Raw genomic sequence first — 57,671 nt, 5'->3', positions numbered from 1 at the left:
ATCATTTGCAGATTGATCCGGACGCCAAAGTGGAGAATATCACAGTTGGAATGCAGCAGAGAACGGAAATTTTAAAAATGCTGTACCGGGATAATGAAATTCTGATTTTTGATGAACCGACGGCAGTGCTGACCGTGCAGGAGATCGAGGAACTGATGCAGATCATGAAGGGACTTGCAAAGGAAGGAAAGAGTATCCTTTTCATTTCCCACAAGCTCAACGAGATCATGGAAGTTTCTGACCGCTGTACGGTTTTAAGAAAAGGAAAATACGTCGGAACTGTCGAAACAAAAGACACGACGCCGGAGAAGCTTTCCGCCATGATGGTAGGAAGAAATGTCTCCTTTAAAGTAGAGAAAAAACCGGCCGAGCCTGGCGACGTGGTGCTGGATGTGAAGGACATGACCGTTGCCGGACAGAATAAAAAGGATGCGGTACAGGACGTCAGCTTCCAGGTACGTAAAGGCGAGATCGTCTGCATTACCGGAATCGACGGAAACGGCCAGACAGAACTTGTTTACGGACTTTCCGGTCTGGAGCCGTTAAAGAGCGGAAGCATCCATATGAACGGAAAAGATATTACAAAAGTATCTGTCAGGGAACGCTCCACTTCCGGAATGAGTCACATTCCGGAAGACCGGCATAAGCACGGACTGGTTCTGGATTATTCTCTGGAGGACAATCTGGTGCTGCAGCGCTACTTTGAACCGCAGTTTACAAGCAAGGCCGGACTGATGAAGCGAAAAGAAATCCGGGAATATTCGGACAGCCTGATCGAAGAGTACGATATCCGTTCCGGACAGGGATCCTCTACTATCGTACGTTCCATGTCGGGTGGAAATCAGCAGAAGGCGATCATTGCAAGAGAGATCGACAAGAATCCGGATCTTTTGATTGCGGTGCAGCCGACACGGGGAGTCGACATCGGAGCAATTGAATCGATTCACAGGCAGCTGATCGAGCAGCGGGATGCCGGAAAGGCAGTCCTTCTGGTCAGCCTGGAACTGGATGAAGTCATGGATGTGCCGGACCGGATTCTCGTCATGTATGAAGGAAGACTTGTCGGGGAATTCAAACCGGATGAAGTGACGGTGGAAGAACTTGGTCTTTATATGACCGGCGCCAAGAAACAGGAGGTGTAGCATATGAATACAAAAAATGAAAAGAAACGGTTCCTGGAGATCGGCGGCGTACAGACGGTCATAGCGTCTCTGATCTGTATTATCCTTGGTCTTCTGGTAGGTTATATTGTGTTGCTGTGCATCAATCCGGCCGGAGCCTGGGATGCGATGACATCCATTTTAAAGAACTTCTTGTATTTCCCGAGACCGGAAGTTGCACTGGAATATTTCGGAAGCACCCTTGCCAAAACGGCGCCGCTTCTGATGTGTACCCTGTCCATCCTTTTTGCCTACAAGGTAGGGCTCTTTAACATCGGAGCTTCCGGACAGTACGCGGTAGGAGCAGGACTTGCCCTGTACCTGGCGCTTGCGTATCAGATGCCTTGGTATGTCTGCATGATCGCAGCCATGATCGGCGGAGGACTTCTCGGAGGAATCGCCGGAATCTTAAAGGCATACTTAAATGTAAACGAAGTTATCGCGGGAATTATGCTCAACTGGATCAGTCTTTACAGCGTCAACATGCTTCTGACGAATGTCAAAGAATCCAGTACAACCTATACGATGGCGCTCAAGACAAACAGCCCGGACGCCCTGATCCCAAGCCTCGGCCTGGACAATCTGTTTTCGGACAACCGGTATGTGACCATTGCCATTCCGCTTGCAGTCATCATCGCCATTCTCGTATGGGTAGTGATGAGCAAGACAAAACTTGGATACGAATTAAAAGCAACCGGACTGAATAAAAATGCCGCAAAATATGCAGGTATGAAAGAAAAGAGAAACATGATCCTTACCATGGTGATCGCAGGATGCCTCGCAGGTCTTGGAGCTGCATTCCTTTACTTAAGCGGAATCGAGCAGTGGTCCTGTGCACAGACGGCAGTCCCGGCCATGGGATTCAACGGAATCGCGGCAGCCTTCCTCGGAGGCCTGAACCCGATCGGAAGTATTTTCTCAGCATTTTTCATCCAGCACATTACAAGCGGCGGATCCTATGTGGACAAGATGGTATACTGTGCACAGATCTCCGATCTGATCTCGGCAATCATCATTTACTTCTGCGGTTTTGTATTATTCTTTAAATACTGCATGAACAGAAAAGCAAAGAAATAGGGAAGGAGGAAGAACATATGGCACTCTTATTACAATATACATTGATCTATGCATCAGTACTGATGCTTGTGGCCCTTGGCGGATGCTTTTCTGAACGAAGCGGTGTGATCAACCTGGGGCTGGAAGGTACCATGGTCATCGGTGCCCTTGGCGGTGCCCTGGTGATGAAGTACATGGGAGATCTTCCGGCAGCGCTGATGATTCTGACGGTTGTCCTTGGAAGTGTGATCTTTGGTATGATCTACTCCCTTCTGCTTGCAGTATCGGCCATCAACTTTAAGGCGGACCAGACACTGGTCGGAACAGCCATGAACCTTCTTGGAACAGCGGCGGCCACTGTCATTGTGAAGGCAATCAACATGGGAGAAAATGTAAACAATGTTTCCTCTTCCATTCAGTATATCGATCAGAGGAAAGCATTCTCGGCATTTAAAATCGGAAACTTTGAAGTAAGCTGGTTTATGATCCTGGCTGTCATCCTTCTGATCGTTGCGCACGTGGTTCTCTATAAAACCCGGTTTGGACTGAGACTGCGGGCGTGCGGCGAGCATCCGCAGGCAGCGGATTCCGTTGGAATCAACGTATACAAAATGCGTTATGCGGGCGTCCTGATTTCCGGATTCTTCGGAGGTCTGGGAGGAATCGTCTACATCACAGCAGGTGTCAGCGAATGGAAATTTGAAAACGGTGTGGCAGGATTCGGATTCCTTGCCCTTGCGGTTATGATCTTCGGACAGTGGGAGCCGAAGTTGATCGGACTGGCAGCGCTTCTGTTCGGTCTGTTCCGTGCACTGTCCAACGTGTACTCCGGATTCGACATTCTGGAAACACTCAATATCCCAAGTGCCGTTTACAACATGCTTCCATATATTATCTCTCTCGTGGTGCTGGCTCTGTTCTCAAGGAACTCCAGAGCACCAAAAGCGGAAGGAATCCCTTACGATAAGGGACAACGATAACAGACGGAAATTCAGAGCAAGGAGAGCACAACATGGAACGATTTGCGATCAGAGGACAGATCTGCTATAGTGAAAATCAAAAGACAATCCGCACCATCGAGCATGGTTACGTTGTGTGCGAAGACGGAAAAAGCATCGGAGTATTTGAAACGCTTCCGGAAAAATGGAGCGGGATTCCCTGCCACGATTACGGCGATCGGCTGATCATTCCGGGACTGATTGACCTGCATGTCCATGCACCCCAGTACCCTTTCCGGGGACTGGGGATGGACCAGGAACTGATCGACTGGCTGAATACCCATACCTTCCCGGAAGAGGAAAAGTATCAGGATCTGGAATACGCAAAAAAGGCGTATACCATCTTTCTGGATGATCTGCTTCACAGTGCGACAACGAGAGCCTGCGTTTTTGGCACCTGCCATCCGGACGCTACACTCTGGCTCATGGAACAGATGGAGGTGGCAGGACTTGCGGGCTATGTAGGAAAGGTCAATATGGACCGGAACAGCCCGGAAGGTCTGTGTGAGGAAAGCGCCAAAGCATCCGCGGAAGCGACAGAGAACTGGATTCTGGCCGCAAAGAATCTTTCCAATGTCAGACCAATCCTGACGCCAAGATTTATTCCAACCTGTTCCGATGAATTGATGGAACTGCTCTCCGGGCTTCAGAAACAATACGATCTGCCGATGCAGTCCCATCTCTCGGAAAATTTAAGCGAAATCGACTGGGTCAAAGAACTGCAGCCAAAGGCGTCCTGCTACGGGGATGCCTACCGGATCCACGGTCTGTTTGGCGGAGACTGCCCGACCATCATGGCACACTGCGTGTACAGTGGGGAAGAGGAAATCCGGATGATGAAAGAGCAGGGCGTCTTCATCGCCCACTGTCCGGAATCCAATGCAAACCTCTCCTCCGGAATCGCACCGGCGAGGAAATACATGGAACTGGGGATGCAGATGGGACTTGGCACCGATGTGGCGGCCGGCTCCTCGATCTCTTTGTTCCGGGCGATGGCCATGGCCATCCAGTGCTCTAAGTTACGCTGGAGGCTCGTCGATCAGAACCAGGCACCTCTGACTGTGGAAGAAGTATTTTACCTGGCAACCAAAGGCGGAGGAGCTTTCTTTGGAAAGGCTGGAAGCCTGGAAGAAGGGTACGAGTTTGACGCGGTTGTGATCGACGATCAGAAGATCCGAAACGCCCGTCCGCTTTCCGTTCGGGAACGGCTGGAGAGACTGATCTATCTGGACGGGGATGCCAGGGTGGAAGCAAAATATATCAAAGGGAAACAGGTAATCTGACAAAGCGGGCTTTTCGTGTGCCGCTGTACCAAAAGAGAACGGTAGGTGAGAAGGAATGGAAAACAAGTATCTGGCGAAGATTCTGCCGTTTTTAGATGAGATTGAAAAAGACAGAAGAAAACAGTTTGAAGAGTATTTCCGGACAGCACCCATGTGGCTGATGGACACTTTTGTGGTGGAAGAGCTGGAAAAAGGGACGGTTTTCGTGCAGGAGGGAGAGCCTGCAGACATGATTTTCTTTATCGGGAAAGGTCTGATCAAAGCCACTGATTATCGGATTTACGGAATCAACTACGATTTTACTATGTTTGACAAGGTCTATGCATTCGGCGGAATGGAAGTCATCATCAATCTGGACAAGTACCAGACAACCCTCCAGACGGTGACAGAGTGTACCGTACTGAAAATACCGAAAGAAGGGTTCAAGAAATGGCTGGATTCGGATATAGTCGCTCTGCAGCAGGAGAGCCGGCTGATGGGCGAATATCTTCTGGAACAGGCCAGAGACAGCCGGATGCTTCTGTTTTTACAGGGAGCGGACCGGGTGGCATTCCTCCTGATGAAACGGTACCGAAAATATGCCCAGGGCGGCGTCCTGAGGATGAAGGGCGACCGGCAGGAACTGTCGGATTTCACGGGGCTCTGCGTGAAGACGATCAGCCGTTCCATCAAAAAATTCAAGGAAAACGGGATGATTACGACACAGGGAAGCAACATCATGATTAACTATGAACAATACCGCAGAATGGAGGAGATGATCTCCGGAATTCTGGCGGAGGACTTATAAAGGAGTGGATCAAAGATGGAAAAGAAATTACAGACCTGTCTTGCAAGTATTCGCGAAAAGACAGATTTCAAACCGGAAGTGGCATTGATTCTCGGAAGCGGACTGGGAGATTATGCAGACGGAATTCAGATTGAAACGACCGTGGATTACACCGAAATCGAGGGATTCCCGGTATCCACAGTAACAGGACATAAAGGACGCTTCGTCTTTGGATATGTAGGAGATGTGCCGGTTGTCATCATGCAGGGCCGGGTTCACTATTACGAAGGTTACCCGATGTCCGACGTGGTTCTTCCTACCCGCCTGATGGGCCTTCTGGGGGCGAAAAAGCTGCTCCTTACCAATGCGGCCGGCGGAATCAACGAAAACTTCCGCCCGGGCGATTTCATGATGCTGACCGACCACATTGCCACAGGCGTGCCAAGTCCGTTGATCGGACCGAACCTGGACGACCTGGGACCTCGGTTCCCGGATATGAGCGAAGTGTACAGCCACAGAATCCAGGATGTGATCCGAAACGCCGCATCCGAGTGCGAGATTGATTTAAAAGAAGGCGTGTACGTTCAGCTTACCGGACCAAACTATGAGACACCGGCCGAAGTACGGATGTGCAAAATCTGGGGCGGAGACGCTGTCGGCATGAGCACGGCCTGCGAGGCAATGGCCGCACGCCATATGGGCATGGAGATCGGAGGAATCTCCTGCATCACCAACCTGGCAGCCGGTATCAGTAAGGAAAAACTGGATCACAAAGAAGTGCAGGAGACTGCAGACCGCGTTTCCAAAGACTTCAAACGACTGGTAACAAAGATTATCGAAACGATATAAAACGAATTTCGAGAAACGGAAGAAAGGTGTAACGATATGGATATCAAAACAATTCCAAAACTGGATCTGCACTGTCATCTGGACGGCTCTCTGACAAAAGCCATGATGGAACGGCATCTTGGGAAAACGATCCCGGAAGATGCCCTGACGGTCTCAGAAGACTGCACAAGCCTGACAGAATATCTGGAAAAATTTGATCTTCCGGTACAGTGCCTGCAGGACGAGGCAGGACTGGAAGACGGTGCGTATACCTTTGTAGAAGAGATCGCAAAGGAACATGTAGAATATATTGAAGTCCGGTTTGCTCCGATGCTTTCGGTTCACGAAAACTTAAGCTGCGCAAAGGTAATTGAGTCCGTGCGGAAAGGAATGGAGCGGGCGAAGGCCGATTTTCAGGTACAGTACGGGATCATCGTCTGTGCCATGAGAAATCACAGCCAGGAGCAGAACCTGTCCATGCTGAAATGTGCAAGAGAATATCTGGAACACGGTGTCTGTGCCCTGGATCTGGCAGGGGATGAATCCGCATTCCCGACCTCAGAGTTCCGTGACATCTTTGTGGAAGCCAAACGTCTGGGCATGCCGTTTACCATCCATTCCGGGGAAACCGGAAATCTGGAAAATGTCCGGGAAGCATATGAACTGGGGGCAAGACGAATTGGCCACGGCATTGCACTTCAAAAAGATCAGGAGCTGATGAAAGCGTACGCAAATGCCGGAATCGGAGTGGAGATGTGTCCGACCAGCAACTTTCAGACGAAGGCAGCAGCAGGATGGGAAGACTATCCGCTTCGCCAGTTTGTAGATGCAGGAATCAAGGTCAGCATCAACACAGACAACCGGACGGTCAGCGGAACAACCATGACAAAAGAGCTGACAAGAGTTTATGAGCAGTACGGTCAGGATGACGAACTGATTCTCACCCTGCTTCGCAATGCCACAGAGACGGCATTTGACCCGGAAATCAAAGAGACACTGGAAACGAAATGGAAAGGGATTTAAGATGGAAAAGAAAGAAATTTTGAAATATGTAGACCATACCCTGCTGACTCAGGGAGCAACCTGGGAGGAGATCCGCCAGATTCTGGATGACGCCATGAAATATGAGACGGCGTCCGCCTGCATCCCGGCGTCCTATGTAAAACAGGCAGCGGATTATGTGGAAGGGAAACTTCCGATCTGCACCGTGATCGGATTCCCGAACGGGTACAGCACAACGGCAGTCAAAGTATTTGAAACAAAAGATGCTATCGCAAACGGAGCTTCCGAGATCGACATGGTCATCAACATCGGCTGGCTAAAAGACAAAAAATACGAGGCGCTGGAAGACGAGATCCGCCAGATCCACGAGGCATGCGGTGGACGTATTCTGAAGGTAATCATCGAAACCTGTCTTCTGACCGAAGAAGAAAAGATCAAGATGTGCGAGATTGTCACAAAAGCAGGCGCAGAATACATCAAGACATCTACCGGATTTTCCACCGCAGGCGCAACATTTGCGGATGTGGAACTGATGCGGAAGCATGTTGGAGCAGACGTTAAAGTCAAAGCGGCAGGAGGCATTTCCTCTTTCGATGACGCGGACGAATTTATCCGCCTCGGAGCGGAGCGTCTTGGAACAAGCAGACTGGTGAAAATCATGAAAAACAGCCCGGACGCAGGAGCCGGATACTAGAAGGAGGAGACCGCGTGGATACCCATATGATTGTGGAGCTCATCGGGTATTTCGGCTCCGCCCTTGTACTGCTGTCCTTTCTGATGACCTCGGTGGTCAAGCTTAGGATCATCAACATGGCCGGCGGAGTGATCTGTACGATCTACTCTCTCGTGATCCATGCATACCCGACGGCAATCATGAATACCTGTCTCGTTTTGATCAATTTTTACTACCTGATGCGGATCTCGAAAACGGAGAGAGCCTACGATGTAATCGAAGGGAATCCGGAAGAATCCATGCTGCGTTATTTTGTGAAACGATATGCGGCGGACATTCAGAAATACTTTCCGGATTTTAACGCATCGTCCAAGACAATGGGAGGCTGCAACGCCGCCTACATCGTCTGCCATGACGACGCACCGGCAGGAATTCTGATCGGAAACCGGAGGCCGGACGGAGAGCTGGACGTAATTCTGGACTATTCCACCCCGGCATACCGGGACTGTTCGGTGGGGAAATATCTGTATTCCCGCCTGAAGGAGCAGGGAATCCGGAAACTGAATTTTGCAGGAACTCCGGGGCCTCACGAATACTACTTGCAGACGATGGGATTTGTAAAAGAAGACGGAACATATGTCAAGGAACTGGATCAGAATGAGAATTAAAAGCAGAGTATAGAAAAGGGAGTTAGAATAAAACAATTTATTTAGCAGGAAAGCAAAAGAACAGGTGCGGAAAGAGCGGCGAGGGAGCTGGACTTTTCGTGCCTGTTTTGGTTCCTGGGAAAGCGGATTTACTTCCGGACAAGGATTGGCTATAATGAAGAGAGGAAAAGAAAAGGAAAAGTAGGTGAGTACCAATGTCTTTTGAACTGGTAAAGCAATATTTTGAAGAGGATGGAATGGGAGAACGGGTCATGGATCTTGCAGAGTCCAGCGCTACCGTGGAAGAGGCGGCGCTGGCGATAGGCTGTGAGCCGTGTCAGATCGCGAAAACCATGTCCTTTTTTGTGGACGACGCCCCGATTCTCATTGTCCTGGCAGGCGACACCAAGATCGATAATAAGAAGTACAAAGCACAGTTCCACCAGAAAGCCAAAATGATTCCATGGGATCAGGTGGAAGAGGCTGTAGGCCATCAGCCGGGCGGTGTCTGCCCGTTTGTAACCAAACCAGGCATCCCGGTTTATCTGGACGAATCTCTGAAACGCTTCGAGCGGGTATATCCGGCGGCAGGAAGCGGACATAGCGCCGTGGATCTGACGGTGGAGGAACTGGAAAAGTATTCGGGGTGTGAAAAATGGATTGATGTGGGGAAAAGGAGCGGGGAGTCAACCTCACAGAATTCAGATACCAATAAAACAATAGGGAAAACGTTAGGACATGCAGTAAAAAGTGTAGGAACGACAGCTGCACAGGTTGCAGATAAAGCGAAAACTTCGGTTGATAAGTCAAAACAGTCGGTGATTAATGTAGTTGATGCCAATGGAAATGGAGAAATCGATATCGAAGACTTTATTATTATCGGGCTGAAGACACCGGGAGTAAACGTAGACAGGGCTGATTTCCTGAGGAGGGAATTTCAAAAGAATTATCCTCAAGATGTAATTGAAAAGGCTATTCGTTGTAATCCTGCACAGGCTGGAATTTCAGCGGCTGATATTGATAAGGTTGCGGATGAAGTCATTCAGTATGAGCGTAATTGTGTATCTGGGATTTCAGCAGCGCTTGGTATGACTGGAGGTGTTGCGATGGTTGCTACCATCCCAGCCGATCTGGCACAGTATTATGGTTATATGCTTCGGGCAGCTCAAAAGCTGATGTATTTGTACGGATTTCCGGAGATTGATACGAAAGAAGTTGGAGTGAAATTTGATTCTGAAACCATGAACCTTTTAATAATATGTCTGGGAGTAATGTATGGTGTACAAGGGGCTAATACAGCTATAAAAGCGATGGCTACAGCTTTAGGTAAAGGGGTTGAAAAGAAGCTGATGGCAGCTGCATTGACGAAAGGAACCGTGTATCCTATCGTAAGAAGTGTCTCAAAATGGTTTGGAGTTAATATGACAAAACAGGTATTTGCAGGATTTTTCAAGAAAGCAATTCCTGTAGTCGGTGGCGTTATTGGCGGAGGAATCACATATTTGTCTTTTAAACCTTGTTGTGACAAATTAAAAGAATCTTTGCAGGACACCCTGTTAAGTAATCCGAACCATCATGGCTCCAAGGAAGAGTATGTTATGAGTGATGATATTGCAATGCAGAATGTGTAAGCTTGCGTATGTCGTGTAATACGACCGCGGCCGCTTTATCGCTTTAGGTATTTACAGCTGATTCTTAAGTGTAAAAGATTTTGAAAAAGAATGAGTGATTTTTCTTGAATAACACTGTGAGGTACGACAAAAAATTTATTACTTGTGAAATGTGCCAGATGATTTGATGTATGAATTATAAAGAAAATGTGTTTCGCCCATTTTCGGAAAATTCACTTGTAAATCAGAGGGTGCTATTCTATAATAGAAGAACCACAAAGGAAAAGAAGGAGGGTAACCCGTGAAAAACGAATTAGTAATTGTGCTTGACTTCGGCGGACAGTACAACCAGCTGGTGGCAAGACGTGTTCGTGAATGTAATGTATATTGCGAGATCTATTCCTACCGTATTGATATTGAAAAGATCAAGGCAATGAATCCAAAGGGAATCATCCTGACCGGCGGCCCGAACAGCTGCTATGAGGCAGATTCTCCGACATATACAAAAGAGTTATTTGAACTCGGTATTCCGGTTCTTGGACTCTGCTACGGAGCACAGCTGATGATGCATGTGCTTGGCGGAAAGGTAACAAAAGCAGAAGTCAGAGAGTACGGAAAGACCGAGGTTTTGATTGATAAGAAAGATTCCAAGGTGTTTGAAGGTGTAGAAGCTTCTACAACATGCTGGATGAGCCATTTTGATTATATTGCACAGGTTGCGCCGGGATTTGAGATTACGGCCCACACAGCAGACTGCCCGGTTGCAGCAGCTGAAAATGCAGAGAAAAAGCTGTATGCAATTCAGTTCCATCCGGAAGTACTTCATACAGTCCGCGGAAAAGAGATGCTGTACAATTTCGTACGCGGTGTCTGCGAATGTTCAGGCGACTGGAAGATGGACGCATTTGTTGAAAATGCAGTTGCAGATATCAGAGAAAAAGTGGGAGACGGCAAAGTTCTGCTGGCACTGTCCGGCGGTGTTGACTCTTCCGTAGCAGCAGGACTGCTTTCCAGAGCGATCGGAAAACAGCTGACATGCGTGTTTGTAGACCATGGACTTCTTCGTAAAAACGAAGGAGATGAAGTAGAAGCAGTATTCGGACCGGAAGGAAACTTTGACTTGAACTTCATCCGTGTTAACGCACAGGAAAGATATTACAACAAACTTGCGGGCGTGACAGAACCGGAACAGAAGCGGAAAATTATCGGCGAAGAATTCATCCGTGTATTTGAGGAAGAAGCAAAGAAAATCGGAGCCGTAGATTTCCTCGCACAGGGAACGATTTATCCGGACGTTGTAGAGAGTGGGCTTGGCGGAGAATCCGCAGTGATCAAATCCCACCACAACGTAGGAGGACTTCCGGACTTTGTTGATTTCAAAGAAATCATCGAGCCGCTCCGCGATCTTTTCAAAGACGAAGTCCGTAAAGTAGGACTGGAGCTCGGCATTCCGGAAGATCTGGTATTCCGTCAGCCATTCCCGGGACCGGGACTTGGAATCCGTATCATCGGAGAAGTTACAGCTGAGAAAGTACGGATCGTGCAGGATGCAGACGCAATCTACAGAGAAGAGATTGCAAACGCAGGACTGGCAAGAGAAGTCAATCAGTACTTTGCAGCGCTCACAAATATGCGTTCTGTTGGAGTTATGGGAGATGAAAGAACCTATGACTATGCAGTGGCACTTAGAGCAGTAAAAACGATCGACTTCATGACAGCTGAAGCAGCTGATATCCCGTTTGAGGTGCTTCAGAAAGTCATGAGCAGGATCATCAACGAGGTGAAAGGAGTCAATCGCGTATTCTACGATTTGACAAGCAAACCACCAGGAACGATTGAGTTTGAGTAGCTTGAAAAATCGCGGAAAAGCCCATAAATAAAGGCTTTGCGGGGTGTCGAAAAGACCAAATGGAGTGCAAATGGAGTTTAAAAATTATTTTTTTCTCTTGTTTATATTCCAGATTCACCTGCAAATTTCGTGAAATCGGTTATTCTCATAAAATAAAATTAGAGTAAATATGAAGAACAGTTTGTTTTGATTGAAGTGATTTTCGTCAAGGCAGACTGTTTTTTTGTTGCCTGCATTTAGAAAACAGATACCACAGAAAGGTTCTTTACTTTCGATGAGCTTAAACTCCATGACACAGTAATCACACTGATGGAGAATTAAAAAACAAGAAAATTTGATAAATTTCGGAAAATGATGTCCGATTTTGCATCTGCCAGTACAGAGTATATGAAGAGATAAATATTCAAAACACAGGAGGTACTGATTATGCAGAATAAATTATTTTTAAAGGCAGCCGATATATGTGAACTTCTGGAAGTAAAACAGACATCGGCTTATGAAATCATCGGAAATCTGAACAAGGAACTGGAAGAACAGGGCTACCTGACGCTTAGAGGAAAAGTTCCGACAAAGTATTTTGTGAAGCGTTTCTACGGAGTAGAAGATACTTGTGAGATTCCACAGGAAGAGGGAAAGGAATGGTTTCATGCGTAAGAGAAAAATGTATTTATCAGTGGAAGACATTGCAGAACTCTTTGGATTATCAGTTTCGTTTGCTTACCGGGTAGTGGAAAGAATGAATGCCGATCTGGCAAGCAAGAACTATTATGTGATTCTCGGTCGGGTGCCAACCCGCTATGTAGAGGACAAGATCTATGGTCTGGAACATGTTGAGCAGTATTTGAAGGAGGATAAAGCGGTATGAGTATGATGCAGGAAAAAATGTATATGGATGTGGATGATGTGTGTGCAATTCTTGGAGTTTCAAAAACTTATGCATATAGTCTGATGCGAGAATACAACAAAGAATTGAAGGCAAAAGGCTATATTGTAGTAGCTGGAAAAATCTCTACGAAATTCCTGGCAGAAAAGATTTATGGCATGAAAGTCGAGGATTAGCAATGGGGGTTTACAAAGAAGGAAAAAACTGGAAAGTACAGGTCTATTACAAAGACTGGCAGGGAAATCGGAAAAGAAAACAGAAAAGAGGATTCAGGACCAAGGGTGAAGCTAAGGAATGGGAAAGAGATTTCCTGCAACAGCAGAGCCAGGGTGTGGATATTGAATTTGGAAATTTTCTGGAGATTTATTACAAAGATATGGATGTCCGTCTCAGAGAAAACACTATGTACACGAAGCGATATATTATTGACCTGAAAATCAAGCCTTATTTTGAAAAGAAGATTCTCAGTGAAATTACGGTGGCAGACGTCCGTGCATGGCAGAATGAGTTGCTGACGTATAAGGATAAGAATGGAAAAGGATATTCTCCTACTTATCTGAAAACAGTGAACTGCCAGCTGACTGCAATCTTCAATTATGCAATGCGGTATTATAACCTGCAGGATAATCCCTGCAGGAAGGCAGGAGCGATTGGCAAGAGTAAAGGAGAACCGAAGGACTTCTGGATGCAGGAAGAGTTCAATGCTTTTCTGGAGACAGTAAGTGATAAGCCGGAGACAAGAATGGCGTTTCTTTTGTTGTACTGGACCGGAATGCGTATCGGTGAATTGCTTGCACTTACTTATAATGACATCAATCTTGAAGAGAAAACCATATCAATCAATAAATCTTATCAGAGACTGAAAGGAAAGGATATGATCACGCAGCCGAAAACTCCAAAGAGTATCCGTGTGATTACGATGCCGGATTTTCTTGCAGAGGAATTTCGGGAGTATTGCAGTCATTTGTATGGAATTATGAAAAAGGAAAGACTTTTTCGGTTTACCAAATCGCATATGGAACATTGTATGGCTACCGGAATCGAGCGGTCTGGTGTAAAGCGGATACGACTTCATGATCTCCGCCATTCCCATGCCAGTATGCTGGTTGATATGGGGGTGGCTCCATTGGAGATTGCAGAACGCCTTGGACATGAAAAGGTGGAAACCACGTTGAACACTTATTCACATCTGTATCCGTCTACACAGAGTAAATTAGCAGGTTTGCTAGATAAGAAACATGAGGAAGAGGAGGAATAAGCGATGGCTGGTGACAGACATGGAAAACACAACACAACGACCATTTCTTTTCGGGTGAATTCTTATGAAAAAGCAACAATCGAAGAACGAGTGAAAGTGAGCGGAATGAAAAAACAGGATTATATCGTCCGATCATGCATTTACAATCAGGTATGTGTTGTTGGAAAGAAAGAAACAATTGAGATTATCCGGTCAGAAATGAAGGAAATGAGTTTGGTTTTGGAGGATGTGGCAAAAGATTTGAAGTCTGAAAAACCAGTTATTTCAGAACCGGTTCTTGATAGTATGACAGAACGGTATCTTGCATTTTTGGAAGCAGCATTATGGATGCTGAAAGGTTCAAGTTATTTATGGGAGGATAAAAAGGATGGAAGAGAAAGTAATGAAGGATTGTAAAGTGCTGGCATTGTGTTCACAAAAAGGCGGGGTTGGCAAGACAACAAGTTGCGTGAATCTGGCAGTCGGACTTGCAAAAGCAGGGAAGAAAGTGCTTGTGATTGACAATGATCCGCAGGGAAGTATGACAGCAAGTCTTGGGTATCATAACCCAGATGAATTACCAATCACACTGGCTACTATTCTGACAAAGATTGTAGAAGATGAACTATTTGAAAATACACTGGGAATTTTACATCACCAGGAAGGAATTGATTTGATTCCGGCAAACATCGAACTCTCTGGAATGGAAGTTTCACTTGTAAATATTATGAGCAGGGAACTTGTCTTAAAACAATATATAGAAAGAATGAGAGAAGAATACGACTATATATTGATTGACTGTATGCCATCACTTGGAATGCTGACGATCAATGCACTTGCCAGTGTCGATGCAGTTATTATACCTGTCCAGGCGGCTTATCTTCCTGTAAAGGGTCTAGAACAGCTGATACGGACGATAGGAAAGGTGCGAAGACAGCTGAACAAACAACTGAAAATTGGAGGTATATTGATCACAATGGTGGATAACCGAACGAACTATGCAAGAGATATATCTGATCTGATTTTTGATACATATGGAAACCAGATTAAGATTTTTCCACAGAGTATTCCATTTTCAGTACGAGCAGCTGAAATCAGTGCGGAAGGAATCAGCATATTTGAGCATGATCCAAAAGGAAAAGTAGCGGCTGCATATTGGCAGATGACACAGGAGGTGCTTTTGGATGAAAGGTAGAAGTGCATCGAAGATAAAACTGACATCTTATGATGAATTACTTGGAGGAGGAGAAGAAACGAACGATATCCAGCAGGTTTCACTTGAGCATTTACATTCTTTCGAGAACCATCCATTTCAAGTAAATGATGATGAGGCAATGGCGGAACTGGTGGAAAGTGTGAAAGAAGAGGGAATTCTTACAGCATTACTGGTACGACCGCTGGGTGATGGTGAATATGAAATCATCGCCGGTCACAGAAGGAGACATGCGGCACAACTTGCTGGTCTTAAAGAGGTTCCGGTTATTATCAGAAATATGGATCAAGATACAGCTGTCCGTGCGATGGTAGACAGCAATCTGCAGAGACCTAATATACTCCCAAGTGAAAAGGCATTTGCTTACCGTATGAAGATGGAAGCAATGAATCATCAGGGAACATCAGGCGGTATCAGTGCGAAAGACATTGGAAAGAACGCAAATGACAGTGCAAGGCAGGTGTATCGCTATATCCGGCTTACTTATCTGATGAATGACCTATTAAACGCAGTAGATCGTGATGTAATCGGATTGCAGGTAGGTGTAGAGCTTTCCTACCTTACGGTTCCAGAACAGGAGATGGTGGAGGAAGTGCATGAGAGTACCGGAAAATATCCAAGTCTGGAACAGGCAAAAAAAATAAGGCAACATCGAGAAGAAAAAACGCTGACAAAAGAGATTGTGCGGCTCCTGGTTATAGGAGAGCGTAAAAAGAAAACAACGGTAACATTAAAACAGGATGAAATTAAGAAGTATTTTCCTCCAGAGTATGATGAACAGAAGATACGGACTGTTATATGTCAGCTTTTGGAGGAATGGAGCAATCAGAATCATTGATAAGTACGAAGGGAGGGATGTGTCATGAGTATAAGAGCAACATTCCATTATTTTCAAGGAATGGAATGCGATATGTACAGTTTTTATCGTATTCCCAAACTGCTGTTTACAAGTGAATATTTTAAAAATCTCTCCTGCGAAGCAAAGGTGCTGTACGGACTGATGTTAGACCGGATGTCACTGTCCATCAAGAACCGGTGGTTTGATGAAGAGGACAGGGCATATATTTTCTTTTCGGTGGAAGAGATTATGGAAATGCTTAACTGTGGCAGGAATAAGGCTGTGAATTGTCTAAAAGAGCTGGATCAGGAAAAAGGGATTGGATTGATTGAGAAGAGGCGAATCGGACTTGGAAAAACAAATGTTATTTACGTGAAAAATTTCAGCCTGACAGAATATCCAGATGAGCCAGCAATCTTTGATTCGGAAGAAACACCGGAAAATGTAGCAGAGAGAAAAGAAAATACAGAGACAGAAATAGAAGAATATGCAAAAAAAGAGCCGGAAAAGCCCGTAAATACACAGAAGTTTGAAAAACAAACTTCAGGAAGTTTGAAAAATAAACTTCAAGAAGTTTCAAAAACAAACTTCAAGGAGTTTGAAAAACAAACTTCAAGAAGTTTAGAAAACAAACTTCAAGAAGTTTCAAAAACAAACTGTAATAATACTGAATATAATTATACTGAATTTAGTGAGAATGAATCTTATCAATATCTATCTGAACAAGAGAAAGGGAGAGATAGGATACAGGAGAGAAATGAGTATCGACAGTTAATTCATGATAATATCGAATATGAGATCCTTTGTCAGAGCTATGGAACTGGACGAGTAGAAGAGCTGGTAGAGCTGATGCTGGATGCAATATGTTCGACAAAGACATATCAACAGATCAATGGGGAAGCTGTGCCTACACAAGTGGTCAAGAGCCGTTTGCTCAAAGTCGGGTATGAACACATCCAGTATGTGTTTTTCAGTCTTGACAGGAGTACAAGCAAAGTGAAGAATATCCGGCAGTATATGCTGACGGTATTGTATAACGCTCCTGCAACAATCAATCAGTTTTATGATGCTGAAGTTCGACATGACATGTACTGGGGGAAGGATATTCCAGACAGGTAAGAACTTTGTGCCCACTGGGCACGAAGTTTAAAAAGAGATAGTCATATCTGGCAGATATGCTAAAATAACCTTGTGTCCACTGGGCACAAAGTAGGAGGAAGAATTATGTTGAGATTTATGATAAAACTGCCATTTCGAATTATTGCAGCTCCTGTTTGGCTGGTACTTGCAGCGGTGAATATTGTGCTGGTGTTCCTGGTTGGGTTATCTGCTGGATTCTGCTATCTGATAGCCGGAATCTCTGTTGTGACAGAAGTTTTGAGTATTGGGTTTGGAATCAGTACGGACTGGACAATGAAATCAGCGATTATTACGACAGTAGTGTTTGTTCTACTCCCACATATCGGTATGGGGATAGTTGCAGTAATTGAAGTTGTGAAATGTGGATTACAGGAATTTATTTTTGGATGATTGTGGAAAATATAGTGGCGCTATATGGAAAGGCAGAAATAAACAATGGAAGAATTATATAAAGTGATGGATGATTTGCTTGAGGTGGAATTTCAGATGAAAGCAGGGATGGATATTCTGAAAGAACTGGAAGAGTTTTATATGCTGGAAAAAGAAACCGAAAAATCGGATGCTAGAAAAGTAGCTGTGCTGATGAAAGGATATCTGCAGTCGATGAAGTCAAATATTCGAGAAATCATTCGTTATATTGATGACACGACACTTGAAAAATCAAATGATAAAAAGAAAGATAAACAGGAATCTGCGAGCACCATATCCGAGGAAGTGCAGGAATTTGTGAATCTGACAATTACAGAGCATATGGGGAAAGCATATTCAGAATGGAAGTTAAAGCAGGATAAAGAGCCAGTAAGTGAGATTGATAAGAAATACCAGAAATTACTGGAAACGTTATCCCAAGAACAGGAAGAAGTGATTACGGAATACTGTAATGCAATTTTTAGCAGTGGAGCAGAAACAGAAGAATTTTTCTATCGAATGGGATTAAAAGATGGACTGAATCTGAAAAATACGGTAAAATCTGTATTAGAAATGATATCATGAAATCGGAAGTTGGAGGATACACGCATGAAAATTGTAATCATTAATGGAAGTGCCAGAAAAGGAAACACGCTGACAGCAATCAATGCATTTATAAAAGGAGCATCAGAAAAGAATGAAATTGAAATCATTGAACCTGACAAACTCAACATTGCACCATGCAAGGGATGTGGTGTCTGTCAATGCTCTAAGGGATGCGTCGATAAGGATGATACAAATCCTACAATTGATAAAATTGCTGCCGCAGATATGATTCTTTTTGCTACACCAGTTTATTGGTGGGGAATGTCAGCACAATTGAAACTTATCATTGATAAGTGCTACTGCCGTGGATTGCAGTTAAAAAATAAAAAAGTTGGCACGATTGTTGTAGGCGGTTCTCCCGTAGACAGTATCCAGTATGAGCTGATTGATAAGCAGTTTGACTGTATGGCAAAATATCTTTCATGGGATATGCTTTTCAAAAAATCATATTATGCAACAGCCAGAGATGAACTTGAAAAAAACAAGGATTCCATGAACGAACTTGAGGGGATCGGAAAAAATTTATAAAGCACGTTCCAAATTCCTGTTTGCATATTTCATCAAACGGTACATATTAAAATTAACACAAAGGGAGATGTTAGAATGAAAGCTCATGAATATTGGTCTGTCGGAGCATTGATAACGATGCTAGGAACTTTTTATAGCGGATATAAAGGTTCAAAATCAAGCCATAAATATTTTGCGGCAAGTTCTTTGCTTTGTATGATTATGGCTATTTACACAGGTCATAAGATGATATCTAAAAACAAGAAAACAAAGAAAGAACCAATATCATTAGGAAATGAAGAATAATACAATCAACCTTGTGCCCAGTGGGCACGAAGTTGGCATAGTCACTATGGTGTCAGGAGAAATCCTGGCATCTTTTTTTTATATCTTTTTACACTTCAAAAAATAATTTCAAAAAATTTCTAAAATCATGTCCGATTTTGTCGCTCCCAATACAGAGTATATGGAAGGCAAATTGAAAATCCTCTGATTTCCAAAAATCACAAACGTAAAAGAGGTTCAGACAGTTCTTCCGATTGCACCTTGACAATTGAAGGAGCTGATACATCTTGAGGAACATGCTTACCGGAGATAATCCGGCTCGTGCAGGCGAAGACTCCTACGGGAAGAGCGAAGCAATAATGATACCACCGAAGGGTACAGGACCTCTGCTGAAACAGAGACTGTGACTGTATTTTTACAGCCGGGTTATCTGGAATGATAACGATCAGATGTATATGTACAGACAAAGCCCAAATGTGAATACTTAGATTTTCTTATTTATATTACAGGAGAAATCCTGTAGCAAGTGGGGAATGGTTCGAATCCATTCCTCATTTTTTCGTGCAGAAAATGCACAGATTATTATCCTGTTTGAAATACCAGGGAAGGGTGTTGCAGGAAGAAAGGGAGGACAAAAAGAATGAATACGATTGTTTTAATGGGTAGACTTGCCAGAGATCCAGAAACTAAGCTGACATCTACGCAAAAGGGACAAACCAAAGTATCTAGGTTTCCACTGGTAGTAAAAAGAAATCGCACAAGCAAAGCATTTGTAGTGATGATCACAGCTTATGGAAATAATGCAGAATTTGTGGAGAAATATCTTGAAAAAGGAATTAAGATTGCTCTTTCCGGAGAGTTGGTAATCTCTCAGATCAAAGATGAACAGACTGGAACTGCATCCTATTATACCGAAGTCATTATGGATAATGTAGAGTTTGCAGAAGCCAAAACAAAAAAAGAAGAATCTGACGGATTTCAACCAGCAGAGAAGAGGAAGATTCCATTCGATATACCAGAAGAACTTGAACAAGAAATGCCATTTCGATAGGAGGACAAGATTTATGAGAAAATACTTTTTAGAATTATTTGCAATAGGATTGGTTGATTCAGAAGGAAGAATCAATACAGAACATATGACAAGCGATGCACTTATGACTTCCATGAAAACAATGGAAGAGCTGACAAAAATGAAAATGGATCGTTTAGTTTTGGAAACAACAATGGAGATGATCTTATGTATGTTTGAGTCATGTGACACAGAGGAATTTACAGAAATATTAGGCAAGCTGCTTGGCGGAAAGCAGACTTCTAAAGTGACAGCTCATTTGGAAGCACTGGAGGAATTGTTGACAGAAGAGGAATATAGTAGTTTCCTTGCAGAATATCTTGGTTATTTAACCGTGAATGTAGCAGAGTTTATTAGGAGCACAATCATTGAAAATGGTTTGATGTTACTTGCCGGTTCAGGAGGAGAAGAGGATGGAGAAGAGGATGGAGAAGACGGATTATAAAATCACAGAGTTTCACAATTCGGAGTTTGGTTCCATCCGTATGATTGAAGATGGAGGCAGACTTTTATTTTCTGGAATGGATGTAGCATTTGCTTTGGGATATGCAAAACCAAGAAATGCGATAAATGTTCATTGCAAGGGGGCCCTGAAACGGGGCGTCCTTACATCAGGTGGGGTACAGCCAATGATTTTTATTCCAGAGGGAGATGTATATCGGCTGATTACAAAAAGTCGTTTAAAGTCAGCACAGAATTTTGAGAAGTGGGTATTTGATGAGGTACTTCCGGCTATTAGGAAAACAGGCGGATATTTAGAGACCGATCTTTTAGACAGGGTAAAAGATAACCCGGAACTTCTTTTGGAATTTGCCGAGAGACTTTTGGCAGAAAACAATCGAAATCGAGAATTGCAAAATCGTGTAAAGGATATGCAGCCAAAAGCAGATTATTATGATCATTTCATGATTACAGGAGAATGCACCAATATTCGAACGACGGCAAAAGAGATTGAATTTCCAGAAAGAAAATTTGTGAAACTTCTTTTAAATAGAGGATTTCTATATAGGAGTCCATCCGGCACGCTGTTACCCTATGCGGTGGAGAAGAACAATGATCTGTTTATTGTAAAAGACTATTTTAACAATGGACATCTTGGTTCACAGACATTGGTTACACCAAAAGGAAAAGAATTTTTTAAAGCGTTGTGTGCGGAGGAAGAGTAAAGAATGAAGGAGGTGGTTGCCATGATTACAGATCTGGACAGCAGTTAAATCGCTGAAAGGAGGGAAAATCATGCAGGAAGAGGTAACTCAGAAAACGGTCACGTTCTGCATTCGGACTACCAAAGTAACAGCAGATTTATTGAAAAAGGTTCTTGCTGCTTATCTGCGTCATCAGAAGCAGAAATCGGTAGAGAAGAAAGCGAAGAAGAATCAGCCGAAACAGGGAAAGGTCACGGTAAAAGAGCTGGCAAAACAAAATGCCGGGATGGTCAATATCGAGATCACAAATAAGAATATCAAGTCCTTTGAACGTTATGCCAGAAAATACGGGATCAATTATGCTTTGAAAAAAGATAAGAGTAAAGATCCACCGATGTATCTGGTGTTTTTTAAAGGACGTGATCAGGATGCCCTCAATGCTGCTTTCCGTGAGTTTTCCCAGAAACAGATTCAAAAAGCGAATAAGCCTTCTATTCACAAGCGTCTTGCAACTTACAGAGCAATGATGCCAAAGAAATCGAAGGACAAAGTAAAGAACCGGCATCAGGAGCAGAGCCGATGAAAAAGCAAATCGGTAAAAATCTGATGCAAAAATGGAAGAATAAGATCAGGGTCAGGCTGTCCGCCCTGGATAAAAAGAAACTGGTTCTTACCAATATCCCATATATCTTAACTGCTTTTTATACAAATCGGGCATCATTTCTTTACAGAAACAGTCTGGGAGAAGATATTGGGAACAAGCTATTATATGCGATGGAACATGCAGACAGGATTCTTACTGGATTGCAGCCAAGTTTTAACTGGCGTGATATGCTGACAGGAATTGTAGCAGCTGTCATTCTGAAATTACTGGTATGGCAGAAACAGTCAGATGCAAAGAAACTCCGGAAAGGAATCGAGTATGGTTCAGCCAGATGGGGAAACGCTGAGGATATTAAACCTTATATGTCGGAAGATCCCTGGATGAATATTCCATTAACAGCAACAGAAGCATTGACTATGGAAAGTAGACCTAAACAGCCAAAGTATGCAAGAAATAAAAATATAGTGGTCATTGGCGGCAGTGGTTCCGGAAAAACTCGATTTTTCGTTAAGCCGTCAGTCATGCAGATGAACTGTTCCATGGTCATTACAGATCCGAAAGGCACTCTGATCGAGGAGTGCGGGAAGATGTTAGCAAAGGGACCACCTAAGAAAGATAAGAATGGAAATATTATGAAAGATAAATCAGGAAAAGTGGTACACGAACCATATGTGATTAAGGTTCTGAATACTATCAACTTTTCCAAATCGCTTCATTACAATCCATTTGCTTATATACGGTCTGAAAAAGATATCCTGAAGCTGGTTACAACAATTATTGTTAATACCAAAGGCGAAGGGGAAAAAGCTTCCGAAGATTTTTGGGTGAAAGCAGAGAAGCTGTTGTACACGGCATTGATTGCTTTTATCTGGTATGAAGGAGATGAAGAGGAAAAGAATCTGAATACCCTTCTGGATCTTTTGAATGAAAGCGAAACCCGTGAAGAGGATGAAACTTACCAGAATCCAGTGGATATGATGTTCCAGGAACTGGAAGAAAGAGATCCGCAGCACTTTGCGGTCAGACAGTATAAAAAATACAAAATGGCGGCTGGCAAAACAGCCAAAAGTATTCTTATTTCCTGTGGTGCGAGGCTGGCACCATTTGATATAGCAGAACTTCGTGAGATCATGTCTTATGATGAAATGGAACTGGATAAGATCGGGGACAGGAAGACAGCCTTGTTTTTGATTATGTCCGATACAGATACAACATTTAACTTTGTGATTGCCATGTTACAGTCACAGCTTTTCAATCTGCTTTGTGACAAAGCAGATGATGAATATGGTGGAAGACTGCCAGTTCATGTGCGTGTCATTGCTGATGAGTTTGCCAATATTGGACAAATTCCTCAGTTTGACAAGCTGATTGCAACCATCCGAAGCAGGGAAATCTCTGCTTCTATTATTTTGCAGTCACAGAGTCAGCTAAAGGCAATGTATAAGGATAGTGCAGATACTATTCTGGGTAACTGTGATACCACACTATTTCTTGGAGGAAAAGAGAAAACTACCTTAAAGGAAATGAGCGAGCTTCTGGGTAAGGAAACCATTGACCTGTATAACACTTCGGAAACGAGGAGCAATCAGAAGTCCTTTGGATTGAATTACCAGAAAACAGGCAAACAGCTGATGACAGAAGATGAGATTGCAGTCATGGATGGTGGAAAATGTATCCTGCAGATCCGTGGGGCCAGACCATTTTTCTCGGACAAATATGATATCACGAAACACAAAAACTATCGGCTTCTTGCAGATGAAAACGAGAAGAACCGGTACAAAGTAGAGAAAGAGTTAAATCCGCAGTACACACCGAAATCTGAAGAAGAGGTGGAAGTAATTCATGTAGAACTGTCGGAGTAACCTTGGGAATGAACAGAAAATAATGAGGAAAGGAATAACTGACATTAGGTGCACCGGCTTTTTAGTCGGTGTATTTTCGTTCCCGTAAACACCTGAAAGAAGTCAGTTTTGGTGAATGTATATGGCATTTTTTAGCAGTGCAATTACAACTTTAAAAACTCTTGTAGTCGCAATCGGCGCAGGTCTTGGCGTGTGGGGTGTCGTAAACCTTCTGGAAGGATATGGAAACGACAATCCCGGTGCTAAGAGCCAGGGCATCAAACAGCTGATGGCTGGTGCCGGAATCATGCTGCTGGGAACTACCCTGATTCCACAGCTGGCAACATTGTTCTCTTAAGAGGAGTGGTAGATGAACACCATCATTGAGAGAATTACGGAAGCGATAAAGGATATCCTGATCGGGCTTATCAAGTCCTGTTTGGATAACATGTTCACGTCTGTCAATGAGCAGGTGGGAACCATAGCCGGGCAGGTGGGACAGACACCGCAGGGATGGAATGCCGGAATCTTCAATCTGATCCAGAACATTTCCCAAACGGTGATTGTCCCCATTGCGGGACTGATCATCACATTTGTCCTGTGCTATGAACTGATTACGATGGTAACGCAGAAAAACAATTTCCATGAATTTGAGACTTACAACATTTTCCTCTGGATCTTTAAGGCGTATGTAGCCATTTATCTGGTGACGAATACGTTCAATATCACGATGGCGGTCTTTGACGTTGGCCAGCATGTGGTCAACAATGCCGCCGGAGTAATTTCCGGAAACACAGCAGTGGACGCATCGGAAGCAATCACAAGGATTGTGGATGCACTGGAAGATATGGAACTGGGGGATTTGTTCTTGTTATCCATGGAAACGCTGCTGATCAGTATTACCATGCGGATTCTGTCGATCATTATAACCGTTATTTTATACGGAAGAATGATAGAGATTTACCTTTATACTTCCATAGCACCAATTCCGTTTGCCACCATGACCAATAAGGAATGGGGCAATATCGGAAACAACTATTTAAAAGGCTTGTTCGCACTGGCATTTCAGGGATTCTTCATGATGGTCTGTGTGGGAATTTATGCAGTTTTAGTAAATGCAATGACCATATCCAGTGACCTTCATGCAGCAATGTTTTCAGTAGCGGCTTATACCGTGATTCTTGCATTTTCATTATTCAAGACCGGAAGCCTTAGCAAATCAATATTCAATGCCCACTAACGGGCAGGAAAGGAGCACATACATGGCGTATGTACCAGTACCCAAAGACCTTACAAAGGTCAAAACAAAAGTAGCGTTAAATCTGACAAAGCGGCAGCTGATTTTCTTTTCACTTGCCGCAGTTGCGGGAATTCCGTTTTATCTGTTCATGAGAAAACCAATCGGTTCCAGTATCGCAGCCATCCTGATGGTAACGATCATGCTTCCGTTTTTCTTCATGGCAATGTATGAAAAAGACGGTCTTCCCTTTGAAAAAGTGGTGGCAAATATCATTCGACAGAAGTTTATCTGTCCGGCAGTAAGACCATATAAGACAGAAAATTTTTATCAGGAGATTTCCACCCTTGTAAAAAAGGAGGGTGTGCCGGATGGCAAAAAAGACAAAGCAGGAGGCTCAGCAGGAGCGTCTGTCCCTGGCGGAAAAAAGAAACCGTCAGGAAAGAAGAAACAAAAAAAGCAGAAAAGAAAGAGAACAGGAAAAGCGTAGGAAGAAGCAGGAACGGGACCGCAGGAAACAGAAAAACATTCCTACAACAGCACAGCAGAGTATTCCGTATATTCGGATGCTGCAGGATGGTATTTGCCAGGTGACAAAGACCTTTTTCTCCAAGACGATTCAGTTTTATGACATCAACTATCAGCTTGCTTTAAATGAGGATAAGACTACGATATTTGAGAATTATTGTGATTTCTTAAATTACTTTGATTCTTCCATCAGTGTGCAGCTGTCTTTTATCAATCAGCAGGTGGATGTGGCAGAATTTGAGAAAAGCATTGACATTCCGGATCAGAACGATGACTTCAATGCCATTCGTGAAGAATACCGTACCATGTTGAAGAATCAGCTTTCCAAGGGAAATAATGGTCTGGTGAAGACAAAGTATATCACTTTTGGAATCGAAGCAGAAAGCCTGAAGGTGGCAAGGCCAAGGCTTGAAAGAGTCGAAACAGATATCTTAAATAACTTTAAGGTCCTGGGAGCACAGGCACATTCCCTGAATGGTCTGGAAAGGCTGGAGATTATGTATCATGTGTTCAACCAGGATCGGATTGAACCATTTAAGTTCCAGTATAAGATGCTTCCGGAAACCGGATTAAAGACCAAAGATTTTATTGCACCGACTTCCTTTAACTTTTCCAAGAATCAGACATTTTTGATGGGAAGAACGCTGGGAAGTGTGAGTTACCTGCAGATTCTTGCACCGGAGCTTACAGACCGGATGCTTGCAGATTTCCTGGATGTGGATGACAGCATCAATGTCAACATTCATATCCAGTCCATTGACCAGAGTTCTGCAATCAAGATGATCAAGAGTAAGATTTCAGATCTGGATAAGATGAAGATTGAAGAGCAGAAACGGGCGGTACGTTCCGGTTATGATATGGACGTGCTTCCATCGGACCTTATAACCTATGGAGAAGAGGCGAAAAACCTGCTGGAAGATCTGCAGTCCAGAAATGAGAGAATGTTCCTTGTGACGGTTCTGGTAATGAATACCGCAAAGAAGCGTCAGAAGCTGGATAACAATATTTTCCAGGTGCAGGGAATCGCACAGAAATATAACTGTTCCTTAAAACAGCTGGATTATCAGCAGGAAGCAGCACTCATGTCCTGTATTCCGCTGGGAGTCAATCGGATTGAAATTCAGAGAGGGCTTACCACATCTTCAACAGCGATCTTCGTGCCGTTTACGACACAGGAACTGTTTCAGGAAGGGGAGGCTCTTTATTATGGACTGAATGCATTATCCAACAACATGATTATGGTTGATCGAAAACGTTTGAAGAACCCGAATGGACTGATTCTTGGTACACCAGGTTCCGGTAAGTCCTTCTCAGCAAAGAGAGAAATTACAAACTGCTTCCTGATCACAGAAGATGATATCATCGTCTGCGATCCAGAAGCCGAATATTCGGCACTTGTGCAGGCACTGCACGGGCAGGTGGTACGGGTTTCTCCGGTATCTGACCAGTATATCAATCCAATGGATCTGAACCTGAACTATTCCGAGGAAGATAATCCACTGTCATTGAAAGCAGATTTTATTCTGTCGTTGTGTGAGCTGATTGTTGGAGGAAAGAATGGACTGGAGCCGGTAGAAAAAACTATCATTGACCGTTGTGTGCGGTTGGTTTATCAGGAATATCTTGCCAATCCCGTACCGGAGAAGATGCCAATCCTAGAGGATTTATATAACCTTCTGAGAAAACAGGAAGAGCCAGAAGCACAGCGACTGGCCACTTCGTTGGAAATCTATGTTACAGGTTCTTTGAATGTGTTTAACCATCAGACAAACGTGGATATCAATAACCGCATTGTCTGCTTTGATATCAAGGAACTTGGTAAGCAGTTGAAAAAGATTGGGATGCTCGTCATCCAGGATCAGGTTTGGAACAGGGTAACGATGAACCGTTCTGCCCATAAATCCACCAGATACTATGTGGACGAGTTCCATCTTCTCTTAAAAGAAGAACAAACTGCAGCCTACAGCGTGGAGATTTGGAAGCGATTCCGTAAATGGGGTGGTATTCCAACGGGCATCACCCAGAATATTAAGGATTTGCTGTCTTCCAGGGAAATCGAGAATATATTTGAAAATTCAGATTTTATTTATATGCTGAACCAGGCTTCCGGAGACAGGCAGATTCTGGCAAAACAGCTGAATATCTCACCAACTCAGCTGTCCTATGTAACCAACAGCAATGAGGGTGAAGGACTTCTGTTCTATGGAAATGTCATTATCCCATTTGTAGACAGATTCCCGAAGAATTCCCTCTATAAAATCATGACAACCCGCTTAGAGGAGACTTCTGAAGCAGGTTAAATCAAAGGAGAAAGCAATGGTACGAGCAATTTCATATGTATTAACTTTTAGTGGCGGTGCTGTATTTGGCATCGCTTTTCTCTGTTTATTACAGGCAGGGAAAGGGTATCCGAAGAAGGAGGAGTAATCAGTGGCAGAACAGAGAATGAAAGTCAGAGACAAGAAAGTCCAGAAGATGACCAAGGATGGTCTGGTGGAAGAAAACCTGACAGATAAATCTTCTGTTCGTGTCAGTAACCGTGTCGGTGATGTGCAGATGGGAAGAAAACAGGGGGAAAAAGAAGAAAACCTTGTGGATAAGTCTCCCCGCCAGTCTGAACGGAGTGGGAAAAATATTCGACCCTCTGTGCAAAAATCCAGAGATGCACCGGAACTGATACGGACAGAGAAGCAAAGTGAGGATTTTGGACAGTGTAGTAAACAGCAAAATAGAAAAAGAATCCGTGCTGAAGTCGGAAAAGAATCCAGACTTGCAGAAAAATCCGAAGCCGGACAGTCAGGGAGACTGAAAGAAAAACGTGCTGATCTATCAGAAAACAGAGGAGACAGCCGGAGAAATCAGACAGGTGGCAGCAAAAAGCCAAAACAAAAACAACGTTTGAAGTTTGCTTATGAGGAAACTGGTGCTTCTGTGAAAAATGACAAAGATATGGAGAAATTGAACCAGATGGATACGGATGGAGTCAATTTCCGCCATCAGAAACAGAAAGAAAAAGCCAAAAAGTTTTCTTATGAAGAAGCAAGAAAGAAAAAGGAAGCAAAGCAGCATTCCAAGAAAGCACAGGTCTATCAGGCAAATGAAGGGGAAGCTCCTGGAAAGAAGAAATCCCGCTTGAAGTTTGGAGAAGGGGAATCTGTGAAAACTGAAAAAACTTCTGTTGTCAAGAAAGCAGGAAGTGCAACTTCCGCAGCATTGCACCGTGAGATCAGCAAAAATGAAGATGATAATGCGGCGGTAGAAGGTGCCCATAAGTTAGAAGAAAGCGGCGAAGGTGTTTACCGGCTGGAACAGAGAAGTGCCAGACGCAGGAAACAGAGGGCATCCAGAAAAAGAAGCAGACTTGAAAGACAGGCAGAGAAACAGACACAGGCTGCAGCCCGTCAGGAGCAGAAGAAACTGAAAAAACAGATTCAGAAGCAACAGATCAAACGGGATTATGCCAAAGCGAAGAGAAGTGAACAGACAGTAGGAACAGCTACAAAAGGTACGATTGATTATATCAAGAAGATTGGCGGCAAAGTCACCAACTTCTTTAAAGAAAACCGGAAGGTGTATATCAGTGTAGCAGTTCTGATCGGATTGATGTTTCTGATCATAACGAATGTCACGTCTTGCTCTGCAGTGTTTTTACAAAATGTGATCACTTATACCGGAACCAGTTATCTGTCATCGGATCAGGCAATCCGGGAAGCGGAACTGTATTACACACAGCTGGAAGCTAATCTGCAGGAGCGGATCAACAACATGGAATCGGAAGAACCGGGGCATGATGAGTACCGCTATGATATTGGTCCGATAGAGCATGATCCGTTTATCCTGATCAGTTACCTGTCTGCAAAATATGAGGAGTTTACGTTTGAGCAGGTGAAGCCAGAACTGGATGCGTTGTTTGCAGAGCAATACCATCTGACTACTGAAGCAGTGAATGAGACTGTGACAGAGACTGCGACAGTAAGGGTTGGAGAATCTTTGGGACAGGTTGTTACCAGTGGCTATTGCAACTGCCCAATCTGTTGTGGTATTTGGAGCGGAGGACCGACTGCCAGTGGAGCATATCCAACTGCCAATCATACCTTAGCGGTAGATGCTTCCAATCCGTTTGTACCAATGGGAACAAAGGTAGTTATGAATGGTGTCGAATATACCGTAGAAGATACCGGAGCTTTCGCAAGATACGGTGTACAGTTTGATGTCTATTATGACAGTCATGCGGCAGCATCTGCACATGGACATCAAACATGGGAATGTTATCTGGCAGATGATAATGGAAGCAATGAAGTGGAAGTGACCAGGACAAGAGATGTAGATGTGCTGAATGTCACCTTAAATAGTGGAAACCTGATGTCAATCTGTCAGGACAGGTTGGGATTTTTCCAGAAAGAACTGTTCAGTGCCTACAACGATACAAAAGGCAACTTGCAGATGTTTGCAACACCGGTTGATTTTAACTGGTATTCCAGTGTGACCAGCTATTATGGATACAGGATTCATCCAATATCAGGAGCAAATCAGCTTCATAATGGTATGGATATCGGAGCACCGGAAGGGACAAAAGTAATGGCAGGGCTGACCGGAACGGTTACAACTTCTGCTTATAACGACAGCTATGGCAATTATGTTGTGATCAAGGACAGTAAAGGCTATGAACTGCGGTATGCACATTTAAGCAGCCGGAGTGTATCTGCAGGAGCATCCGTCACGAAAGGTGATGAGATAGGGCTTGTAGGAAATACTGGAAATTCTACAGGAAGCCATCTTCACATTGAACTTCTGAAAAATGGAGAGCGGTTAAACCCGATCTTTTATCTGGAAACAGGAGAAGGGGCAGGATTTGGCGGCAATGAATATACCAGTGAAGCAGCACAGCGTTTGTTAAATGAAGCAGCGAGATATCTTGGGACACCGTATGTGTGGGGTGGATATTCGCCAAGTGGATTTGACTGTTCTGGATTCGTAAGTTACTGCCTGACACATTCAGGTGTAAGGAATACAGGAAGATTAACGGCACAGGGATTGTATGACATTTGTACGCCGGTATCTCAGTCAGAAGCACAGCCAGGAGATCTGATCTTCTTTACAGGTACTTACGATGCAGGAGTTCCGGTAACGCATATCGGAATCTATGTGGGCAATGGTCAGATGATCCATTGTGGGCATCCGGTGCAGTATACGTCCATCAACTCTCCATACTGGCAGAGTCATTTCTATGGATTCGGACGATGGTAAGGAAAAGGGCGGTGTAACAGCCGTCCGGAAAGGAGAAGCGATGAAAAGTCTTGAAAAAGCAACGGCAGATTATGAGAAAGCCAAGGAAAAAATGGAAGCATCCAAAGCCAGATATGAAGCAGATTTAAAGCGTTTCAAGGCTGCGGAGATAGCAAAAACAGAAGCGGAAAATCTGGAAATTGTAAAAATTATCCGTGCAATGGATATGAGCATTCCAGAGCTGGAAGCTTTCAAAAAGAGAATGAAAAATGAACTGCCCGGCAGGGTAGAAATACAGAAGGAGGAAACAAGGTCTGATGATGAATTTAGAGAAGATGAAACAGAAGAAATCTAAAAATAGCGTGAAAAAAGGATTGCTTGCGGCAACAACGATTCTTTGCTTGACATCGCCTATGTTGCAGACACAGAGTGTGTTAGCGGCAGAGAATACAGCACCCGCAATTACGATTGAAAAGCCAGATGGCTGGAGACAGGGGGAAACGGCAGTCGCAATTACTGTGGATGCCAGTCATATGCCAGAAGGATTTTCTATCACAAAAATTGAAGCGAAAGCTGGGAAAGACGGAAGCTGGCAGGATGTGACAGGGAATGGAAGTATTTCCATTACTGGTAATCAGACGGTCTATGTGCGTGTGACAGATGGTGAGGGGAAGGTCTATGAGCAGAATCGCTCTATTAAGTGTTATGACACAGAAAAGCCTACGCTTTCTGCATCTCTGACAGATGGTGTACTGACGATTCAGGGAAATGATACCGTTTCCGGCATTACTTCTGTGACAGTTAATGGCACCACTTATACAGATCTGAAGGATGGAATGCTGAGAGTGCAACTGACACAGAAAGATTTTACAACAAAACAGATTGAAATCACGGTAACGGATGGTGCCGGAAATACTTCTGAAAAGTATGTGTTGCAGAATCCTTATTATGAATGGGCAAAGAAGCAGGCAGAGAAACAGAAAACTTCAGGTGACAGCAATGGTGCGATGGCAACCACGACCAGTGCAGATGCAACTGGGACTGAGAAAACAACGACTTCACCACTTCCGCAGGATGCACAGGCTTCTGAGCCAACAGATGCAAAAGGAACTGTGGATGATCGGACAGTGACAGGTATTGAGGAACAGCTTAATAAAGAAGGCGAGACAGCAGATTCTGTTACCAAAACAGCTACGGAAGGCACAAAAGAGTTTTATACCATTTCAACTAAGAGTGGTAAGATTTTTTATCTGATCATCGACAATTCAAAATCTCAGGATAATGTGTATTTCCTTACCGAAGTCAGTGAGAAAGACCTGATGAACTTCACACTTTCTGATTCTGTGACACTTCCGGAAGTAGATATTGTTTATGCAGAACCAGAGAAACAGGCTGAAGAAGAAAAGCCGGAAACGACAGAGACAGATGAGAAAGATAAGGTAGAGGATGAAATTCAGATGCCAGAAGACAAAAGTTTGGCAGGGACTTATCTACTGATCGGATTGGTTGCTGTTGGAGCTGCGGCAGGTGGTTATTACTTGAAAGTCTACAAACCGAAACATGAATATGATGATGAAGATGAGATGGAAGAGGATGAAAATGAATCCGAAGATTCAGAGTCAGAAAAACGGGAGGTAGACGATGCAGATGAGCAGGAAGAACAGGAAAATGCAGGGACAGAAGTTTTGAAAGATGAAGATTTCAATGATGAGGTACTAGAAGATGAAGAAGAGGAGCAGGAGTAAATGAAATTAGTGATTGCAGAAAAGCCATCGGTTGCGATGGCACTGGCTTCCGTGCTTGGAGCCAGAACAAGAAAAGATGGCTACGTGGAGGGAAACGGTTATATCGTTTCCTGGTGCGTAGGACATCTGGTTGGATTATGTGATGCATCGGAATACGATGAAAAATATAAAAAATGGAGATATGATGATCTGCCGATTGTGCCAGAATGTTGGAAACATAAGGTATTGGAAGGTACGAAAAAGCAGTTTGGAATCTTAAAGAAACTTATGAGAGATTCCAAAGTAGATGAAGTGATCTGTGCCACTGATGCAGGACGTGAAGGTGAGCTGATCTTCCGTCTGGTGTATGAGCAGGCAGGATGTAAAAAGCCGATGAAGCGACTCTGGATCTCTTCCATGGAAGAACAGGCAATTAAAGATGGATTTGCGTCATTAAAAGACGGTTCGTGTTATGACAGTCTCTATCAGTCAGCTCTTTGCAGGGCAAAGGCTGACTGGCTGGTGGGAATCAATGCGAGCCGTCTTTTTTCTGTTCTGTATAACCAGAATCTGAAAGTTGGAAGAGTACAGACACCAACACTTGCCATGATCGTGGATCGAAATCAGAAGATCAAGGAATTTACCAAAGAGAAATATTATATGGCTCATATCAAATTTGACGATATGGATGCGGTCACAGAGAATTTTCAGAAAAAAGAAGATGCAGATAAAGTGGCTGCAGAGTGTCAGGAGCGCATGTGCGAAGTGGAGAAGGATGATGTGAAAGAGAAAACGGTCCGCCCTCCGAAGCTTTATGATCTGACCACCCTGCAGAGGGAAGCTAACAGAATGTTTGGCTATACCGCACAGCAGACATTGGATGCTGTGCAGGAGATGTATGAGCAGAAGCTTGTCACTTATCCGAGAACAGACAGCCAGTATCTGACAGATGAGATGGGAGAAAGTACAGAAACTCTGATTCAGATGTTATTTGGGAAAATGCCTTATGCTGAAGGTCTGGAATATCAACCGGACGTGAGTAAGGTATTAAATTCAAAGAAAGTATCCGATCACCATGCGATTATCCCAACCATGGAAGTAGCCAAAGCAGATATTGGTGAACTGAAAGAACGAAGCCGCAAGATTTTGTATTTGATCAGTGCCAGGGTTCTGACAGCAACTGCAGATCCTTATATTTATGAGAGTCATAAATGTCAGATTACCTGCAATTATCATACGTTTTATCTCAATGCAAAGAAAACAAAACAGGAAGGGTTCAAGACAATTGAGAAAAAACTGAAACAGTTCTTTGGAATCATTGCAGAAAAAGAAGAGCCGGAGTTGGATATCTGGGCAGGCAAGCATTATGGTCCCTGTGATTCTTTTGTATCGGAGCATTTTACACAGCCACCGAAACAGTACACAGAAGATACCCTGCTTTCTGCGATGGAACGTGCAGGGAATGAAGAGCTGACCGAAGATACAGAAAAGAAAGGACTTGGTACTCCTGCAACAAGGGCAGCAATCATTGAAAAACTGATTCAGTCTGGCTTTGTGAAAAGGGAAAAGAAAAATCTGGTGCCGACAGATGATGGAAATGTGCTGATTACGGTTCTACCGGATGAGATTAAATCTCCGAAGATGACCGCAGAGTGGGAAATGGCATTGAATCATATTGCCCAGAATACAGAGACAGCAGATGAATTCCTAAATGGGATTACAGAGCTGATGCAGGAACTGGTTGCCAGGTATCAGGGGATTTCAGAAGAGAAGAAAAATCAGTTTCAGGGAAAGGCAAAAGGAGAAGTCATTGGCAAATGTCCCCGCTGTGGAGCAGATGTCAGGGAAGGAAAAGTAAATTTTTACTGTTCTGACCGGAAATGTGCTTTTACCTTATGGAAAAATGATAAATTTCTTGCAAGCCAGGGAAAAAAGATGGATAAGGTGGCAGCAAAGAAGTTCCTGTCTAAAGGAAAAATCCATTATAAGGATCTGGTATCAAGAAAAACAGGGAGACAGTATGAAGCAACTGTGGAGATGGTCGATCCCGGAGAGGGAAATGTACAGTTCAATCTTATTTTTCCACAACGATAAGTAGTGTATTGCAGGCAGTCTAAGGACTGTCTGTTTTAATACAAATATATGAAAGAGAGGACCTTAGCATGAAGAAAAAAGGTAATTTTAGAAAAGTAGTATCTGGCTTGCTGGCAGGCATGACAATGCTTAGTACAGTGCTGTCTCCGATGACGGCATATGCAGCGGAGATCCAGCCAGAGGAAAAACCTCCACTTTATGAGGAAGTGAAAGACCTTCTGGATGAAGATGAGGTGGTGACTGCCAAAGATTATGAAATTGAAACAGGCAGTGTATTTGATGTGAAATCAGATTACACGGGACTGGAAATCAAGGATGATAACAAGGTCAAAGTCACATTTGAGGAAGCAAAGAATGACAAGGATGAGGATTTTACGACAGATCATGCGGACACTTACAAAGCGGTCTATTATGTGGAACCGGTAAATCAAGAGCATCCGAAGTACCAGATCAGCCGAAAACTGATTGTGCGTGAGAAAGCAACAGAAGCTCAGACTGAAACTGCAGGGAGTGAAGCAGTGACCGAATCAGAAACCGCTGGCAGTGAACAGCAGACAGAGGAAGCGGAGGATTCAGAAGCAGACTCGGAGATTACCGATATTGACGCTGATGAATTTGATGATTTAGTAGAGCAGGCACAGAATCAGGATACCTATGATGAAGAATCAGGGTTAGAGCTTCATGATGTTTTGGAACAGGCAGGAGACGAAGGTGTGGATCTTGATGCTATGGAAGAGGGAGAGATTGCAACATTTGAAGCAGTTTCAGCTTATTCAGCAAGAAGTACACAGCAGGTAACAATTGAAAAAGGACCACTGTATAGATATGCAGATTATAATCTTGGAACCTATCTGACAGAGCCGTACTATATCAGCTACGGAAACGTCAGAGCAATTGCGTATTGTGTACAGCCAGCTAAGCCAGGACCTGGATCTGGAAATTATACAATTACAAAGATTGGAGACAATCAGGCGTTAGCAAAAGTGTGTTATTACGGCACAGATGCCGCAGGGAGCGAAAGCTTTTTTGCGAATAAACACACGGATTTTTCAGAAGGAAAAAGATTCATCATCATTCACATGGCTGCATCATATGCCAACGGAAGCAGTGATGCATTTTACGGAACCAATGCTACAGGAGAGGCTTTGGCAAAAGAACTCTATAATTATTGTGTGAATAAGCCGGAAATACCAGATGTAGCGATGTCATTTTCAAAGCCGGATGTAAAAGCTTATGTAGATAGAAATGTTCAGAGAACGGAGAACATTAAGTTCAACGCATCTTCCCAGCAGAAAATCACAATGGACTTACCAAAAGGAGTAAAGCTCCATAATGTATCTACTGGAACCGTAAGTGCGGCAGGTGCAAGCGTAACAATTGGAGGAGGAACCACGTTTTATCTCTCAGCTCCTCTGACACAGACAAGAGATGTAAGTGATACTTTTTCTGCAAAAATGAAGGGAAGTATTACAAAAGATTATTCAGCATATAAATTGACTACGAATGCAAGTGTTCAGGATCTGGCATTTGTATTTGGAGAAGGTGTTGCTGATGAAAAATATGTAAGCTTAAAGGTCTCATGGATTGAACAGGCTACGATCGAAATCGTAAAGAAAGACGATACAGCGAATGTCAATCTTGCAGGTGCAGTATTTGGCGTTTACAGCGATGAGGCTTGTACAAAGCTGATCACTCAGATGCCTGCAACAGATAAGAATGGAAAATCCTCTGTTACGATTATCAAGACACAGGATACCGTTTATCTGAAAGAAATCACAGCACCACAGGGATATGTAGTAAATGCAACGGCAACAAATGTAAAACTGGTAGCAAGTAAGACCTCAGCTGTAACCGTGGAAAATAAGGAGCAGCTTGCAGAGCTTACTGTTTATAAAGAAGGTCAGGTGCTTACCGGAGCAGAAGTCAGTGAGAGTGGAACCGTATTCCATTATGAGAACCGCAGACAAAAAAATGCTGTTTACAACGTGTATGCCGGAGCAGATATTGTGACTGCGTATGGTACAAAAGTGTACAGCAAAGGTGATCTGGTGAAAGAAAATCTGACAACAGGTGAGAATGGCTCTGTTACCCTGAAGAATCTCCATCTAGGAACTTATGTGGTAAAAGAAGCAAAAGCACCGGACAACTTCTATAATGGCGGCGAAGAAAAGACAGTGACGCTGACTTATGCCGGACAGAATAAAGAAGTTGTATTTGCGGATGTCACCTTCAACAATGAGCGTCAGAAAGCAGAAGTCACTGTAGTAAAACAGGATAAAGATACAAAGAAACCGCTGGAAGGTGGTATTTTCGCCCTGTATGCGGCAGACGATATCAAAAATGCAGATGGTGTAGTTGTTGTAAAGAAAGGCACCCTGATTGAGAAAGCCACTACCGGTGAGGATGGAAAGGCAAAATTCACAGCAGATCTGCCTATCAATCATTCCTATTCCGTAAAAGAAGACCAGGCACCAGAAGGCTATGTAAGAAATACAGAAGACGTGTATACGTTCAAGTTCTCTTACACCAATGATAAAGAAGCAACCGTATCTTTCGCCCATACCTTCAGCAATGACCGTGTGACAGCAAAAATCAATTTATTCAAAGTTGATAAAGAAACAGGAAAAGCCGTTCCGCAGGGCGATGCAACACTGAAAGGTGCAGTCTACGGATTATATGCCCGTGAAGATATCGTGCATCCGGATGGAGCAACCGGTGTGATTTATAAAGCAGGGGAACAGGTGGCTTCTCTTACAACGGATGAAAAAGGACAGGCTTCTGTAGATGGCTTATATCTTGGCAAATATTACGTCAAGGAGATCACACCACCGACCGGATACCTGGCAGATACAGAAGAACATGATCTTGAATGTAGTTATGAAGGTGATATGACTGCAGAAGTAAAAAGAGAATGCATTTCCAGTGAACAGGTGATCAAGCAGCCGTTCCAGATTATCAAAGCAGCCAACAATGGAAAGACCGATGCAGATCTGTTATCCGGAGCCGGATTTACAGTTTATCTGAAATCTTCCCTTACAAAGAAAGCAGATGGAAGCTATGATTTTGATTCTGCTAAACCAGTAGTGAGTGGAGAAAACGGAGCTACTGAGATTTTTACAGATGAAAAAGGTTATGCCTGCAGTATTCCATTACCATTTGGAAGCTATATTGTCCGTGAAACAACAACACCACACAATTACAAGCCAGTCGATGATTTTGAAGTGAATATCACAGAGAACCATCCGAATGAGCCACAGATCTGGCGTGTGCTTCTGGACAAAGAGTTCAAGGCAAAATTGAAAATTGTGAAAAAAGACGATGAAACAAAGAAATCAGTCCTGATTGCAGGAACAGAATTTAAGGTATATGACCTGGATAACAAAAAATATGTGGAGCAGGTAACTACTTATCCTGTGACAACCACACACAAGTCCTATTTTACAGACAGTCAGGGTTATCTGATCATGCCAAAGAACCTGAAAATCGGACATTACCGGATTGAGGAAGTCAACGCACCGGAAGGGTACACAATCAACAAGAATTATATGGAGATTGCTGTTGATGCAAACACTGCTTATCAGATGGATTCAGAAAGCGGCGATGCCATTATCACAGTTGATTACGAGAATCATCCGGTAAAAGGAAAGCTGACGATCTATAAAAAAGGTGAGATGCTGAGTGGATTCAAAAAGGATTTTGTTTATGAAGAAAAATATCTGAAAGGTGCAGAGTTTAACGTCTATGCAGCGGAAAATATCTACACACCGGATTATCAGAAAGATGAAAATGGAAACAGACAGCTGATTTATGCAAAAGATGCTCTGGTAACAACGGTAACGACCGGGGAAGACGGAAAAGCAGTTGCAGATAACCTGCCGCTTGGTTCTTACTATGTGGTAGAAAAAACAGCACCGGAAGGATTTGTTCTGAACCATGACAGATCGGATGTAGCATTTGTCTATGCAGATCAGGATACACCTGTGATCGAACAGGAAGTGACTGTTGGTGATGACAGACAGAAAGTTGCAATCCAGGTAGAAAAACAGGATGCAGAAAACGGAGCAACGGTAGAAGGTGCAGTCTTTGGCATTTATAACAAAGATGATATCAAAGCAGAAGGCAAAGTCATTGTCAACGCTGATACCCTGTTACAGGAAATGACTTCTGATAAAGATGGAATTGCTTCCTGTACGCTGGATCTGCCACTCGGACAGTATTATGTAAAAGAGTTAAAGGCACCGGCAGGATTCGTTTCTTCCGATGAAGTTCTGAATCTGGATGCTTCTTATCAGGGACAGGACGTGAAGACAGTAAAACTGAAAACAGTGAAGAAGAATCAGCCGACAACGGTTGAAATTACAAAATCAGATGTGACAACAGGTGTGGAACTGGATGGAGCAAAACTCACCGTTCTTGATAGAGAGGGGAATGTCGTAGATCAGTGGACTTCTGTAAAAGACCAGCCACATGTGATTAAACGACTGACCGTTGGGGAGGAATATACCCTTCGTGAAGAAATCGCACCGTATGGATATCTGAAAGCAACGGATGTGAAGTTCACACTGGAAGATACCGCAGAGATTCAGAAGGTAGAGATGAAAGATGAAGTGCCGACAGGACTTTTAATCATCAACAAAAATGGAGAATTTTTGGATAAAGTGACACTTCTGGACAATGTAAAAGGCACTGTGGAGCATCTCTTCGAATATGTAACCGGAAGCCTTACAGATGTGACTTTCGATGTATTTGCTGCGGAAGATATCAAAGCGGCAGATGGTGTCAGCAAAGATTATTACAAAGCAGATGAAAAAGTAGGAACTATTACTACAGATTCCAATGGTATTGCACAGATGGATAATCTCCCGGCAGGCAAATACTATGTGAAAGAAGTTAAAACTGCCCATGGCTATGTATTGGATGGAGAACCGAGATATGTTGATCTTTCCTACCGTGATCAGGACACACCGGTAATCACTTATGATGAAAAATGGCAGAATACCCGTCAGAAAGTAAAGGTTACTGTTCTGAAGAAAGAAAAAGATACAGACCGTGTTCTTGCAGGCGGCGTCTTCGGCCTTTATACCAGTGAAGATATCAAAAATGTAAACGGAGATGTGTTGCTTGAGAAAGATTCCCTCATCGAGCAGAAAGCAACCGATGAGAAAGGACAGATCACTTTTGCGGCAGATCTTCCAGTAGATGGAAAATATTATGTAAAAGAGAACAGTGCACCGGACGGATTTGTGACAACGGAAGAAGTGCAGGAGTTTACCTTTGAATATGCCGGAGAAGATCAGGCAGAAGTAAGCTATGATTTTACGTTTGAAAATCAGCCGACCACAGTGGAACTGACAAAAACAGACCTGACCACAGGCAAAGAACTTCCAGGTGCACACCTGAAAGTGACGGATGCAGATGGAAATGTTGTGGATGAATGGACTTCTACAGAAGAATCTCATGTGATCAAAGAACTTGTTGTAGGTAATGAGTATACCATGACGGAAACAAAACCGGCAGACGGATATGTTACTGCAGAGAGCATTACCTTTACGGTTGAGAATACAGCTGAGATTCAGAAGCATGAGATGAAAGATGATGTGACCAAGGTTCAGATCAGCAAGACAGATATCACAGGAGATACAGAGATTCCTGGTGCAAAACTAACGATTCTTGATAAGGACGATCAGGTAGTAGAGAGCTGGACTTCCACAGAGGAGGCACACTATATTGAAAAACTGCCAATTGGTAGATACACCTTACGAGAGGAACAGGCACCAAAAGGATATCTTTTGACATCGGATGTGACATTTGAGGTGAAGGATACTGGAGAAATCCAGAAAGTGGTTATGAAAGATGATACTGCCAAGGGAAAAGTCATTCTCAATAAGACAGATAAATCATCTGGGGAACCGCTGAAAGGAGTAGAATTTGAATTCCGTGACAGCAAAGGAAAGGTCCTGGAAACCTTAAAAACAGATGCTGCCGGTCATGCCGAGAGTAAGCTGTATGAGATTGCCGCATTCAAGAACGGCAAATATGATACAGCAATCAAGTATTATCTGGTGGAGACAAAAACACTGGATGGATACACACTGGATCAGACCAAGCATGAAGTGACATTTGCCTACGCAGACGACAGTACGCCGGTTGTAGAAGTTACTTTCAATCTGACAAATGAGAAACCGGAAGTTCCGGAAACACCAAGCACACCAGATGTGCCGCAGTCCCATGAAGAGACGAAGGTATCAGATGCACCGAAGACAGGAGATAACACAAATATCTGGCTGCCGATTCTGCTTCTGCTTATCTCTACCGGAGGCATGGCAGGACTTTATATCAGCAGAAAGAAAATCAGAAAACAGTAATCCTCAGTAAAGGGGGCCCTGAATCAGGGCTCCCTTTAAAATACAAAAATTCACAGAAAGGGACAGAAAAATATGATGAAAACAATGGAAAAGAGACAGGAAGCAAGAAAGAACCAGGAGAGAACTTTAAAAAGAATGATGGCTTATCAGAAAAAAGCCGAGCAGATGGTCAGCAGGAAAAGAATGAACCATCACATGATCAGAAAGGGGTAAAAGCGTATGATGAACAGAAAAGAATTTTATGAATATGTCAAAGATAATGTAAAAGACTATTTGCCGGATTCATATCAGAATGGAGAAATCCGTATTGAAGAAGTTGCAAAAAATAATGGATTAAGGTTGACTGGCATTTCAATTCCACAGGGTGATCAAAGAGCTGTGCCGATGGTATATCTGGATTCTCTTTATATGGAATATGTCAATGGAAAAAATCTGGATTCCTGTGTGGGTGATGTGGCAGATATGCGTATTGAAGTGCAGGACAAAGCGGCATTTATCAATATGGGTCTTCCGGATATTTTGGATTATGAAAAAATGAAGGACAAATTACAGGTGAGAATCTGTGACCGGGAATGGAATGAAGAACGCCTGGCTGATAAAGTTGTTACCGAACATGGAGATTTTGCAGCATATTACGCAGTGAATGTGGAAGAAAACGAGGGAGGAATTGGTAGTATTCCGGTTACTGTCAATCTTATGAATGAATGGGGTGTGACAGCAGAACAAATCCAGGCAGATGCAGTGGCGGCAGACAGAAATCGTGGTGTTGTTTTGATGGACATGAATGAAATGATAAAATCCATGATTTTTGGTGAAGAAGCAGAAAATCTTTTGAATGAAAAACTGAATGTTGAAGCAATGGAAAATCCAATGTTCTGTCTTTCAAATGCACAAAAAATGAATGGTGCATCACTGTTACTGCAGGAAGATATTCGTAAGCAGATCGGTGAATGCCTGGGAAGTGATTATTTTGTTCTTCCCTCTTCAATTCATGAGGTGCTGATTCTTCCTGATAACGGAATGTTTGAAGTACCGGAATTAAATGCCATGGTACAGGAAGTCAATGAGACGCAGGTAGAGAGGCAGGAACAGCTTTCGGATAAGGTTCAGTTCTGTGATGGAAAGACAGCAGTTATGGAAAATGCCGAACGCAGGGAAGCACGTCTGGAGAAAGAAAAAGCAGCAGAAAAAGCAACTGGGAGAACAGAAGCAAAAGGTGGAATCCATGGAAAACTGGAGAAAGCCAAGGCGGAGATCAAAGCAAAAGGGACAGATACAATCCCAAAGAATAGGGCGAAAGACCTTGCCTCAGTATTATAACGAGAAATAACGATGATTTTGAGGGGACTGTGTGAGCAGTCCCTAATTTTATGAAGATGGAGGAGAAAAGAATATGGACTGGTGTTTATATGGTGATGATAAAAGAAAGGAAATGGATAGAGATTTAAAACCGGAATATCTTTTGGATGACTTACGGAGATATCAGGATGTATTTGGTGAAGAATTTGGTGTAAAAGAGCTTCTTATGCTGGAGGATATCCGGGTAAAGGCTATGATTGCCGGAGCACTTGCAGATATGCCGGAATTTCTTATTGATCAGATTGGAAAAGCAAGTAACAGTAGTAATTTTCCTTCTATGACAAGGGCAATGGAACGGATTGCCGATGTTGTAGAAGAAAAGTGGGAAGAAGAAAGGGAGTAACAGATGGCAAATAAATTATATGCAATGGAACTTCTGACGGAGGAAGTGGCAAAGGATGTTGCTGCCAATCCGCAGGAATGGATGCGGTTTCTAAATACTGCATCCAGGCTGTACCGGTACACTTTTCCGGAACAGCTCTTGATCTATGCACAGCGTCCGGGAGCAACAGCCGTGGCATCCATGGAAATCTGGAACCAGAAGATGTACCGATGGATTAAAAAGGGGTCTAAAGGAATTGCCCTGATAGATAACACATCCGGACCAAAAACGAAACTCCGATATGTTTTTGATGTGCAGGATACTTATAAGGTAAAAAATCTGGGCAGAGATCCGCAGTTATGGAATCTTAATCCAGAAGGAGAACAACTGGTGGCAGATTATCTGCAGGAGCGGCTGGCACTGGAAGCAACAGAGGGAGGATTAGCAGAGGTTCTTCACCAGGCGGCAGAAGAAAGTGTGCAGGCCTGGTTGCCGGATGCTTTCGACGAACTGCAAATGGATGTAGCCGGCACTTTTCTGGAAGATCTGGATGAACAGAATCAGAAAGTGGAGTTCCGGGAACTGATGACAAACAGTGTCTGGTATGTGTTACTGAACCGATGCGGACTGGATGTGCAGGAATATCTTGATGCAGAGGATTTTCGTCATATTACAGATTTTAACCAGTTAAAGGTTATTGGACACCTTGGAAGTTCTGTGAATGAGATCAGCAGACCGGTATTGATGCAGATTGGACGATATGTGTTGAATGACTTGGAAAAAGATCTGAAAACGGTTGCAAAAGAAAAAGAAGTAGCTTATAATGAATTTAACACGTTAATTCGTGAAAGTAAAACAAGGAACACAGAAGATAGAGGAGAAAATAAGGAGGAAACAGAGCATGAGAGAGATCACTTACAGCCAGAATGGAGAGTACCAGATTCCGGATATCAGTCTGGAGGAGACGAGAGGAACGATCGGGAAGTACGGATTGATGAGGAAAGAGTATCTGAGAAACCACAAAGTAGCCAGATTCAACATTCTGACCTTACAGAACCGTCTGGACAGTCATCTGATGGAAATCGACAGCCAGGCAAGGCAGAGAGTAGACAACCTGATGTCAGAACTTCTGGAGAAAAACCCGGCACCGGACAAAATGGCAGACGGGATGGCATGGACCAGACACATGAACCAGATCAAAGCACAGGCAGAGGAACTGGTAATTCAGGAGATTATTTACAATTAAGTCTGTTCCCGACAGAAGAGGAACAGTTAGGAGAAATAAGGAAAGCGGCAGCTGCATTAGAACAGCCAGCCGCTTTTCTTATTTCTGATGAAGTAGTAGATGATATTCTCCGCACGGGAAGTGGACAGAAAAATACACTGTTTCATATTACGGCAAGACTGATTGAAGGTCTGGATAATGAAGAAATGCAGAACTTCCTGAAGGAGGAATATGAAACAGGTGGAAAAGGATTTACCATAGATGGACAGAAAATCAGTATCTGGTATGACAATGATGGTATCCGTATCCGACGGGGAGATTCCGCCAGAAGAAACTTTGATCGCATGGTTACGTGGGAAGAAGCGGCGGACAGAATCCGGGATATGTATGAGGATAGAAGTTACGTGGATAATCTGATTTCCAATAACGCCATTGAACAGGAGCAGGAAGAAATGACCAATCTTCTTGCACTCCATTTTCGGGATACCAGCAGAAACCGGGAGGAGCAGCAATCATATTCGGATTGGCAGGATGTCGTGCGGGAAGCTTGGACAGATTCAGCGGAAGCAGATGCAATTGCCCATCGCTTTGAATGGCTGCAGAAAGATATGGATGAGAATCCAGAAGATTATCGCAGGTGGGAGATTCAGCATAATCCGGAATATTTCCAGCGTTTTCAGGATCTCCAGAGGGAGCGTTCCTGGGTAGACCAGAAATTTACGGTCGAACGTCCGGCCCTTTCCTTTATCACACAGGATGAGATAGATGCAGTCCTTAGAAGAGGCGGGATCACTGCCGGAGGACGGAATCGGATCTATGAGTATTTCATGGAACATCACGATATAAAGGATGCAGCTGAGTTTCTGAAAAATGAGTATGGTACAGGTGGAGCAGCACCTGGGATACCGGGAGCGTATGAATCCGATGCTTCCCATGATGCGAAAGGATTAAAACTTGCGAAAGGGAAGATTGGCAGTCCAGATGTAGAAGTTCTATTAAAGTGGAATAAGGTTGCAGAACGTGTCCGTCAGCTGATTCGCACCGATGATTTCTTATCACCGGAAGAACTGGAAAAGTATGAAGAACGGCAGGAAGCACAGAGACAGGCGGATCTGGAAGGAGCTCAGCAGGCTTTGGAAGTGGAGCAGGAAGGCTCTGATCAGCAGGAAATACGAGAGGAAAATCAGGAACCGTCGGAAGTTGAGACACAACCGGAAGCAGTAGAAGATGCAGAAAAAAAGGAAGATATAACACCAGAACAGTCTGATATTCCAGCAACAAACTTCCATATCACAGATGATGAACTGGGACAGGGAACACCAAAGGAAAAGTTCCGTGCTAATATCATGGCAATCCAGCTTTTAAAGAAATGCGAGGAAGAAAACCGCAATGCCACACCAGACGAACAGGAGATTTTATCCCGATATGTAGGCTGGGGAGGTCTTGCTGATGCTTTCGATGAAACAAAATCCGCATGGGAGACGGAATATCTGGAATTAAAGACAGTCCTTACACCGGAAGAATATGCAGCAGCCAGAGCTTCTACCTTAAATGCCCATTACACACAGCCAATCGTGATTGAAAGTATGTATCAGGCGTTGGAAAATCTGGGATTTACAAAAGGAAATATCCTGGAGCCATCCATGGGTGTTGGTAACTTCTTTGGAATGCTTCCTGAGAAGCTGAACCAGTCAAAACTCTATGGTGTGGAACTGGACAGTATCAGCGGTAGAATTGCAAAACTGCTTTACCCAGATGCCAATATCCAGATTAAAGGTTTTGAGAAGACAGATTATCCGAATGATTTCTTCGATGTGGCAATCGGAAATGTGCCATTTGGAGCTTATAAAGTGAATGACAGGCAATATGACCGCTATAATTTTATGATTCACGATTATTTTCTGGCAAAGACAATCGACCAGTTGCGTCCGGGTGGTGTGGCAGCTTTGATCACAACAAAAGGAACCATGGATAAAGCATCACCGGAAGTCCGAAAGTATCTGGCAGAACGTGCCGATCTCCTTGGAGCCATCCGCCTGCCGAACACAGCATTCAAAGCAAATGCAGGAACGGAAGTCAGTGCAGATATTTTATTCTTCCAGAAGCGTGACAGCATGACAAAAGAGATGCCGGAGTGGGTGAATCTTGGAAGTGATGCCAATGGAATTACGGTCAATCAGTATTTTGCAGACCATCCGGAAATGATTCTGGGTGAGATGAAAGAGGTATCCGGTCCGTATGGTATGGAAACAACCTGTATGCCGATAGAAGGTGCTGATCTTGAAGTCCAGCTTGCAGAAGCTGTCAGGAATATTCATGGAAATATGGCACCTGCAGTTGATGTGGATGCAGAACTGGATGATGTACCAGAGAGTATCCCGGCAGATCCGAATGTTCGTAATTACAGTTATGCGGTTGTAGATGATCAGGTATATTACCGTGTTAACTCTCTGATGAATCAGGTAAAGATGCCTGCCGCTACTGCAGAACGTGTAAAAGGTATGGTGGAGATCCGAGACACGGTGCGTGAACTGATTGCCATGCAGATGGAAGAATCCGTAACAGATGAAGAAATTCACAAACAGCAGGAGAAATTGAATCAAGTATATGATGCTTACACAGCAAAGTATGGAGTCATCGGAAGTAATGCAAACAAGCGGGCGTTTTCTGATGACGCTTCTTATTGTCTGTTGTGTTCTCTGGAAGACCTGAACGAAGATGGAACATTGAAGCGAAAAGCAGACATGTTTACGAAACGAACCATCAAAAAGGCAGTGGCGGTAACCAGTGTGGAAACTGCGACAGAAGCCTTAGCATTATCATTGAATGAAAGAGCAAAGGTGGATCTGTCCTATATGGCACAGCTGACAGGAAAGACAGAAGAAAAAATCACGGAGGAACTGGTTGGAGTTATATTTAAGAACCCACTGACAGACCAGTGGGAGAGTGGAGATGAGTATTTATCTGGAAATGTCAGGGAGAAGTTAAACACAGCAAGAACCTTTGCAGAGAATCACCCGGAATTCACACCGAATGTCCGTGCATTGGAAGCAGTTCAGCCAAGAGAACTGGAAGCATCTGAAATCGAAGTAAGGATTGGAGCAACCTGGATTGAACCATCGGATTATCAGGACTTTATGAGGGAACTGCTTCATACTCCGTGGTATCTTGCACAGAAGGAGATACAGGTAAAATATTCTGAGGTGAATGGTGAGTGGCGGATTACCGGGAAAAATGCAGACAGTCCAAGAAATGCGTTTGCCTATGCAACGTATGGAACCGAGAGGGCAAATGCTTACCGGATTCTGGAAGATACACTGAATCTGAAAGATGTTCGTATCTATGATAAGAGTGTCAATGAAAATGGGGATGAGATTCGTGTCCTCAATAAAAAAGAAACTATGCTGGCATCACAGAAACAGGATGCCATGAAAGCAGCATTTAAGGATTGGATTTTCAAAGATCAACAGAGACGTGAAAGACTGGTAAGAGTTTATAATGAACGGTTTAACAGTATCCGTCCCCGTGAATACGATGGCAGTCATCTGACTTTCCCAGGAATGAACCCGGAAATTGAACTTCGCCCACATCAGAAAAATGCTGTCGCACATCAGCTTTACGGGGATAATGTGCTTCTGGCTCATGTAGTAGGAGCTGGGAAGACCTACGAGATGGTAGCGGCTGCAATGGAGAGCAAACGTCTGGGATTATCACAAAAGAATCTATTTGTCGTGCCGAACCATCTGACAGAGCAGTGGGGAGCCGAGTTCCTGCAGTTATATCCGGGAGCCAATATCCTGGTGGCAACCAAGAAAGATTTTGAACCGGCGAACCGGAAAAAGTTCTGTGCCAGAATCGCTATGGGAAACTATGATGCGATTATCATCGGTCATTCCCAGTTTGAGCGTATCCCAATCTCTGATGAGAGGCAGGAAGCCATGCTGCGGAAGCAGATTGACGATCTGGAAATCGCAATCCAGAGTGCAAGATATGAGCAGGATGGCGGCCGCTATACGGTAAAGCAGATTGAAAAGACCAGAAAAACGCTGATGACAAGACTGGAGAAGCTGAATCAGAAAGAGAAAAAGGATAATGTAGTTACCTTTGAAGAACTGGGAGTGGATCATCTGTATGTAGACGAGGCACACAGTTATAAAAATGCGTTCCTTTATACAAAAATGAGAAATGTAGCCGGAATTGCCCAGAACGAAGCACAGAAATCAGCAGATATGTTTAATAAATGTCAGTATCTGGATGAGATTACCGGTGGAAAAGGCATTACCTTTGCAACGGGCACACCGATCAGCAACAGCATGACGGAACTTTATGTCATGCAGAGATATCTGCAGAACAGCAAATTACAGAATATGGGCTTGGGATTATTTGATTCCTGGGCATCCACGTTTGGAGAGGTTGTGACCAGCATTGAACTTGCACCGGAAGGAACCGGATACCGAGCAAAATCCAGATTCGCCAGATTCTATAATATCCCGGAACTGATGAATATGTTCAAGGAGATTGCAGATATCAAGACTTCGGATCAGTTGAATCTTCCAGTACCGGAAGCGGAATACGAAACTGTAGTATTGAAACCAACAGAACAGCAGAAAGAAATCGTAGCAAGCCTAGGAGAGCGTGCGGAAGTGGTAAGAAACGGTGGCGTAGATGCTAGTGTAGACAATATGCTGAAAATTACCAATGACGGAAGAAAACTGGCACTGGATCAGCGATTGGTCAATGAACTATTGCCAGACGATCCGGGCAGTAAAGTGTCGGTCTGTGCAGAAAAAAGCTATGAAATCTGGAAAGATACAGTTGTACAGAAATCGGCGCAGATCATTTTTTGTGACTTGAGCACACCGAAAGGCGATGGCAGTTTCAATGTTTACGATGACTTGAAACAGAAGCTGATGGCGAAAGGTGTACCGGAAAAAGAAATTGCATTCATTCATGATGCAAATACCGAAGCAAAGAAGACGGAGCTGTTTGGAAAAGTAAAATCTGGGCAGGTTCGTTTTTTGATTGGTTCAACAGCAAAGATGGGTGCCGGTACCAACGTGCAGGATCGTCTGATTGCTCTGCATCATCTGGATATTGGCTGGAAACCGTCTGATCTGGAGCAGAGGGAAGGACGTATCATCCGGCAGGGAAATCACAATAAAAAGGTTCATATCTTTCGGTATGTGACAGAATCCACCTTCGACAGCTACATGTGGCAGTTGATCGAAAATAAACAGAAGTTCATCTCCCAGATTATGACGAGCAAAGCACCGGTCAGAAGCTGCGAAGATGTGGACGAAGCGGCACTGTCCTATGCAGAGGTTAAGGCACTGGCAACTGGAAATCCGGCAGTAAAAGAAAAGATGGCACTGGACGTGGATGTGGCAAAACTGAAACTTTTAAAAGCCAATCACATGAATAACCAGTACCGTCTGGAAGATGATATTGCAAGAAATTTTCCACAGCAGATTGCAAAATTGACCGAGACTATTGATAGCTACAAAGCGGATATTGCCCATTATCAGGAGCATAAAATCACAGATCCAGAACAGTTTTCCATGGAGATCAGCGGCAAAGTATTTACAGAAAAGAAAGAAGCAGGAGCGGCACTACTGGCAGTCTGCAAGGACATGAAAGCAGTCGATGCAGCAATGGATATCGGAAACTATCAGGGATTCAACATGAGAATCCAGTTCGACAGCTGGAGTAAGGAGTTTATCCTGTCTGTGAAGCATGAATCGGTATCGAAAGTTCATTTGGGAGCAGATGCCCTGGGAAATATCACCCGTATCAATAATCTTCTGGAAAGCTATCCGGAGAAACTGGCAGAAGCGGAGCAACGATTGGAAACGGTACAGGAGCAGCTTACAAATGCCAAAGAGGAAGTTGGAAAGCCATTCACAAAAGAAGAGGAACTGAACCAGAAACTGGAGCGACTGTCAGAACTAAATGCCCTTCTTAATATGGATGAACGGGAAGACACAGAAGCAGAGCAGTCAGAATCGAAAGAGAAAGAAGAACGACCGGCACGTGGTTCTATCCATGAGAAATTGCAGATTTATAAAGAAAAAAGCCAGCGGGAAAGCGAGAATGGCAGGGAAGATAGAAAAAGGGACTTCGGTCTGGAATAAGAAAACAGGAAAGATGGCATAATTTGGTAGAAAGAATGTTCTGCCGGTTATGCCACTTTTGGGAATACAGGAGGAACTTATATGGCGAGAAACATGATAACAGGAATAGAAACGCAGAAAATGCAGGAATATACACAGGAACAAATAGACCGTGCAGAACACATGGGAATAGCAATTCCAGCGGACGTAAAAGAACAGATTTTTGAATATGCAAATCTGGTTGGCGAAGAAGAGAAAGTAAGGACGCTGGTAAGAAATCTGGCAGATGCAGTCAATCGGTCAGATGAAGATAGAGTAGAGGAACTTCTGGATGATGCCCAAATGGATATTCAGGACTTACCAGATCCAACCATAGGCAAGCTGGAACTTCGGGATTATGGATATACAGCAGAGGATATGGTGCCGCTTAGAAAAGCAGCAGCCCTGGATTATCACAGAATGGGTTCTAAAATCTATTGCCTGGGTAGTGATGGCAGCAAGGGAGAGTATGCAAGTAAAGAAATGATACAGGCACATGAAGGGCTGTTTGGCATGGAATCACAGATGTGGGAACGGATAAGGGATCAGGATCTGGATTATGCAGATGAAGATTTTGGAGCATTTCAGGAGCCGATGAATGTGATTGGACAGGAAGAAGCTCTGAAATTATATGATGCCGGAGCAGATATCTATCTGATTACCAATTTTTCATCACCAATCTATGTTACAGAGCGAATGGAGATTGAACGAGGTCCGGAGCATTATCAGATGTCTACAGAAGAACTGGAACGATTCCGCAATTTGGAATGGGAGATGCAGAAATATCCGCAGATTCAGTCTTTGAAAGAGGCAAATCTGCTATTAGGGACAAGACGAACATTCGGTATTTATCAAATAAGAGATGGTTTGCCAGGTGAAAACTATGCGTTTATGAATATGAGCTTCATTGAAAGTCACGGGATGCAGATTAAAAAAGAAGACTATGAACTGGTCTATGTGGGAGAATTATTTGGAAATATGTCGCTAGATGATATATTTGAACGATTCAACATCGACAGACCAGAAGACTTTCGAGGACATTCCCTGTCTGTCAGTGATATCGTAGTTCTGAATGAGGGGGGAAAGGTAACCGCTCATTTTGTAGACAGTATCAGTTTTGAACAGCTAGATTCTTTCCTGAATCTGGAAGAACAGGTTCTTAGTGAACTGGCATATGAGGTAGGAGAACGTTACTTTGCTATTCAGAGAACAGAAGGAGGATATGATTATTCCTTTTACGATGAAGATTTCCGCCTGATGGATGGTGGCGTCTATGAAAATGGTGAAATTTCTATTGAAGAAGCGGCAGAGGAACTTTTGGAAGACGAAGGATGGACTGGAGAACGCATCCGTGGGGATTATGATCAGTTGATGAAAAAGGTAGAAGAAATGGATGAGGTTGTAATGGCAGAGATTCAGAAAAGCCAGGGCGAATATAAGCCATTGGCAAAGGTAGAAGAACTGGAAGAGGCAAATTATAACATGATTGATAATGTCCTCAATAATATGCCACCGAAGAAAGAACCGTATCTGGAATACTTTGCCGCAGAATGTGATGAGTTCCATGATATGGGAGCTTATGAAAAAAGTACCGATGTTAATCAGATTGCTGCGGTTTATGAAAAATATAGGGAGAATCCTGAGAATGCCTATCGAGTATGCAGTATGGGGATTATCTATCGTGATCCGGAAGACAGTTACTATGATGATGCTGAATTTGCAATCGTAAAAGGAAATACAGTACTTGGAAATCTGATGGACGATGTTCGATTTTATGGAGAACTTGCACTGATACGGGAAGGGATTGAGAAAATTCATGATGCATTGCCGGACTATAAGTATGTACCAATGCGGGATGTTCGGGAAGCAATGTATCCAGAGAAGATGACCACAGAACAGTTGGCAGAGGCATTGGATGAGATTGCAGAAGCTTTTGATCCGTATGAGTATCGAGATAATGTGGAGACGGGAGAAAATACGGTACAAGAGGTGATGTTGGATTTGCAGAGTGGCAATACACATTCTTATATTTCTTATCTGAAGGATATTGTAGACGAAGAATGTGACCAGTCTGTGCGTGCAGGTGTATTGATTGAAAGACTGAAAGTCTATGAGCCGGAGTTTCCAAAGAATCTGGAACCAATGGTGTATGTAAACTATTGTGAAGAAAGTGCTCTCATGAATCCAAGATGTCAGAAGTTATCCGAGCTGGATGCAAAAACAGCAGAAATGGATAAAGAATGGTATGCAAAACGTGATTCGAAGACAGAGGAACCTACAAAAATCACAAAGATATATGTGACTGTATATTATGCGGAAAAAGGTGAACAGATGCTGCATCATTTCAAGAAGTCAATAGATATTGGAAATGGACATGGCGGTATTGTGAGTCAGTTGAAGTATGATAATGAAATGAAGCTTACAGATGAGTATTGGATCAATTACCAGAAAGGTAAAGGAAGTGAAGAGTTCCAAAAATATATGGAAGATCTGACAGACATGCAGAATCATGTGCTTCCGTATCTGCAGAGCTTTTGCAATCTGGAAGAAAAAGGTGTGAAAGAGAGACGAGAACAGCAGATAACGGAAAGAAATGAAGGAAGAGCAGATGAGCGGGGAACAAGTACCGAAGCGAATGCAGTGGTCAAGGATGCAGGAAAAGCAGATAGGAAACAGGTACAACAGAAGCAGGCGGTAGTTGGAAAAGATAAGAAATTATCCATTCATGAACGGCTTGAGATTAATAAGAGGATTATTCAAGAAAAGCAGGGAAAAGATAAGCCGGAGAGAGGGGCTGATCGGGGTGTGAGATAAGTATAATATTATAATTCTAATGAAGGATGTAGGGAGTCAATCCCTGCATCCTTTTTTAATGCGTAAATATGGATTGAACGTTATAATGAAAGCAGATTGGAGATGTTTTTCTTCTAACCACACCAATTAGGAAAAGAGTATCTGTAGCAGATAAATTCAAAAGGTTTGTGAATAAATTAAAAAAGATATTCAATATTTGAAAAAAGATATGTGATATTTGTAAATGCGAATTGTACAAGGAGTTTTTTGTGTGATAAAATAATTTTGATATTGATTGCACATTAAACGGAGGAAAAGAGGATGGCAATTAGTTATAATGGATTATGGAAACAGTTAATTGACCACGGAATGAAAAAAGGAGATTTGTGTGCCAAGACTGGTCTTAGCTCCAGTACAATAGCAAAGATGACAAACTGCGAGTCGGTGAAACTATCTGTTTTGGAAAAAATCTGCAAAGAGTTGGATTGTAACTTTGGAGATTTGATTGACTATGTACCAGATAACAAAGAAAAGTAAATTACCTTATGGAGGAAAATGTAAATGGCTACGAGAAGTGCAAAAATAGATCAGAAAGCAGACCTAATATGGGCAATAGCAGATAAGCTTACCGGTGTATATAAACCACATGAATATGGAGATGTTATATTACCACTTACAGTAATCAGACGTTTTGACTGTATTCTCTCAGATACGAAGGATGCGGTATTACAGAAATACGATGAAGTAAAGAATCTTCCAATGAAAGATATTTTACTTCGTAAGGCTTCAAAAAAGGATTTTTACAATACAAGTAAATATACATTTGAAAGACTTATGGATGATCCTGACCACATTGAGGAGAATTTTAGAGAGTATCTGAATAAATTTTCAGCAAATGTGCGGGATATTCTGGAAAAATTTAAGTTTGATGGACACATCACAACGATGGCAAATAAGGGGATTCTGTATATTGTTTTAAAGGAATATACAACAGACAGAGGAAATCTTCATCCGAATGAAATCTCTAACCTTGAAATGGGATATATTTTTGAAGAAATTATAAGAAGATTCTCTGAGTCTCATAATGAAGATGCAGGACAGCATTACACTCCAAGAGAAGTTATCCAACTTATGGTTAATATTCTCTTCTATGATGATAATGACATCCTTTCTGGCAATAATGTGGCAAAGACAATTTATGATCCTGCCTGTGGAACCGGAGGTATGCTTTCTGTAGCAGAGGAATATTTACATAGTCTGAATGCATCTACAGAGCTTGTATCGTTCGGTCAGGAAATCAATGACCAGACATTTGCAATCTGTAAGGCTGATATGCTGATTAAGGGTAACAATGCTGATTATATCAAGGACGGAAACACATTATCGGATGACCAGTTTGCAGGCAGTACCTTTGACTATATCCTTTCAAATCCGCCGTTTGGACGTGAATGGAAGAATGAAAAGGCAAAAGTAGAGGAAGAGGCTAAGCTTGGCTTTGGAGGAAGATTTGGAGCAGGACTTCCGGCTGCAAGCGATGGACAGATGCTTTTCCTTATGACAGCAATATCAAAAATGAAAGATATTGATAAGGGTGGAAGTAGAATTGCAATCATTCATAATGGTTCACCACTCTTTACAGGAGATGCAGGAAGCGGACCTTCTGAAATCAGAAGACATATCCTTGAAAATGATTTGCTTGAGGCAATCATTGCTTTACCGAATGATATTTTCTACAACACAGGAATTGCAACCTATATCTGGGTATTGTCAAATAAAAAGGCAGGTACAGTCAGAGAGGGGAAAGTACAGCTTATCAATGCCAATGAGATGTTTGTGAAGAGAAGAAAAGCATTGGGAAATAAGCGAAATGATATATCTGAGGAGGATATCGCTGAGATTACAAAGATATATGGTGATTTTAAAGCGAGTGAAATCAGCCAGATTTACGATAACGAGGATTTTGGTTATACAAAGATAACAGTAGAAAGACCGCTCCGTGATGACGAGGGAAATCTTGTTCTAAAAAAAGGTAAAAAACAGCCCGATAAAAATCTTCGAGATACAGAAAATGTACCTTTGAAAGAGGATATCAAAGAATATTTTGAGAGGGAAGTATTGCCATTTGCACCAGATGCATGGATTGATGAGAAAAAATCAAAGGTGGGATATGAGATTCCGTTTACAAGATATTTCTACAAGTATGAAGCACCAAGACCATCTGCAGAAATCATGACAGAGATTATGGATTTAGAGATAGAATTATCTGGAAGTCTTGAGGAGGTATTTGACCTATGAGAGAGATGAGAGATAGCGGAGTAGAATGGATTGGAGAGATACCAAAAGATTGGAATTGTTGTAAACAGAAATATAGATTTACACTTATAAATGGACGTGCATTTAAGGATAATGAATTCGAAGAAGATGGAACTTATAGAATTTTGAGGGTGGGCAATTTATTTTCAAATCCAGTTTGGTATTCGTCAAGTTTAGAATTGGAGCCTGATAAGTATTGTGAAAAGGGAGATTTGATTTATGCTTGGTCAATGTCATATGGACCATATATTTGGAATGAAGAAAAGGTGATTTATCATTATCACATTTGGAAAACTAAATTGGTTTCGGATATGGACAAGATGTTTTCATATTATTATTTGCAGGCACTTACAGAATCAATAAAATCGCAAACTCATGAGACTACAATGGGATTTGTAACAATGGGAATTATGAATAATTCCTATATTGCATATCCAAGAAATATAAAAGAGCAAAAAAAGATAAGCTTCGTGTGATGTTTGCGAGAATCAGTGTATCTATGCTTGAGCCGGATCTGGTAATCATGGATGAGTTTCAGAGATTTAAGTTTCTTTTGTCATCCGATGACAGTGAGCTTGGTATTCTTGCACACAGTTTCCTTAGTGGACATGATACAAGGGTACTTCTGTTGTCGGCTACACCATATAAATTGTATTCTACCCTTGAAGAGATAGATGAAAATCAGCTTGATGAGCATTATGCAGAGTTTTTTCAGGTTATGAACTTTCTTTTTGATGATGAAGTCAAAGACATTAAATTTAAGGAAGTGTGGAAGAATTATTCCCATGCTCTAAGTGAGTTGAAGGCAGGGGACAGTGCAATTATCCGTATGAAGGAGCTGGCAGAAAATGCCATGTATCAGGGAGTCAGCAGGACAGAGCGTATATCTGTCATGGATTCCGGTGATTATACGGATGACAGCAGCGTGAAGCATCATTTGCAAATAGATGAAAATGACATAAACTCCTATATACAGATGTCACGATTGTTGTCAAAAACGGATTCAAATCATTCTTTACCGGTAGATTATGCAAAGAGCTGTCCGTATCTTATGTCCTTTATGAAGAAATATAAGATTAAAGAGCAGATTGAAAAATATTATATAAAACATCCAGATGAATTTGGAAGTGAAAGAGAACAATGTCTCTTGTGGCTGAATCGCAATAAAATCAATAAATATGATGAACTGCCGAAAACCAATGCAAGGCTTGAGGCACTGAAAGAAAAAGCATTTACCGGCGGTGCAGAAAAATATCTGTGGATTCCTCCATCACTGCCATATTATGAGATGCAGGGAGCATATAAAAACAGCAAAGGCTTTTCAAAAATACTTGTATTTTCTGCATGGGAGATGGTTCCACGAATGATAGGTGCGCTTGTTTCCTATGAGGCGGAAAGACTTACAGTTGGAAAACTGGTACATCAGATAAAGAATCAGGATAAGAAGAATACGGGGTATTTTGCGGAAGGTTCGAGACGATACCCGGTGGCAAGGCTCAGGTTTAATGTTTCAAATGGAGAAGTAAGAGGCATGAGTCTGTTTGCACTGCTTTATCCTTCAAAGACACTTTCTGATATGTATTTACCGATTGAGTCATTGAATAATCATGAATCATTAGAAGTAATAGAGAAATCTGTACGGCTGAAACTGAAAGAGAAGCTTGCGATAATCGAAGAAAAGTATGGTGATTCGGGTAACAATAAGGAAGATGCCAGGTGGTATTATCTTGCACCGATGCTCATGGATGGAGTCATCTATGCAAAGCATTGGATAGAGGATATTGTGTGGGAAATGAATACAGACGAAGAGGATACAACATCTGAGGTCAGAAGCAGTTCAAAGGATAAGAGAAATAAGGGCTTTATTGCTCATATTGATAAGCTAAGAAGTTATTTGGATGCCCCGGAGGAGATTCATCTTGGAAGAAAGCCGGAGGATCTTCTGGAAACATTGGTAAATATGGTACTGGGTTCGCCAGCAATATGCATTTATCGTTCTAATGGAAGAAGCACAGCCAGAGCAACATCGCTTGCAAAGGTATTTGTCAATAATTTCAATTTGCCGGAGTCAACAGCTATCATTGATCTTGCTTATGGCAGATGCAGGGATGATAATTCCCATTGGCAGAATGTACTTAAATACTGTAAAGATGGCTGTTTTCAGGCAATGATTGATGAATATATCCATATGCTGAAAGAAACAGCAGGTTTTCAGTCGGATGGAAATCAGTATCAGATTGTGCATGACATGATGATGGATTCATTGAAGATACATACAGCCACCTATATCGCTGATACTTATCCTGATTTCAAAAAACGTATTAACGGAGCTGACAGGAAGAGTGATGGATGTCGAATAAGGTCGAGTTATGCAGTTGGATTTACAAAGGATGCAGGAGATAATTCCAAGGTAGTCATGCGTAAAGAAAATATCAGAAATGCCTTTAACTCACCAATGCGTCCATTTGTGCTCGCCACAACATCAATCGGACAGGAAGGATTGGATTTTCATAATTATTGTCGTGTGATTATGCACTGGAATCTTCCAAGTAATCCCATAGATGTAGGACGGATTTTGCGGACATTCAAAATAAAAAAGAATGTGGAGGTAACAGACAATGGCAAAATCATTATTTGAGGAACTGGGCGGCAAATACGAAAGGCAAGGGGATTATTTGATACCGTGCT

General features: G+C 43.0%; 46 protein-coding genes and 2 pseudogenes (1 of these 48 running past the window's edge). All 48 read left to right on the top strand.

What is annotated here, in order from left to right; translation table 11 throughout:
- Nucleotides 1-1,142, top strand: the 3' portion of a protein-coding gene (locus tag Selli1_RS07565) for an ABC transporter ATP-binding protein (RefSeq protein ID WP_281872635.1). The gene continues 385 nt to the left of window position 1, outside the view; only the last 1,142 of its 1,527 coding nucleotides appear in the window; its start codon lies beyond the left edge, outside the window; its stop codon occupies nucleotides 1,140-1,142.
- Nucleotides 1,143-1,145: 3 nt separating this feature from the next.
- Entirely contained in the window at nucleotides 1,146-2,237 is a 1,092-nt protein-coding gene (locus tag Selli1_RS07560; protein WP_138373044.1) for an ABC transporter permease, read from the top strand.
- Nucleotides 2,238-2,254: 17 nt separating this feature from the next.
- Complete coding sequence (locus Selli1_RS07555; RefSeq protein ID WP_281872631.1) at nucleotides 2,255-3,196, top strand: ABC transporter permease; 942 nt, start codon at nucleotides 2,255-2,257, stop codon at nucleotides 3,194-3,196.
- A 32-nt stretch (nucleotides 3,197-3,228) separates the two neighbouring features.
- Nucleotides 3,229-4,497, top strand: coding sequence for an amidohydrolase family protein (locus Selli1_RS07550; RefSeq protein WP_281872629.1), 1,269 nt, complete (start codon nucleotides 3,229-3,231; stop codon nucleotides 4,495-4,497).
- A gap of 55 nt (nucleotides 4,498-4,552) precedes the next feature.
- Entirely contained in the window at nucleotides 4,553-5,284 is a 732-nt protein-coding gene (locus Selli1_RS07545; RefSeq protein WP_087252206.1) for a Crp/Fnr family transcriptional regulator, read from the top strand.
- A gap of 15 nt (nucleotides 5,285-5,299) precedes the next feature.
- Nucleotides 5,300-6,112 carry a purine-nucleoside phosphorylase gene (locus tag Selli1_RS07540; RefSeq protein WP_118636713.1) on the top strand — a complete coding sequence of 271 codons (813 nt, stop codon included), beginning with the start codon at nucleotides 5,300-5,302 and terminating at the stop codon, nucleotides 6,110-6,112.
- A gap of 36 nt (nucleotides 6,113-6,148) precedes the next feature.
- The gene (add, locus tag Selli1_RS07535) at nucleotides 6,149-7,114 is read left to right on the top strand and encodes an adenosine deaminase (protein WP_281872627.1); all 966 of its coding nucleotides are present in this window, start codon (nucleotides 6,149-6,151) and stop codon (nucleotides 7,112-7,114) included.
- Between the two features lies 1 nt (nucleotide 7,115).
- A complete protein-coding gene (gene deoC, locus Selli1_RS07530; RefSeq protein WP_087166862.1) occupies nucleotides 7,116-7,787 on the top strand; it encodes a deoxyribose-phosphate aldolase in 672 nt (223 codons plus the stop codon).
- Between the two features lie 14 nt (nucleotides 7,788-7,801).
- A complete protein-coding gene (locus tag Selli1_RS07525; RefSeq protein WP_087166863.1) occupies nucleotides 7,802-8,434 on the top strand; it encodes a hypothetical protein in 633 nt (210 codons plus the stop codon).
- Between the two features lie 236 nt (nucleotides 8,435-8,670).
- A pseudogene (locus Selli1_RS18500) lies at nucleotides 8,671-9,099 on the top strand (YbaK/EbsC family protein); the annotation flags it as partial.
- Nucleotides 9,100-10,324: 1,225 nt separating this feature from the next.
- Complete coding sequence (gene guaA / locus Selli1_RS07515) at nucleotides 10,325-11,872, top strand: glutamine-hydrolyzing GMP synthase (protein ID WP_138373305.1); 1,548 nt, start codon at nucleotides 10,325-10,327, stop codon at nucleotides 11,870-11,872.
- Between the two features lie 426 nt (nucleotides 11,873-12,298).
- Nucleotides 12,299-12,526 carry a hypothetical protein gene (locus Selli1_RS07510; protein ID WP_008705329.1) on the top strand — a complete coding sequence of 76 codons (228 nt, stop codon included), beginning with the start codon at nucleotides 12,299-12,301 and terminating at the stop codon, nucleotides 12,524-12,526.
- The gene (locus Selli1_RS07505; protein WP_008393122.1) at nucleotides 12,519-12,737 is read left to right on the top strand and encodes a hypothetical protein; all 219 of its coding nucleotides are present in this window, start codon (nucleotides 12,519-12,521) and stop codon (nucleotides 12,735-12,737) included. The genes Selli1_RS07510 and Selli1_RS07505 overlap by 8 nt, the downstream gene beginning before the upstream one ends.
- Entirely contained in the window at nucleotides 12,734-12,931 is a 198-nt protein-coding gene (locus Selli1_RS07500; RefSeq protein WP_024853999.1) for a MerR family transcriptional regulator, read from the top strand. The genes Selli1_RS07505 and Selli1_RS07500 overlap by 4 nt, the downstream gene beginning before the upstream one ends.
- Before the next feature lie 2 nt (nucleotides 12,932-12,933).
- Nucleotides 12,934-14,013 carry a site-specific integrase gene (locus tag Selli1_RS07495; RefSeq protein ID WP_024854000.1) on the top strand — a complete coding sequence of 360 codons (1,080 nt, stop codon included), beginning with the start codon at nucleotides 12,934-12,936 and terminating at the stop codon, nucleotides 14,011-14,013.
- A gap of 3 nt (nucleotides 14,014-14,016) precedes the next feature.
- The gene (locus Selli1_RS07490) at nucleotides 14,017-14,409 is read left to right on the top strand and encodes a plasmid mobilization protein (protein ID WP_138343957.1); all 393 of its coding nucleotides are present in this window, start codon (nucleotides 14,017-14,019) and stop codon (nucleotides 14,407-14,409) included.
- Nucleotides 14,381-15,187, top strand: a complete 807-nt coding sequence (locus tag Selli1_RS07485; protein WP_026650281.1) for a ParA family protein — start codon at nucleotides 14,381-14,383, stop codon at nucleotides 15,185-15,187. Before Selli1_RS07490 ends, Selli1_RS07485 begins: the two co-directional genes overlap by 29 nt.
- Nucleotides 15,177-16,043 (top strand): ParB/RepB/Spo0J family partition protein, encoded by an 867-nt coding sequence (locus Selli1_RS07480; protein WP_026650282.1) that lies wholly within the window; start codon nucleotides 15,177-15,179, stop codon nucleotides 16,041-16,043. The genes Selli1_RS07485 and Selli1_RS07480 overlap by 11 nt, the downstream gene beginning before the upstream one ends.
- A 24-nt stretch (nucleotides 16,044-16,067) precedes the next feature.
- Nucleotides 16,068-17,162: a replication initiator protein A gene (locus Selli1_RS07475; RefSeq protein ID WP_028087787.1), complete on the top strand. Its 1,095-nt coding sequence runs from the start codon at nucleotides 16,068-16,070 to the stop codon at nucleotides 17,160-17,162.
- A gap of 105 nt (nucleotides 17,163-17,267) precedes the next feature.
- Nucleotides 17,268-17,573 (top strand): hypothetical protein, encoded by a 306-nt coding sequence (locus Selli1_RS07470; RefSeq protein WP_028087788.1) that lies wholly within the window; start codon nucleotides 17,268-17,270, stop codon nucleotides 17,571-17,573.
- Nucleotides 17,574-17,618: 45 nt separating this feature from the next.
- The gene (locus Selli1_RS07465) at nucleotides 17,619-18,176 is read left to right on the top strand and encodes a hypothetical protein (RefSeq protein ID WP_118726028.1); all 558 of its coding nucleotides are present in this window, start codon (nucleotides 17,619-17,621) and stop codon (nucleotides 18,174-18,176) included.
- Between the two features lie 24 nt (nucleotides 18,177-18,200).
- Nucleotides 18,201-18,725: a flavodoxin family protein gene (locus tag Selli1_RS07460; protein ID WP_008119059.1), complete on the top strand. Its 525-nt coding sequence runs from the start codon at nucleotides 18,201-18,203 to the stop codon at nucleotides 18,723-18,725.
- 75 nt (nucleotides 18,726-18,800) lie between these two features.
- Complete coding sequence (locus Selli1_RS07455) at nucleotides 18,801-19,010, top strand: DUF6219 family protein (protein ID WP_009300563.1); 210 nt, start codon at nucleotides 18,801-18,803, stop codon at nucleotides 19,008-19,010.
- A 619-nt stretch (nucleotides 19,011-19,629) separates the two neighbouring features.
- Nucleotides 19,630-20,040: a single-stranded DNA-binding protein gene (locus Selli1_RS07450; RefSeq protein WP_049946959.1), complete on the top strand. Its 411-nt coding sequence runs from the start codon at nucleotides 19,630-19,632 to the stop codon at nucleotides 20,038-20,040.
- A gap of 13 nt (nucleotides 20,041-20,053) precedes the next feature.
- Nucleotides 20,054-20,503: a hypothetical protein gene (locus Selli1_RS07445; RefSeq protein ID WP_118726027.1), complete on the top strand. Its 450-nt coding sequence runs from the start codon at nucleotides 20,054-20,056 to the stop codon at nucleotides 20,501-20,503.
- Nucleotides 20,472-21,224 carry a phage antirepressor KilAC domain-containing protein gene (locus Selli1_RS07440; protein WP_227147546.1) on the top strand — a complete coding sequence of 251 codons (753 nt, stop codon included), beginning with the start codon at nucleotides 20,472-20,474 and terminating at the stop codon, nucleotides 21,222-21,224. Before Selli1_RS07445 ends, Selli1_RS07440 begins: the two co-directional genes overlap by 32 nt.
- Nucleotides 21,225-21,294: 70 nt before the next feature.
- The gene (locus tag Selli1_RS07435; protein WP_026650181.1) at nucleotides 21,295-21,786 is read left to right on the top strand and encodes a PcfB family protein; all 492 of its coding nucleotides are present in this window, start codon (nucleotides 21,295-21,297) and stop codon (nucleotides 21,784-21,786) included.
- A gap of 23 nt (nucleotides 21,787-21,809) precedes the next feature.
- Nucleotides 21,810-23,669 carry a VirD4-like conjugal transfer protein, CD1115 family gene (locus tag Selli1_RS07430; protein ID WP_222891062.1) on the top strand — a complete coding sequence of 620 codons (1,860 nt, stop codon included), beginning with the start codon at nucleotides 21,810-21,812 and terminating at the stop codon, nucleotides 23,667-23,669.
- A gap of 121 nt (nucleotides 23,670-23,790) precedes the next feature.
- Complete coding sequence (locus Selli1_RS07425; RefSeq protein WP_017144663.1) at nucleotides 23,791-24,006, top strand: Maff2 family mobile element protein; 216 nt, start codon at nucleotides 23,791-23,793, stop codon at nucleotides 24,004-24,006.
- Nucleotides 24,007-24,018: 12 nt separating this feature from the next.
- Nucleotides 24,019-24,888: a VirB6/TrbL-like conjugal transfer protein, CD1112 family gene (locus Selli1_RS07420; protein ID WP_005344182.1), complete on the top strand. Its 870-nt coding sequence runs from the start codon at nucleotides 24,019-24,021 to the stop codon at nucleotides 24,886-24,888.
- Between the two features lie 22 nt (nucleotides 24,889-24,910).
- Nucleotides 24,911-25,375: a PrgI family protein gene (locus tag Selli1_RS07415; protein WP_044956137.1), complete on the top strand. Its 465-nt coding sequence runs from the start codon at nucleotides 24,911-24,913 to the stop codon at nucleotides 25,373-25,375.
- Nucleotides 25,257-27,713, top strand: a complete 2,457-nt coding sequence (locus Selli1_RS07410; RefSeq protein WP_173705535.1) for a VirB4-like conjugal transfer ATPase, CD1110 family — start codon at nucleotides 25,257-25,259, stop codon at nucleotides 27,711-27,713. Before Selli1_RS07415 ends, Selli1_RS07410 begins: the two co-directional genes overlap by 119 nt.
- A 16-nt stretch (nucleotides 27,714-27,729) precedes the next feature.
- Nucleotides 27,730-27,840 carry a DUF3789 domain-containing protein gene (locus tag Selli1_RS07405; protein ID WP_118440830.1) on the top strand — a complete coding sequence of 37 codons (111 nt, stop codon included), beginning with the start codon at nucleotides 27,730-27,732 and terminating at the stop codon, nucleotides 27,838-27,840.
- A gap of 18 nt (nucleotides 27,841-27,858) precedes the next feature.
- Nucleotides 27,859-30,660, top strand: a complete 2,802-nt coding sequence (locus tag Selli1_RS07400) for a CD1108 family mobile element protein (RefSeq protein ID WP_118440831.1) — start codon at nucleotides 27,859-27,861, stop codon at nucleotides 30,658-30,660.
- On the top strand, nucleotides 30,641-30,994 hold the full coding sequence (locus Selli1_RS07395) for a DUF4315 family protein (RefSeq protein WP_227163109.1): 354 nt from the start codon (nucleotides 30,641-30,643) through the stop codon (nucleotides 30,992-30,994). The genes Selli1_RS07400 and Selli1_RS07395 overlap by 20 nt, the downstream gene beginning before the upstream one ends.
- A complete protein-coding gene (locus Selli1_RS07390; RefSeq protein WP_028086446.1) occupies nucleotides 30,957-32,384 on the top strand; it encodes a CD1107 family mobile element protein in 1,428 nt (475 codons plus the stop codon). Before Selli1_RS07395 ends, Selli1_RS07390 begins: the two co-directional genes overlap by 38 nt.
- Complete coding sequence (locus Selli1_RS07385; protein ID WP_055195143.1) at nucleotides 32,385-34,457, top strand: DNA topoisomerase 3; 2,073 nt, start codon at nucleotides 32,385-32,387, stop codon at nucleotides 34,455-34,457.
- A gap of 68 nt (nucleotides 34,458-34,525) precedes the next feature.
- Entirely contained in the window at nucleotides 34,526-40,822 is a 6,297-nt protein-coding gene (locus Selli1_RS07380) for a SpaA isopeptide-forming pilin-related protein (protein WP_114002797.1), read from the top strand.
- Between the two features lie 72 nt (nucleotides 40,823-40,894).
- Nucleotides 40,895-41,035 carry a hypothetical protein gene (locus Selli1_RS07375; protein WP_164651566.1) on the top strand — a complete coding sequence of 47 codons (141 nt, stop codon included), beginning with the start codon at nucleotides 40,895-40,897 and terminating at the stop codon, nucleotides 41,033-41,035.
- A 6-nt stretch (nucleotides 41,036-41,041) separates the two neighbouring features.
- The gene (locus Selli1_RS07370) at nucleotides 41,042-42,142 is read left to right on the top strand and encodes a DUF5688 family protein (protein ID WP_026648906.1); all 1,101 of its coding nucleotides are present in this window, start codon (nucleotides 41,042-41,044) and stop codon (nucleotides 42,140-42,142) included.
- Nucleotides 42,143-42,215: 73 nt separating this feature from the next.
- A complete protein-coding gene (locus tag Selli1_RS07365) occupies nucleotides 42,216-42,524 on the top strand; it encodes a hypothetical protein (RefSeq protein WP_026648905.1) in 309 nt (102 codons plus the stop codon).
- A gap of 3 nt (nucleotides 42,525-42,527) precedes the next feature.
- Nucleotides 42,528-49,859 (top strand): helicase-like domain-containing protein, encoded by a 7,332-nt coding sequence (locus Selli1_RS07360; RefSeq protein ID WP_118440695.1) that lies wholly within the window; start codon nucleotides 42,528-42,530, stop codon nucleotides 49,857-49,859.
- Nucleotides 49,860-49,940: 81 nt separating this feature from the next.
- Nucleotides 49,941-52,691 (top strand): YodL domain-containing protein, encoded by a 2,751-nt coding sequence (locus Selli1_RS07355; protein WP_114002931.1) that lies wholly within the window; start codon nucleotides 49,941-49,943, stop codon nucleotides 52,689-52,691.
- A gap of 300 nt (nucleotides 52,692-52,991) precedes the next feature.
- A complete protein-coding gene (locus Selli1_RS07350) occupies nucleotides 52,992-53,207 on the top strand; it encodes a helix-turn-helix domain-containing protein (protein ID WP_028086451.1) in 216 nt (71 codons plus the stop codon).
- 24 nt (nucleotides 53,208-53,231) lie between these two features.
- Complete coding sequence (locus tag Selli1_RS07345) at nucleotides 53,232-54,965, top strand: type I restriction-modification system subunit M (RefSeq protein ID WP_114002932.1); 1,734 nt, start codon at nucleotides 53,232-53,234, stop codon at nucleotides 54,963-54,965.
- On the top strand, nucleotides 54,962-55,459 hold the full coding sequence (locus Selli1_RS07340) for a restriction endonuclease subunit S (RefSeq protein ID WP_114002933.1): 498 nt from the start codon (nucleotides 54,962-54,964) through the stop codon (nucleotides 55,457-55,459). The genes Selli1_RS07345 and Selli1_RS07340 overlap by 4 nt, the downstream gene beginning before the upstream one ends.
- Nucleotides 55,459-57,621 carry a hypothetical protein gene (locus tag Selli1_RS07335; RefSeq protein WP_405595498.1) on the top strand — a complete coding sequence of 721 codons (2,163 nt, stop codon included), beginning with the start codon at nucleotides 55,459-55,461 and terminating at the stop codon, nucleotides 57,619-57,621. The genes Selli1_RS07340 and Selli1_RS07335 overlap by 1 nt, the downstream gene beginning before the upstream one ends.
- Nucleotides 57,602-57,671 (top strand): annotated as a pseudogene (locus Selli1_RS07330) (TnpV protein); the annotation flags it as partial. The gene Selli1_RS07335 and the pseudogene Selli1_RS07330, both read left to right, overlap by 20 nt.

It is taken from the genome of Sellimonas catena (assembly GCF_027924685.1).
GTDB classification, from domain to species: Bacteria; Bacillota; Clostridia; order Lachnospirales; family Lachnospiraceae; genus Sellimonas; species Sellimonas catena.
The sequence above is the reverse complement of the archived record's forward strand: the minus strand, read 5'-3'. Positions and strand labels throughout refer to the sequence as shown.

What these genes read in the sequence shown, in the direction of transcription:
- Selli1_RS07560 (WP_138373044.1), top strand. Translation starts at nt 1,146, where the DNA reads ATGAATACAAAAAATGAAAAGAAACGGTTCCTGGAGATCGGCGGCGTA.
- Selli1_RS07555 (WP_281872631.1), top strand. Translation starts at nt 2,255, where the DNA reads ATGGCACTCTTATTACAATATACATTGATCTATGCATCAGTACTGATG.
- Selli1_RS07550 (WP_281872629.1), top strand. Translation starts at nt 3,229, where the DNA reads ATGGAACGATTTGCGATCAGAGGACAGATCTGCTATAGTGAAAATCAA.
- Selli1_RS07545 (WP_087252206.1), top strand. Translation starts at nt 4,553, where the DNA reads ATGGAAAACAAGTATCTGGCGAAGATTCTGCCGTTTTTAGATGAGATT.
- Selli1_RS07540 (WP_118636713.1), top strand. Translation starts at nt 5,300, where the DNA reads ATGGAAAAGAAATTACAGACCTGTCTTGCAAGTATTCGCGAAAAGACA.
- add (WP_281872627.1), top strand. Translation starts at nt 6,149, where the DNA reads ATGGATATCAAAACAATTCCAAAACTGGATCTGCACTGTCATCTGGAC.
- deoC (WP_087166862.1), top strand. Translation starts at nt 7,116, where the DNA reads ATGGAAAAGAAAGAAATTTTGAAATATGTAGACCATACCCTGCTGACT.
- Selli1_RS07510 (WP_008705329.1), top strand. Translation starts at nt 12,299, where the DNA reads ATGCAGAATAAATTATTTTTAAAGGCAGCCGATATATGTGAACTTCTG.
- Selli1_RS07505 (WP_008393122.1), top strand. Translation starts at nt 12,519, where the DNA reads ATGCGTAAGAGAAAAATGTATTTATCAGTGGAAGACATTGCAGAACTC.
- Selli1_RS07500 (WP_024853999.1), top strand. Translation starts at nt 12,734, where the DNA reads ATGAGTATGATGCAGGAAAAAATGTATATGGATGTGGATGATGTGTGT.
- Selli1_RS07495 (WP_024854000.1), top strand. Translation starts at nt 12,934, where the DNA reads ATGGGGGTTTACAAAGAAGGAAAAAACTGGAAAGTACAGGTCTATTAC.
- Selli1_RS07490 (WP_138343957.1), top strand. Translation starts at nt 14,017, where the DNA reads ATGGCTGGTGACAGACATGGAAAACACAACACAACGACCATTTCTTTT.
- Selli1_RS07485 (WP_026650281.1), top strand. Translation starts at nt 14,381, where the DNA reads ATGGAAGAGAAAGTAATGAAGGATTGTAAAGTGCTGGCATTGTGTTCA.
- Selli1_RS07480 (WP_026650282.1), top strand. Translation starts at nt 15,177, where the DNA reads ATGAAAGGTAGAAGTGCATCGAAGATAAAACTGACATCTTATGATGAA.
- Selli1_RS07475 (WP_028087787.1), top strand. Translation starts at nt 16,068, where the DNA reads ATGAGTATAAGAGCAACATTCCATTATTTTCAAGGAATGGAATGCGAT.
- Selli1_RS07470 (WP_028087788.1), top strand. Translation starts at nt 17,268, where the DNA reads ATGTTGAGATTTATGATAAAACTGCCATTTCGAATTATTGCAGCTCCT.
- Selli1_RS07465 (WP_118726028.1), top strand. Translation starts at nt 17,619, where the DNA reads ATGGAAGAATTATATAAAGTGATGGATGATTTGCTTGAGGTGGAATTT.
- Selli1_RS07460 (WP_008119059.1), top strand. Translation starts at nt 18,201, where the DNA reads ATGAAAATTGTAATCATTAATGGAAGTGCCAGAAAAGGAAACACGCTG.
- Selli1_RS07455 (WP_009300563.1), top strand. Translation starts at nt 18,801, where the DNA reads ATGAAAGCTCATGAATATTGGTCTGTCGGAGCATTGATAACGATGCTA.
- Selli1_RS07450 (WP_049946959.1), top strand. Translation starts at nt 19,630, where the DNA reads ATGAATACGATTGTTTTAATGGGTAGACTTGCCAGAGATCCAGAAACT.
- Selli1_RS07445 (WP_118726027.1), top strand. Translation starts at nt 20,054, where the DNA reads ATGAGAAAATACTTTTTAGAATTATTTGCAATAGGATTGGTTGATTCA.
- Selli1_RS07440 (WP_227147546.1), top strand. Translation starts at nt 20,472, where the DNA reads ATGGAGAAGAGGATGGAGAAGACGGATTATAAAATCACAGAGTTTCAC.
- Selli1_RS07435 (WP_026650181.1), top strand. Translation starts at nt 21,295, where the DNA reads ATGCAGGAAGAGGTAACTCAGAAAACGGTCACGTTCTGCATTCGGACT.
- Selli1_RS07430 (WP_222891062.1), top strand. Translation starts at nt 21,810, where the DNA reads ATGCAAAAATGGAAGAATAAGATCAGGGTCAGGCTGTCCGCCCTGGAT.
- Selli1_RS07425 (WP_017144663.1), top strand. Translation starts at nt 23,791, where the DNA reads ATGGCATTTTTTAGCAGTGCAATTACAACTTTAAAAACTCTTGTAGTC.
- Selli1_RS07420 (WP_005344182.1), top strand. Translation starts at nt 24,019, where the DNA reads ATGAACACCATCATTGAGAGAATTACGGAAGCGATAAAGGATATCCTG.
- Selli1_RS07415 (WP_044956137.1), top strand. Translation starts at nt 24,911, where the DNA reads ATGGCGTATGTACCAGTACCCAAAGACCTTACAAAGGTCAAAACAAAA.
- Selli1_RS07410 (WP_173705535.1), top strand. Translation starts at nt 25,257, where the DNA reads ATGGCAAAAAAGACAAAGCAGGAGGCTCAGCAGGAGCGTCTGTCCCTG.
- Selli1_RS07405 (WP_118440830.1), top strand. Translation starts at nt 27,730, where the DNA reads ATGGTACGAGCAATTTCATATGTATTAACTTTTAGTGGCGGTGCTGTA.
- Selli1_RS07400 (WP_118440831.1), top strand. Translation starts at nt 27,859, where the DNA reads ATGAAAGTCAGAGACAAGAAAGTCCAGAAGATGACCAAGGATGGTCTG.
- Selli1_RS07395 (WP_227163109.1), top strand. Translation starts at nt 30,641, where the DNA reads ATGGATTCGGACGATGGTAAGGAAAAGGGCGGTGTAACAGCCGTCCGG.
- Selli1_RS07390 (WP_028086446.1), top strand. Translation starts at nt 30,957, where the DNA reads ATGATGAATTTAGAGAAGATGAAACAGAAGAAATCTAAAAATAGCGTG.
- Selli1_RS07385 (WP_055195143.1), top strand. Translation starts at nt 32,385, where the DNA reads ATGAAATTAGTGATTGCAGAAAAGCCATCGGTTGCGATGGCACTGGCT.
- Selli1_RS07380 (WP_114002797.1), top strand. Translation starts at nt 34,526, where the DNA reads ATGAAGAAAAAAGGTAATTTTAGAAAAGTAGTATCTGGCTTGCTGGCA.
- Selli1_RS07375 (WP_164651566.1), top strand. Translation starts at nt 40,895, where the DNA reads ATGATGAAAACAATGGAAAAGAGACAGGAAGCAAGAAAGAACCAGGAG.
- Selli1_RS07370 (WP_026648906.1), top strand. Translation starts at nt 41,042, where the DNA reads ATGATGAACAGAAAAGAATTTTATGAATATGTCAAAGATAATGTAAAA.
- Selli1_RS07365 (WP_026648905.1), top strand. Translation starts at nt 42,216, where the DNA reads ATGGACTGGTGTTTATATGGTGATGATAAAAGAAAGGAAATGGATAGA.
- Selli1_RS07360 (WP_118440695.1), top strand. Translation starts at nt 42,528, where the DNA reads ATGGCAAATAAATTATATGCAATGGAACTTCTGACGGAGGAAGTGGCA.
- Selli1_RS07355 (WP_114002931.1), top strand. Translation starts at nt 49,941, where the DNA reads ATGGCGAGAAACATGATAACAGGAATAGAAACGCAGAAAATGCAGGAA.
- Selli1_RS07350 (WP_028086451.1), top strand. Translation starts at nt 52,992, where the DNA reads ATGGCAATTAGTTATAATGGATTATGGAAACAGTTAATTGACCACGGA.
- Selli1_RS07345 (WP_114002932.1), top strand. Translation starts at nt 53,232, where the DNA reads ATGGCTACGAGAAGTGCAAAAATAGATCAGAAAGCAGACCTAATATGG.
- Selli1_RS07340 (WP_114002933.1), top strand. Translation starts at nt 54,962, where the DNA reads ATGAGAGAGATGAGAGATAGCGGAGTAGAATGGATTGGAGAGATACCA.
- Selli1_RS07335 (WP_405595498.1), top strand. Translation starts at nt 55,459, where the DNA reads ATGTTTGCGAGAATCAGTGTATCTATGCTTGAGCCGGATCTGGTAATC.